The 45,430-nt window shown below is 41.5% G+C and carries 45 protein-coding genes, 1 pseudogene and 1 riboswitch; of the genes and pseudogenes, 18 read left to right on the top strand and 28 right to left on the bottom strand.

Annotated features, from left to right (window positions below; translation table 11 throughout):
* Positions 1–858, bottom strand: an 858-nt coding sequence (locus tag VJY63_RS08110) for a transposase (RefSeq protein ID WP_324049781.1), incomplete at its 3' end; no start/stop codon positions are given.
* Between VJY63_RS08110 and VJY63_RS08105 the strand changes: the two genes are divergently transcribed.
* Both VJY63_RS08105 and VJY63_RS08100 read left to right on the top strand, forming a co-directional pair.
* A complete protein-coding gene (locus VJY63_RS08105) occupies positions 847–1,272 on the top strand; it encodes a PAS domain-containing protein (protein ID WP_324049779.1) in 426 nt (141 codons plus the stop codon). The two genes, VJY63_RS08110 and VJY63_RS08105, sit on opposite strands and share 12 nt — an antisense overlap.
* 90 nt (positions 1,273–1,362) lie before the next feature.
* Positions 1,363–1,581 (top strand): PA3496 family putative envelope integrity protein, encoded by a 219-nt coding sequence (locus VJY63_RS08100; RefSeq protein ID WP_324049777.1) that lies wholly within the window; start codon positions 1,363–1,365, stop codon positions 1,579–1,581.
* 74 nt (positions 1,582–1,655) lie between these two features.
* Here the strand turns inward: VJY63_RS08100 and VJY63_RS08095 are convergent, their stop codons facing one another.
* The 8 genes from VJY63_RS08095 to glyA all read right to left on the bottom strand — a co-directional run bounded on the left by VJY63_RS08095 (position 1,656) and on the right by glyA (position 9,182).
* Positions 1,656–2,900 (bottom strand): DUF945 family protein, encoded by a 1,245-nt coding sequence (locus VJY63_RS08095; RefSeq protein WP_324049775.1) that lies wholly within the window; start codon positions 2,898–2,900, stop codon positions 1,656–1,658.
* Between the two features lie 31 nt (positions 2,901–2,931).
* Positions 2,932–3,885, bottom strand: coding sequence for a thiamine-phosphate kinase (gene thiL / locus VJY63_RS08090; RefSeq protein WP_324049773.1), 954 nt, complete (start codon positions 3,883–3,885; stop codon positions 2,932–2,934).
* 4 nt (positions 3,886–3,889) lie between these two features.
* Positions 3,890–4,408, bottom strand: a complete 519-nt coding sequence (gene nusB / locus VJY63_RS08085; RefSeq protein ID WP_324049771.1) for a transcription antitermination factor NusB — start codon at positions 4,406–4,408, stop codon at positions 3,890–3,892.
* 1 nt (position 4,409) lies between these two features.
* Complete coding sequence (gene ribE, locus VJY63_RS08080) at positions 4,410–4,889, bottom strand: 6,7-dimethyl-8-ribityllumazine synthase (RefSeq protein WP_324049769.1); 480 nt, start codon at positions 4,887–4,889, stop codon at positions 4,410–4,412.
* A 36-nt stretch (positions 4,890–4,925) separates the two neighbouring features.
* Positions 4,926–6,044 carry a bifunctional 3,4-dihydroxy-2-butanone-4-phosphate synthase/GTP cyclohydrolase II gene (gene ribBA / locus VJY63_RS08075; RefSeq protein WP_324049767.1) on the bottom strand — a complete coding sequence of 373 codons (1,119 nt, stop codon included), beginning with the start codon at positions 6,042–6,044 and terminating at the stop codon, positions 4,926–4,928.
* A 12-nt stretch (positions 6,045–6,056) separates the two neighbouring features.
* Complete coding sequence (gene ribD / locus VJY63_RS08070) at positions 6,057–7,229, bottom strand: bifunctional diaminohydroxyphosphoribosylaminopyrimidine deaminase/5-amino-6-(5-phosphoribosylamino)uracil reductase RibD (RefSeq protein WP_324049764.1); 1,173 nt, start codon at positions 7,227–7,229, stop codon at positions 6,057–6,059.
* A gap of 36 nt (positions 7,230–7,265) precedes the next feature.
* The gene (gene nrdR / locus VJY63_RS08065; RefSeq protein ID WP_324049762.1) at positions 7,266–7,742 is read right to left on the bottom strand and encodes a transcriptional regulator NrdR; all 477 of its coding nucleotides are present in this window, start codon (positions 7,740–7,742) and stop codon (positions 7,266–7,268) included.
* A 180-nt stretch (positions 7,743–7,922) separates the two neighbouring features.
* The gene (glyA, locus tag VJY63_RS08060) at positions 7,923–9,182 is read right to left on the bottom strand and encodes a serine hydroxymethyltransferase (RefSeq protein WP_324049760.1); all 1,260 of its coding nucleotides are present in this window, start codon (positions 9,180–9,182) and stop codon (positions 7,923–7,925) included.
* Positions 9,183–9,384: 202 nt separating this feature from the next.
* Between glyA and ettA the strand changes: the two genes are divergently transcribed.
* The 5 genes from ettA to VJY63_RS08035 all read left to right on the top strand — a co-directional run bounded on the left by ettA (position 9,385) and on the right by VJY63_RS08035 (position 13,693).
* A complete protein-coding gene (gene ettA, locus VJY63_RS08055; protein WP_324049758.1) occupies positions 9,385–11,046 on the top strand; it encodes an energy-dependent translational throttle protein EttA in 1,662 nt (553 codons plus the stop codon).
* A 133-nt stretch (positions 11,047–11,179) separates the two neighbouring features.
* On the top strand, positions 11,180–11,698 hold the full coding sequence (locus VJY63_RS08050; RefSeq protein WP_324049757.1) for a hypothetical protein: 519 nt from the start codon (positions 11,180–11,182) through the stop codon (positions 11,696–11,698).
* A 45-nt stretch (positions 11,699–11,743) separates the two neighbouring features.
* Entirely contained in the window at positions 11,744–12,592 is an 849-nt protein-coding gene (gene trxA / locus VJY63_RS08045) for a thioredoxin (protein WP_324049755.1), read from the top strand.
* Between the two features lie 89 nt (positions 12,593–12,681).
* Entirely contained in the window at positions 12,682–12,813 is a 132-nt protein-coding gene (locus VJY63_RS08040) for a hypothetical protein (RefSeq protein WP_324049754.1), read from the top strand.
* A gap of 232 nt (positions 12,814–13,045) precedes the next feature.
* Positions 13,046–13,693, top strand: coding sequence for a hypothetical protein (locus VJY63_RS08035; protein WP_324049752.1), 648 nt, complete (start codon positions 13,046–13,048; stop codon positions 13,691–13,693).
* Positions 13,694–13,747: 54 nt separating this feature from the next.
* Here VJY63_RS08035 and VJY63_RS08030 read toward each other — a convergent pair whose 3' ends face one another.
* Positions 13,748–14,776 (bottom strand): methionine synthase, encoded by a 1,029-nt coding sequence (locus VJY63_RS08030; protein WP_324049750.1) that lies wholly within the window; start codon positions 14,774–14,776, stop codon positions 13,748–13,750.
* A gap of 42 nt (positions 14,777–14,818) precedes the next feature.
* The gene (locus tag VJY63_RS08025; RefSeq protein ID WP_324049748.1) at positions 14,819–15,802 is read right to left on the bottom strand and encodes a DUF1852 domain-containing protein; all 984 of its coding nucleotides are present in this window, start codon (positions 15,800–15,802) and stop codon (positions 14,819–14,821) included.
* A gap of 122 nt (positions 15,803–15,924) precedes the next feature.
* Between VJY63_RS08025 and VJY63_RS11875 the strand changes: the two genes are divergently transcribed.
* On the top strand, positions 15,925–16,080 hold the full coding sequence (locus VJY63_RS11875; RefSeq protein ID WP_414674835.1) for a DNA methyltransferase: 156 nt from the start codon (positions 15,925–15,927) through the stop codon (positions 16,078–16,080).
* 237 nt (positions 16,081–16,317) lie between these two features.
* Here the strand turns inward: VJY63_RS11875 and VJY63_RS08020 are convergent, their stop codons facing one another.
* The 7 genes from VJY63_RS08020 to tcdA form a co-directional block, all read right to left on the bottom strand.
* The gene (locus tag VJY63_RS08020; RefSeq protein WP_324049746.1) at positions 16,318–16,806 is read right to left on the bottom strand and encodes a 6,7-dimethyl-8-ribityllumazine synthase; all 489 of its coding nucleotides are present in this window, start codon (positions 16,804–16,806) and stop codon (positions 16,318–16,320) included.
* A gap of 119 nt (positions 16,807–16,925) precedes the next feature.
* A riboswitch (FMN riboswitch) is annotated at positions 16,926–17,078 on the bottom strand.
* Positions 17,079–17,178: 100 nt separating this feature from the next.
* Positions 17,179–18,909 carry a SulP family inorganic anion transporter gene (locus VJY63_RS08015; protein WP_324049744.1) on the bottom strand — a complete coding sequence of 577 codons (1,731 nt, stop codon included), beginning with the start codon at positions 18,907–18,909 and terminating at the stop codon, positions 17,179–17,181.
* Positions 18,910–18,981: 72 nt separating this feature from the next.
* Positions 18,982–19,407 carry a TIGR01244 family sulfur transferase gene (locus tag VJY63_RS08010; RefSeq protein WP_324049742.1) on the bottom strand — a complete coding sequence of 142 codons (426 nt, stop codon included), beginning with the start codon at positions 19,405–19,407 and terminating at the stop codon, positions 18,982–18,984.
* A 23-nt stretch (positions 19,408–19,430) separates the two neighbouring features.
* Complete coding sequence (locus VJY63_RS08005; RefSeq protein ID WP_324049741.1) at positions 19,431–20,297, bottom strand: MBL fold metallo-hydrolase; 867 nt, start codon at positions 20,295–20,297, stop codon at positions 19,431–19,433.
* A 102-nt stretch (positions 20,298–20,399) separates the two neighbouring features.
* Positions 20,400–20,735 (bottom strand): hypothetical protein, encoded by a 336-nt coding sequence (locus tag VJY63_RS08000; protein WP_324049739.1) that lies wholly within the window; start codon positions 20,733–20,735, stop codon positions 20,400–20,402.
* 10 nt (positions 20,736–20,745) lie between these two features.
* Positions 20,746–22,083, bottom strand: a complete 1,338-nt coding sequence (locus VJY63_RS07995) for an NAD(P)/FAD-dependent oxidoreductase (RefSeq protein WP_324049737.1) — start codon at positions 22,081–22,083, stop codon at positions 20,746–20,748.
* 122 nt (positions 22,084–22,205) lie between these two features.
* Positions 22,206–23,000 carry a tRNA cyclic N6-threonylcarbamoyladenosine(37) synthase TcdA gene (gene tcdA, locus VJY63_RS07990; protein WP_324049735.1) on the bottom strand — a complete coding sequence of 265 codons (795 nt, stop codon included), beginning with the start codon at positions 22,998–23,000 and terminating at the stop codon, positions 22,206–22,208.
* Positions 23,001–23,120: 120 nt separating this feature from the next.
* On the opposite strand from tcdA, the gene VJY63_RS07985 reads away from it, so the two are divergent.
* From VJY63_RS07985 to VJY63_RS07965, 5 genes are all read left to right on the top strand, one after another.
* Complete coding sequence (locus VJY63_RS07985) at positions 23,121–23,492, top strand: hypothetical protein (protein ID WP_324049733.1); 372 nt, start codon at positions 23,121–23,123, stop codon at positions 23,490–23,492.
* Positions 23,493–23,718: 226 nt separating this feature from the next.
* On the top strand, positions 23,719–25,755 hold the full coding sequence (locus VJY63_RS07980) for a TonB-dependent receptor domain-containing protein (RefSeq protein WP_324049731.1): 2,037 nt from the start codon (positions 23,719–23,721) through the stop codon (positions 25,753–25,755).
* A gap of 99 nt (positions 25,756–25,854) precedes the next feature.
* Positions 25,855–26,367, top strand: a complete 513-nt coding sequence (locus VJY63_RS07975; RefSeq protein WP_324049730.1) for an oxidoreductase — start codon at positions 25,855–25,857, stop codon at positions 26,365–26,367.
* 11 nt (positions 26,368–26,378) lie between these two features.
* Complete coding sequence (locus VJY63_RS07970) at positions 26,379–27,773, top strand: ATP-binding protein (protein ID WP_324049728.1); 1,395 nt, start codon at positions 26,379–26,381, stop codon at positions 27,771–27,773.
* Positions 27,774–27,858: 85 nt separating this feature from the next.
* Complete coding sequence (locus tag VJY63_RS07965) at positions 27,859–28,188, top strand: hypothetical protein (protein WP_324049726.1); 330 nt, start codon at positions 27,859–27,861, stop codon at positions 28,186–28,188.
* Between the two features lie 140 nt (positions 28,189–28,328).
* On the opposite strand, the gene VJY63_RS07960 is transcribed toward VJY63_RS07965, so the two are convergent.
* A complete protein-coding gene (locus tag VJY63_RS07960) occupies positions 28,329–28,445 on the bottom strand; it encodes a helix-turn-helix domain-containing protein (protein WP_324049724.1) in 117 nt (38 codons plus the stop codon).
* Between the two features lie 94 nt (positions 28,446–28,539).
* Here VJY63_RS07960 and VJY63_RS07955 point away from each other — a divergent pair, with 94 nt between their 5' ends.
* A complete protein-coding gene (locus VJY63_RS07955; RefSeq protein ID WP_324049722.1) occupies positions 28,540–28,908 on the top strand; it encodes a diacylglycerol kinase in 369 nt (122 codons plus the stop codon).
* Between the two features lie 57 nt (positions 28,909–28,965).
* On the opposite strand, the pseudogene VJY63_RS11870 reads toward VJY63_RS07955, so the two are convergent.
* Positions 28,966–29,052 (bottom strand): annotated as a pseudogene (locus VJY63_RS11870) (hypothetical protein); the annotation flags it as partial.
* 242 nt (positions 29,053–29,294) lie between these two features.
* On the opposite strand from VJY63_RS11870, the gene VJY63_RS07950 reads away from it, so the two are divergent.
* Positions 29,295–30,212 (top strand): LysR family transcriptional regulator, encoded by a 918-nt coding sequence (locus VJY63_RS07950; RefSeq protein WP_324049720.1) that lies wholly within the window; start codon positions 29,295–29,297, stop codon positions 30,210–30,212.
* A 13-nt stretch (positions 30,213–30,225) separates the two neighbouring features.
* Here the strand turns inward: VJY63_RS07950 and VJY63_RS07945 are convergent, their stop codons facing one another.
* The 3 genes from VJY63_RS07945 to VJY63_RS07935 are packed head-to-tail and all read right to left on the bottom strand — an operon-like array spanning position 30,226 to position 37,243.
* Positions 30,226–31,356, bottom strand: a complete 1,131-nt coding sequence (locus VJY63_RS07945) for a formyltransferase family protein (RefSeq protein ID WP_324049718.1) — start codon at positions 31,354–31,356, stop codon at positions 30,226–30,228.
* Positions 31,353–34,175 carry an adenylate/guanylate cyclase domain-containing protein gene (locus VJY63_RS07940; RefSeq protein ID WP_324049716.1) on the bottom strand — a complete coding sequence of 941 codons (2,823 nt, stop codon included), beginning with the start codon at positions 34,173–34,175 and terminating at the stop codon, positions 31,353–31,355. Before VJY63_RS07940 ends, VJY63_RS07945 begins: the two co-directional genes overlap by 4 nt.
* Positions 34,172–37,243, bottom strand: coding sequence for an MFS transporter (locus VJY63_RS07935; protein WP_324049714.1), 3,072 nt, complete (start codon positions 37,241–37,243; stop codon positions 34,172–34,174). Before VJY63_RS07935 ends, VJY63_RS07940 begins: the two co-directional genes overlap by 4 nt.
* Positions 37,244–37,439: 196 nt before the next feature.
* Between VJY63_RS07935 and VJY63_RS07930 the strand changes: the two genes are divergently transcribed.
* A complete protein-coding gene (locus tag VJY63_RS07930) occupies positions 37,440–38,552 on the top strand; it encodes an efflux RND transporter periplasmic adaptor subunit (protein ID WP_324049712.1) in 1,113 nt (370 codons plus the stop codon).
* Complete coding sequence (locus VJY63_RS07925) at positions 38,552–41,713, top strand: efflux RND transporter permease subunit (protein ID WP_324049710.1); 3,162 nt, start codon at positions 38,552–38,554, stop codon at positions 41,711–41,713. The genes VJY63_RS07930 and VJY63_RS07925 overlap by 1 nt, the downstream gene beginning before the upstream one ends.
* 47 nt (positions 41,714–41,760) lie before the next feature.
* On the opposite strand, the gene VJY63_RS07920 is transcribed toward VJY63_RS07925, so the two are convergent.
* The 5 genes from VJY63_RS07920 to purE all read right to left on the bottom strand — a co-directional run bounded on the left by VJY63_RS07920 (position 41,761) and on the right by purE (position 44,868).
* Entirely contained in the window at positions 41,761–41,886 is a 126-nt protein-coding gene (locus VJY63_RS07920) for a hypothetical protein (protein ID WP_324049708.1), read from the bottom strand.
* 130 nt (positions 41,887–42,016) lie between these two features.
* Positions 42,017–42,538: a DUF501 domain-containing protein gene (locus tag VJY63_RS07915; protein ID WP_324049706.1), complete on the bottom strand. Its 522-nt coding sequence runs from the start codon at positions 42,536–42,538 to the stop codon at positions 42,017–42,019.
* Between the two features lie 82 nt (positions 42,539–42,620).
* A complete protein-coding gene (locus VJY63_RS07910) occupies positions 42,621–43,094 on the bottom strand; it encodes a Dps family protein (RefSeq protein WP_324049704.1) in 474 nt (157 codons plus the stop codon).
* A 119-nt stretch (positions 43,095–43,213) separates the two neighbouring features.
* Positions 43,214–44,359, bottom strand: coding sequence for a 5-(carboxyamino)imidazole ribonucleotide synthase (locus tag VJY63_RS07905; RefSeq protein WP_324049702.1), 1,146 nt, complete (start codon positions 44,357–44,359; stop codon positions 43,214–43,216).
* 17 nt (positions 44,360–44,376) lie between these two features.
* The gene (gene purE / locus VJY63_RS07900; protein WP_324049700.1) at positions 44,377–44,868 is read right to left on the bottom strand and encodes a 5-(carboxyamino)imidazole ribonucleotide mutase; all 492 of its coding nucleotides are present in this window, start codon (positions 44,866–44,868) and stop codon (positions 44,377–44,379) included.
* Positions 44,869–45,011: 143 nt separating this feature from the next.
* Here purE and VJY63_RS07895 point away from each other — a divergent pair, with 143 nt between their 5' ends.
* Positions 45,012–45,275, top strand: coding sequence for a hypothetical protein (locus tag VJY63_RS07895; RefSeq protein WP_324049698.1), 264 nt, complete (start codon positions 45,012–45,014; stop codon positions 45,273–45,275).
* Positions 45,276–45,430: the final 155 nt, after the last annotated feature.

The raw sequence follows: 45,430 nt of genomic DNA, 5'->3' as shown, positions 1-45,430 counted from the left end.
AAAAACAATGCCTGCGTGAGCGCATTTATAGTCCAACATTGTTTTTAATTGACCCCAGCCAGCGTCCAGCACTGACTTAGCCATTCTGGTTTTAACGAGTTTTAAGCTGCTGACATTACCCACATAAATTTCACCGCAGCGATTAACCAGCTTACGACTAAATTGATGCAGTGCGTCTTTTCTACGGTTGGCTATTTTTGCGTGAAGGGTTTTGACTTGGGTTTTGTTTCTAGCCCGTTGCGCTGTGGCTAATTTTTCTTCAAGGCCACGGTAGAAGCGCCCCGCTTCCAGCTTTGTGCCGTCCGAACAGGTGGCCGTATCGGTCAGCCCTAAATCAATACCGATACGGTCTTGGCCTGCTGGTATCTCAGCCTGCACATCCACCACCACATTAAAATACCAGCGACCACGGGCATCTTCATTAAAGCTGCCTGAGCGGAATTTGTATTGGCTCAAGCCATAACTGTCCCAAATTTTAAAATAGTGACCGCTATGATAAATTTGACCACTCTTCCACTGTGCCGCAGCTGTGTTAACGGGAATCCAGCCCAATGAGCGGCGTACACCGCCTGATTTGCGCCAGTTTAATCGGGCTTTTTTAAACTGCTTACGCCTTGTGACGTACTCACCGGCAATGCACTGCAAGGTTTGGCTGTGCAACCCAAGGTCTTTACCAGCACCTTTGGTGTAAGGGTGCATATCATAGGCAGACAAAAACACACCACGCTCTTTAATCAAGCGATGACTTAATTCATTAACGTAGTTCCAAACGAAATTAACATTCCTAGCCATGCTGTTAAGCAAGGTTTTATGCTTATCTCGCACTCGAACTTTTAATGTCTTGGTGTGTTTTATCATGCTGTATACACTACCAGTGTTAATCTATGCTGCAAAGACTTTAGCGACCTATTAAGGGGCTGCTTACGCAACCCTCGCTATCCATCCTCGCACTCAAAGTACGAGGTCTTACGCGATTTTGATAAAGGCTTTGAAAACTTAACCGGTTACACCGCAGACGAAATGCTTTATCAAGACTGCCGTTTTTTACAAGGTAATGACCGTGACCAAGTTTCTTTAGATAAAGTTCGTAAAGCCATTAAAAAGAAAGAACCTTGCCGAGAAATCATTCGTAACTACCGTAAAGATGGCTCTATGTTTTGGAATGAGTTGTCGATTACACCTATTTTTGACGATCAAAATCAACTCACTTATTTTATTGGCGTACAAAAAGATGTGACGGAACTAATGCAATTAAGAGAAAAAAATAGCTAAATACGGGTTTTACTAAAAATTACTTGTTTCAGCGTCAAAAAAGCTCTATATAGCAACCATCGTTACTAATTTACTGGAGTTGCCTTATTTATGAGTCGTGAAGAACCTGCTTTCGATGATGACGATGTGTTTGATGCCGTTAACACTGATGATGATTTTGAGGTGGAAATTGATACGAAAGAAGTCATGACTAACCGTGACGGTTCACCCATTGATAAACGTCGTATGATTGAAGCGATGCTAGAAGAGCGCCGATTACGTAAACAGATTGAAGATGATTTTGATATTGATGACGACGAAGACTTTTAGTGTGTTTTTCACCCAAGTATTACCCAATAAAAAGCCGCTTATCAGCGGCTTTTTATTGCTACAACACTAGCTTATTACAAGGGTATATGATTGCCATTTAACTTTAACATACCGTTTTCAAACACTAGCTGTTGGGCAGCTTGATCTGTATTAAGCATAGAAGTAGGAATACCAATCATCATTAACAAACCAGGATTTAGCTGACTAAAGTTCAGTTCTAATCGGGTACGGTTAATCGGATCATCAGCATCTAAACCACCACTTTCAATTTGTTGCAAATAGCTAGTCGGCAAATTGCGGCCATCAAAACTTAATTTACCCGTTGTTTTTTGTTCAAAAATAATCGGTGCTTTTAAATCAAGATCAAATTCTTGCAAAACAACAACCGGCGAAGCACTTAGTAAACGATTAAAAGCATTGGTCATCACTAGCAAATCTTTTTCTTCAAGACGATCAATGTTTGGATTCGCTGCTGCGGCTTCAATTAAATCAACCATTGCTTGGCCATCAAAATTTTCTGTTTTTAAAGTCAGCCGCCCCATACCTAATTCATCGCCTTGGCTGGTTACTTTACCCATATCCAATGAAACTAAATAATCAAAAGCTTGCTGGTTAAAAACTAACGATTGCTTCCAGCTTGGCTGTGTTAACTCAATATTTTGTTGGGCATTAGAAAAATAAATACGCTCAGCCGTTAAATCTGCTGTTCCCTGCACCCAAGGGTAACTGCCTTTTTGGTTCCAGCTTAAATTAAAACCCTTTAAATCTAGCGATGTTTGCGCTGCATTTTGCTCTAAAAAAGCCAAATGAGTCACCGTCAACAAGCCCATTTGCTCGCCTGAATAATGATAAGTGCCGGTTAGGTTAACGCCTGAAACTTCCAAATGGGCATTAGCATCATTAAAGGTAAAAGGTTCAAGCGCCATTTGAAAATCTGCTTTTTTCCAATTAGCGGTGCCTTCATACTGCAACGCATCAAGACCCACTTCATCTAATAAATTAACAACTTCTTGGCTACCCAATTCTAAATTCAGCAACGTTTGCCCTGCATAATTAACCCAGCCTGGAAAATGGCTAGCTTGCCAAGGACTTTCAATAATTAAACGTTGATTTTCTTCTAAATGCATTGCCAAAGTCATGCTGCCTGACGAACTAAACAGCCCTTTGTTAATCGTGTTATCAAGCACTTCTAAACGTGGATCTTTGCTAAATTCAGCTTCTAGGTTAATAAACTGCTCTTGAAATACACGCCCCGTCATAATGCTAGCACCTGCTGCTGTGCCAAGCGCTACAAGACCAATGATGAGTATTTTTTTCATGCAAACAATGTCCTTTAATTTAGAAAGTGATTTATTTTGAGAAATGATTAAAACCTTGTGGATCAAGTACCTTGCCTTCCAAAGTGCGAATACCAGCACCGGCTACACAACGACCAATACTCACTAAATCAGGGCAAAGGCTGCGTGCCAGCTCAAAATCATCCTCTGCCAAAGTCATCAGTAAAGCATAGTCATCACCACCGTGCAGACTGGCTTTTAAAGCCGCTTCGACACCTAACGCTTTAATTAACGCTGGCTGAACGGGTAAGCGTTTTAAATCAATTTCAGCACCTACAGCAGAAGAAGCCAACAAGTGCTGTAAGTCGGCTAATAAGCCATCCGACACATCAATCGCAGCACTAATATTCACCCCTTGTGAAAGGCGCAAAGCCTCAGCAACTAAAGGGCGTGGTAGCATATAAGCTGTTTCTGCTCTATTCCAGCTGTTACGATCTAAGGCAGCAGCAGGGTTTTTAAGCATCATTTTCAAACCCAAATGCGCTAAACCTAGCGGACCTAGTAATACAATTTTATCACCAGCCCTAGCACCTGAACGCCGCCAATGGTGCTGTGATTTAACTGCACCGTGTACCTGTACACTCATGCTTAATGGCCCACGCGTGGTATCACCACCAATTAAAGGACAAGCTGTTGCATCGGCTAAAGCACGCATTCCACGGCTGAATTCAGTTAGCCAAGCTTCGTTAGCATCCGGCAAAGTAATCGCCAACGTAAAACCAATTGGCCGCGCTGCCATTGCTGCTAAGTCTGACAAGGCAACGGCTAAACAGCGCCAGCCAATTGCCCAAGGGTCGGCTTGTGTAGGAAAATGCCGATCAGCAACAGAAGTATCAACTGATAAAGCCAAAAACTCGCCATATTTAATTTGCAAAAGCGCACAATCATCGCCTTGCACCTCAAGCACTTCAGGCAGTTTTGGCCCAAGACCTGTAAAATACCTGTTAATGATTGCAAATTCGTCCATTGAATTAAGTCCGTTTTTCGCGTCTAGCCTGTATTTCAGCCAAGCGTACTCTTTGTGCTAATTTATCTAAAATACCATTAATGTATTTATGGCTATCAGTACCACCAAAGCGCTTACCTAGCTCAACCGCTTCGTTAATAATCACGCGGTAAGGCACGTCTAGGCGATGCATTAATTCATAAGCGCCCAAGCGTAAAATGGCCAGCTCAATCGGATCTAGCTCATCAACACGGCGGTCTAAAAAGGGTGCAAAACCACTATCAAGTTCTTGCTGCTGTTTTGGCACAGCTTGGGTGATTTCGTGGAAATAAGCCAAATCAGCTAACTTTAAAACTTCGGTAATGTCTTCAAAAGATTCTAAATTATCATCAGGCTGTGCTGCACGAATGTGTAATTCCACCTGCTGCATATCATTGCCGCCCACTTGCCACTGATAAAGTGCTTGCATGGTTAACTGGCGTGCGGCGCTGCGTGCTACGCTACGTGAAGGTTTACCCGACTTGCTTGATCGACCAGCACTCATTTTAGTTCTTCTCCAAAGTAATCAGCAGATTCACCATTTCTAAGGCAGCATCGGCTGCTTCAATGCCTTTATTACCCATTTTAGTACCTGAACGCTCAATGGCTTGTTCAATACTATTCACCGTTAAAACACCGTTAGCAATCGGTGTTTCATGCTCAAGCATTAAACGGCTCAGCATAGAATTACATTCGCCAGCCACGTATTCAAAATGCGGCGTACCACCACGAATAACGGCACCCAGCACAATAACCGCAGCAGGCTTACGCGTTTTAAGCACTTTTTGTACTGCTAAAGGTAATTCCCAAGCACCTGGGGCGCGTACAATTTCAATTTGTTCTGCAGTCACACCGTGACGGCGCAAAGTATCCACAGCACCCGACACAAGGCTTTCAACCACAAAACTGTTAAAACGCCCTACCACTAATACAAATTGGCCTTGTGCTGCGTAAAGCTGCCCTTCAGTTTGTTTAATTGCTTGCATATCTTCTGTCTCGTTAACGATTTAAATGAATGAGTTTTAATCTTCGGCACTCAGCGTTTCTACTATTTCTAAATCAAAGCCAGATAAAGCACCAAATTTCAAAGGTGAAGACAGTAGGCGCATTTTACCCACACCCACTTCACGTAAAATTTGTGCGCCAGTGCCTATGGTCAAATAAGTGCCTGAACCATCCGTAGCATTACTACGCACTTCACGCTCCAAACCAAGAAAGTGGCGCAGCTGAATGTCTAAATTAGGTTGAGCTGGACTATTGTCTAAAAAAACCACCACACCTTCACCGGCATCGGCAATTTGCTGCATCGACTTGCGTAAACTCCAACTGGCTTTATCTTCAACACGCGCACCAAATAAATCGCGGAAAGTATCGGCTTGGTGTACACGAACCAGTGTTGGCACGTCTTTTTTAGGCTTACCCATGACTAAAGCTAAATGCGTACCGCCTTGCACATCATCGTGAAAAGAAATAGCAGTAAACTCACCTTGCTCGGTTTTTAGCTGATAACTATCGCCTTTGCGTACCGTTGCTTCGTTAACAACACGGTAATGAATTAGATCGGCAATCGTGCCAATTTTAAGCTGGTGCTTTTTGGCAAATTCTTCTAAATCAGGACGACGTGCCATAGTGCCGTCTTCATTCATAATCTCAACAATGACTGAAGCAGGTTCACAACCGGCTAACCAAGCCAGATCACAGCCGGCTTCGGTATGTCCAGCACGCTGCAACACACCACCGCTTAACGCACGTAACGGAAAAATATGCCCTGGCTGAACAATGTCGGTCGATTTAGCATTACGCGCTACAGCAGTTTGAACGGTATGTGCACGATCTGCTGCAGAAATGCCCGTGGTTACGCCGTCGGTTGCTTCAATAGATAGCGTAAAGTTGGTTGAAAATTGAGCACCATTTTTATCGACCATAAGCGGTAAATCAAGTTGCTCGCAACGGTCTGAAGTCAGGGTTAAACAAATTAAACCGCACGCATGACGCGCCATAAAGTTAATGTCTTCAGGGCGAACTTTTTCTGCAGCAATGATTAAATCGCCTTCGTTTTCACGGTCTTCATCATCCATAAGAATAACCATTTTACCCTGACGTATATCTTCAATAAGTTCTTCAATGCTATTTAAGGTCATACTATCCTCTGCTCATCGTAGCTCAAGTATAAAACGCCAATCTTTACCGACTGCGCGTAAATCACAAATGTCTAGTTTGGGTGCTGCGGCTAACTGGGTTAAACCAGACAGATGCAACAAGCCTTTAGCGGCATCACCCAATAATAAAGGTGCCATATAAAGGTGCAGCGATTGCACTAAACCCGCCTGAATAAAAGCACCACACAGGTTAGCGCCTGCTTCCAACATCACTTCGTTGCAGCCCTTTTCAGCCAGTTTTTTTAGCAGCTGCGTTAAATCCAAATAGCGTCCATCTAAGGGAACAATCAATAATTCAACACCAAGGGCTTGTAATGCCTGCACTTTTTTAGGATTAGCCGTAACAGCCGCTTGGCTGGTCGCAATGACCGTTTGCCCTGCTTGCTGTAAATCTTGTTGCTGCACAATAGTTTTTGTTAAAGCTATTCTTAAACACGAGTCGGTGACAACACGCAACGGCTGTTGAAAACCATAGAGGCTAGTAAGTTCAACATCGCGCACCGTTAAGCGGCTGTTGTCCATTAAAACAGAATCAACGCCGGTAATAATCGCACAACTAGCAGCCCGCAGTTTTTGTACATCGGCACGCGCTTCTGGGCCGGTAATCCACTGAGATTCACCTGAAGCCATCGCCGTACGACCATCAATACTCATGGCCAACTTGGCAGTAACACGCGGCATACCCGTCAACATACGCTGCATAAAACCTAAGTTAAGTGCTTTGGCATCGGCTTCTAACAAACCCTGAATCACTTCAATGCCTGCTGCTTGTAATTTCTTAACACCACGGCCTGCGACCAGAGGATTTGCATCAAGCTGGGCAATAAATACCCGTTTAATGCCTGCTTTAATCAGCGCATCAGCACAAGGCGGTGTGCGACCTTGGTGGCTACAAGGCTCTAACGTAACATACGCATCAGCGCCTTTTGCACGTTCACCGGCTTGGTTTAAAGCATGAACTTCAGCATGAGCCTCACCGGATTTTAAATGCGCACCTTCGCCCACTCGCACACCATCACGCACCAACACACAACCAACACGCGGATTAGTACGTGTGGTATACCAACCTTGACGTGCCAGTTGAATAGCCCGTGCCATGTGTTGTGCTGTAAGGCTTGGGTCGGCAAGGTTTGAATAAACAGGATTTGAAGCGGCAGGAAGAACCAAGAACAACTCCTAGGTAAAGCCTATAAATTAGTTAAATCAGGTTAATTGAGTTGGTACGGCTGGATCAGCAGCTAGCTGGTCTATCTCAGCGCGAAACTCTTCTAGGTCTTTAAATTGACGGTAAACAGAAGCAAAACGTATATAAGCGACTTGATCTAATTGCTTTAGCTGTTGCATAACCAGCTCACCAATCCGCAAAGAAGGTACTTCCCTTTCACCACTGGCGCGGCATTGTTGCCGAATACTGGCTAACGCAGCTTCAAGGGCTTCGGTATCAACGGGGCGTTTTTGCAAAGCGCGTTGCAAGCCAGCGCGTAACTTATTATCTTCAAAGACTTCACGCGATCCATCGCGCTTAACCACGCGAGGCATCACCAGCTCAACCGTTTCATAAGTAGTAAAACGCTCACCACAGGTTAAGCATTCACGCCGCCGCCGAACTTGATCGCCATTAGCAACCAGCCGCGAGTCGTTTACTTTTGTTTCTTGAGCGCTACAAAATGGACAATGCATAATTGCAATCGAACCTAGTGTTTTTTTGGCGAATAGTTAGCCATTCTACCTGCAAAAACACTAGGGCGCTAACATCTATACTATTTGCAACATAATTTTAACAAGACAAAAATTAAAAAACCGGAGCAAAATTTTTGCTCCGGTTTTTTAGCACTTAAATTTAGAAATCAAACCTAAATTTTAGTCTTGATAAACAGGAAAACGCGCACAAAGTGCGATGGCTTTTTGTTTAACATCAGCAATGATTTGTGGGTTGTTGAGATCATCCAGAATATCGCAAATCCAGCCTGCAAGCTCAATGCACTCAGCTTCTTTAAAACCACGCGTGGTTACTGCAGGTGTACCAACGCGTAAACCTGAAGTCACAAAAGGGCTTTGTGGGTCTTTAGGTACAGCGTTTTTATTCACTGTAATGTTAGCTAAACCAAGAGCAGCATCCGCATCTTTACCCGTCAAACCTTTGCTAATTAGGCTAATCAGAATCAAGTGATCTTCTGTGCCGTTAGAAACAACATCATAGCCACGATCCATAACCACTTTAGCCATTGCTTGAGCATTTTTAACAACTTGCGCTTGATAGGCTTTGAATTCAGGTGACATCGCTTCTTTAAAGCACACCGCTTTAGCAGCAATAACGTGCATTAAAGGACCGCCCTGACCACCAGGAAAAACAGCCGAGTTTAGCTTTTTATAAATAGTTTCATCGCCACAAGCAGAAAGAATTAAGCCACCGCGTGGGCCGCGCAAAGTTTTGTGGGTAGTTGTTGTTACAACGTGGGCGTGCTTCATCGGATTAGGATAAACGCCCGCAGCTACTAGACCAGCAACGTGTGCCATATCAACAAACAGGTAAGCACCAATTTTGTCAGCAATTTCACGGAACTTCGCCCAATCAATGATTTTTGAGTAGGCAGAAAAACCCGCAATAATCATCGCAGGCTTGTGTTCTATGGCTAAACGCTCAACTTCAGCATAGTCAATTTCGCCTGTTTCAGGGTTAAGACCATATTGGATAGCATTGTAAAGCTTGCCTGAAAAGCTGGGTTTAGCACCGTGCGTTAAGTGACCGCCTTCTGCTAAACTCATGCCTAAAACAGTAGCACCAGGCTCTACTAAAGCTAAAAATACGGCTGCGTTAGCTTGTGAACCAGAGTGAGGCTGCACGTTAGCATAAGTAGCACCAAAAAGTTCGCAAGCGCGATCAATAGCAAGCTGCTCAATAATATCAACGTGTTCACAACCACCATAGTAACGCTTACCTGGATAACCTTCAGCGTACTTATTAGTTAGCTGAGAACCTTGCGCCTCAATTACTGCTGGGCTGGCATAGTTTTCAGAAGCAATCAGTTCAATGTGGTCTTCTTGGCGCTGATCTTCAGCTTGCATAGCAGCCCAGATATCAGCATCAAATTGAGCAAGTTTGGTTTTTCGGCTAAACATAGTTACCCCGGCAAAGTTTAAAAGGGATTAAAAAAAGCAAAATTTAAGTTCGCTATTCTACCTTAGTAAGCAAATCTCTTCACATGAAAAAATTCACTGCCCATAAGGTGTTTTATTCAAGCTGGCTTTCCAAGGTTGCTACTTTTATCATAACAAGATAATTTCAAAGCTTTCCAATCACTTATGGAGTCCTTCTTCTGCCATGGCACAATACGTTTACAGTATGCATCGGGTCGGCAAAATTGTTCCCCCCAAGCGCGAAATTCTAAAAAACATTTCTTTATCTTTTTTCCCTGGCGCTAAAATTGGTGTGCTTGGCTTAAACGGTTCTGGTAAATCAACGCTACTACGCATTATGGCAGGCGTTGATACCGAAATTAACGGTGAAGCACACCCGATGCCGGGTATTAATATCGGCTACCTTCCGCAAGAACCAGAACTAGACGCAACTAAAACGGTGCGTGAAGTTGTGGAAGAATCGTTATCCGTTGTTAAAGAGGCACAAGTTAAACTTGAGGCTGTTTATGCCGCCTATGCTGAACCTGATGCTGATTTTGACGCACTAGCAGCCGAGCAAGGCCGCTTAGAAAACATTATTCAAGCCGCTGATGCACACAACCTTGAACGCAAACTAGAAGTCGCTGCTGAGGCGTTACGCCTTCCTGATTGGGATGCAATGGTTAGCAATTTGTCAGGGGGTGAAAAGCGCCGCGTTGCACTTTGTCGCTTACTGTTAGCCAATCCAGATATGCTGCTATTAGATGAGCCAACTAACCACTTGGATGCTGAATCAGTTGCTTGGTTAGAACGCTTTTTACACGATTACCCTGGCACCGTCGTTGCTATTACGCACGACCGTTACTTCTTAGATAACGTAGCTGGCTGGATACTTGAGCTAGACCGTGGCATGGGCATTCCTTTTGAGGGCAATTATTCTGGCTGGCTCGATGCTAAAAATACCCGTTTAGAACAAGAATCTAAACAAGAAAGCTCACACCAAAAAGCGGTGCAGCAAGAATTAGAATGGGTTCGCCAAGGCGCTAAAGGCCGTCAATCTAAATCTAAAGCACGTTTAAAACAATTTGAAGAGCTGTCTAGCCAAGAATTCCAAAAGCGTAATGAAACTAACGAAATTTATATTCCACCCGGCCCACGCTTAGGCGACAAGGTCATTGAATTCAGTCAAGTTAGTAAAAGTTTTGGCGATAAAGTATTATTTGAGAACCTTGATTTTGTTATTCCCAAAGGCGCAATTGTAGGTGTTGTGGGTGGTAACGGTGCGGGTAAATCCACTTTATTCAAACTTATCAGCAACAAAGAACAACCAGACACCGGCGCAGTAGTCATTGGTGAAACAGTACAAATTGCCACCGTAGACCAATCGCGTGAAGGCTTGGAAGATGATAAAACGGTTTGGGAAGCTGTTTCAGGTGGTTCTGATATACTTAAAGTTGGCACGGTTGAAACGCCTTCACGCGCTTATGTAGGTCGCTTTAACTTTAAAGGTAACGATCAACAAAAACGTGTTGGCGATTTGTCTGGTGGTGAGCGCGGTCGATTACACCTAGCATTAACCTTAAAACAAGGTGCTAACGTGTTGCTGTTAGATGAACCTTCTAACGACCTAGACATTGAAACACTACGTGCCTTAGAAGAAGCACTACTTGCCTTCCCAGGTTGTGCACTAGTTATTTCGCATGACCGCTGGTTCTTAGATCGTATCGCCACGCACATTATGGCTTTTGAAGGTGACTCAAAAGTTGTATTCTTTGAAGGTAATTATCAAGAATATGAAGCCGATCATAAAAAGCGCGTGGGCAACGACACACCTAAGCGAATGAAGTACAAGCGTATTGATGCTTAAAACACTGAACTTAATGCATTAAAATCAGCACAGGGAGCGTGCAGATAACAAATGATAAGTTCAGTCAACAAGCAGCAGTCAAGTTGCAATTATCAATAATTGCTTAATAACCATTAGAGCGTAAAGGCAAAGGATGCAGGTTTTTCGAGTTTACCATCATAAAATTAAAGGCTATCAAGCTGTGCCTATGGGCTTCAGTATTAGCGCTTTTATTACTAGCTTTCTTTGGGCAGCAGCCAACAACCTTTGGGGCAAAGCTTTTTTACTTTTTTTTGGTTTTGCACTAATGGGCGGGGGTATTGCTACAGGGGTCATTCTTAAATTTCCGCTGCTGTCACTCAGTGCCTTAGCAGGTTTTGCTGTCTTACCCTTGTGGGCAGGAATGCAAGGCCAACAATGGATTTGTGACAAGCTCATAAACCAAGGCTACTCCCTTGCTAAACGAATTACTGCCGACAGTGCCAATAACGCTATCGCTGCAGCTAAGCGAAGCGAAGAAAAAAATAGCCCAGCAACACCGCAAAAAGAGTCAGGGCCACGCCCTGCTGCAACGTTTGGTAAAGATTTCCGCGATATTCGTGACAATGCTGCGGTTAACTCTAACCAACCACCACCCAAGGAATTTAATGCACAACCTTGGAAGCGGCGTTAGTCCGACTTAAATGGCTATAACCCCTTATTGGCTGGAGCAAATTTTATGAATAATGCCTCATATATTATTGATGTAACCCTAGAAAACTTTAAGCAAGTCATTCTGGATGGCTCAATGCAGCAGCCAGTATTGGTTAATTTTTGGGCCAGCTGGTGTGCGCCCTGCAAAGTGCTCATGCCTATTTTAGAAAAACTAGCCCATGAATACCAAGGCCAATTTGTTTTGGCTAAAATCAATATTGAAGAACAACCAGAACTCGCGCAACAGTTTCAAGTTAAAAGCGTACCCACGGTTATGTTTGTGGGTGAAGGGCAGTTATTAGACAAGTTTGATGGCATGAAACCTGAAAGTGAAATTCGCGCCTTCTTAAAACAGCACTTAACCAATCCTATAGATGCGCTTAAAGAACAAGTTAAGCTTTTGATTAGCGGCGGCGACTTAGACCAAGCGCAAAACCTATTGCAACAGGCGATTAGCCACTGGCCAGAAGATATTGAACTACAAATTGACTTGGCACGCGTCTTGTTACAAAAAAACCTAGCCACTGATGCCAAACTAGTGCTTGAAAACTTACCCGAAACCGACAAAGCCAGACCCGATGTTAAAGGCTTAATGGCAGGGTTAAAGTTTAGTGAAGTTGCCCCTTCAGCAGAACAGCTTATCGCGCTGGGTGATCGTGAAGACAGTGAAGCTAACTATTTAAAAGCCATGTCGGCCTTGCTACAAGGCGAGCATGAACAAGCTTTAGAACGGCTGTTAAAACTGTTGCGTGACGATCGTAACCACCAAGAAGGTGTGGCGCATAAAACGCTGCTTGAAGTGTTTGCGATGTTAGGTGAAGGTAATCCACTGGTAGTGAAAGCACGCCGTAAACTCTATACCTTAATGTACTAATATTCAGTCGTGACAATTACATTAATAAGTTTTAGAATGAATGAAATTTGATTAAAGTCAATTTTCAAACACTTTAAGAGGTATTAGTTATGTCAGGATCCACTGAAAACTTTCAAGATAGTACTGGTCTAGTTTGGATTCCTATTGGTTTACTTGTATTGTTAGCCATGCCAACATTAACCGCCGTTGTTGGCTGGTATCATGTACTCTTTGTTTACTAAACTTGATAGCTTTTTGCTTTATTAGCCTGAACTGAGTTCAGGCTTTTTTTTGTCTTTTTTTCTGAATTTTCAAAGCCCTTGCCAAAACCTCTCCAAAAGCCAGCTACTTAACTCCACCCCCCTGTTTAGGGGTAGGTAGTTTTTTTTGCCTAGTTTTATACTTGGAAAAAAGCACTTGAGAAAAAGTACTTACAAGCTGAACCCAAGAAACTAAAACTGAGATAACTTAACTATGAAAAACACGACACGCTTATTTTTAATTTTATTCCTACTCTTCTTCGCCCTATCAGGATGCTCTGATTCCTCATCAAGTGGCTCTAAATCAAGCGGCTCTACACCAGACTCAAACATTAAAGACACATCAACACCTAGCCCTACACCCGACACTAACCCTAAAGACACAGTCACAACGCCCAATAATGGAAAAATTGGCTGCCTTGCTTTAGGCCATCACTTTTCAGTCACCAATTTAACTGGAAAAGAGTTTTGTGCTGATACGCCCTTATTTTCTAAAGAAGATGACGCTATTACTTTTACTGATAGCGTTAATGTAGAAAATGGTCAGAAGAAGGAAATTAGAATACTTAGACCAAATAATAAAGCGGCCAACAGCCTGCTTTCAACCGATGGTGAATTACAAATAGATTATGTTTTTAATACCGACACAAGTAAGTATCAGGGCAATAAGCTATGTTTTAAAACATCAGATCTAAATGCTAGCGTAGAAAAGCACGGCATTAGTATTGATACACTAGCAAAAACTTTTACATTTAAAGAAGTGAGGCTACAAGAAATGCATGACCATGCCTGCTCGATTCGCACTAACAATAAAAACAACAACAGCACGCTCTTCCTGAACGGAACACTAAAATACGAATAGATAAAAAACCGCTATCTAAGTAGCGGTTTATAGAAGAAAAGCTATAAAAAAGCTTTAGGCTTTAAGTGCTTGTCGAATAATTTCAGCACCAGCACTTAAAGCCTTTAGCTTACCCTTGGCAACTTCACGGGCTAAAGGTGCCATGCCGCAGTTGGTTGAAGGATAGAGCTTGTCGGCATCGACAAATTGCAGTGCTTTACGCAGCGTAGCGGCAACTTCTTCGGGTGTTTCTATAGTATTAGTGGCCACATCTATAGCGCCAATCATGACCTTTTTGCCACGAATTAATTCAATTAAATCCATCGGTACGTGCGAGTTTTGGCATTCGAGTGAGATAATATCAAGGCTAGACTGTTGCAGCTTAGGAAAGACTTCTTCGTACTGACGCCATTCAGAACCCAAAGTTTTCTTCCAATCGGTATTGGCTTTAATGCCATAGCCATAGCAAATGTGTACGGCTGTTTCACATTTCAGGCCTTCTACGGCTCTTTCTAACGCAGCAATGCCCCAGTCATTGACTTCATCAAAAAATACGTTAAATGAAGGTTCATCAAATTGGATAATATCCACGCCTGCGGCTTCTAGCTCACGGGCTTCTTGATTCAGTATTGTGGCAAATTCCCAAGCTAGCTTTTCACGGCTTTTATAATGGGCATCGTAAAGCGTATCAATCATGGTCATAGGGCCAGGTAGCGCCCATTTAATCGGTTGCTTGGTGTGCTTGCGTAAAAACTTGGCATCTTCAACAAATACTGATTTTTGGCGACTGACCGCACCCACTACGGTTGGCACGCTGGCATCGTAGCGGTTACGAATTCTAACCGTTTCACGCTTCTCAAAATCAACGCCATCTAGGTGTTCAATAAAGGTAGTTACAAAGTGTTGGCGGGTTTGCTCGCCATCACTAACAATATCTATGCCTGCTTGCTGCTGCTCTTGCAACCACACCAACAAAGCATCTTGTTTACCTTCAATTAATGCATCACCTTCTAATCGCCAAGCTGACCAAATGGTTTCAGGCTCTGCCAGCCAAGAAGGTTTAGGTAAGCTGCCTGCGGTGGAGGTGGGTAGTAAAATGCTCATAATGGATTCCGTATTAAATGTGTGTAAGTTATAAAGTTAAATTCAAGCAGCGTAATTAGCAGACCATTGCTCAAGTAGGGTTTGATAAGGCTTGATGAAATATTCTTCAGTAAACTTGCCTTGCTCAATCGCTAACTGGTTGCGTTCTTCTCGATCATAAACAATGCGTGTTAATGAATGGTCTAGGTTCTTTAAATTAGGTTGGTAGCATTTACCTGCCGTAGCATTAGCATTATAAATTTCTGGGCGGTAAATCTTTTGGAAAGACTCCATAGTGCTAATCGTACTGATTAGCTCTAGGTCTGTGTAATCTTTCAGCAGGTCACCAAAAAAGTAGAAAGCTAGCGGCGCTGTGCTATTGGGTGGCATGAAGTAACGAACGGCTAAACCCATTTTTTTGAAATATTGTTCGGTTAAAGAGGACTCATTGGGCAAGTATTCAACACCGAGTACCGGATGCTGATTTTCAGTTCTATGGTAAATCTTGTTATCTGAAACACTAAGGCAAATCACTGGCAACTTAGTGAAGTTTTCTTGGTAAGTAGCTGAATTAATAAAGCTTTTGAAAAGCTTGCCATGCAAATCACCAAAATCATTGGGAATGCTGAACTGGGGTTGATCTTTATTATGATCTAAGAGCAAAACGCTAAAATCATAATCGCGCACATAAGAAGAAAAATTATTACCGACCAAGCCTTCGGTGCGTTGGTTGGTGTGGTGATCAACAATAATGGTTTTTAGTAGTTCAATGGCAGGAAAGCTATCTTCCTTACCTTGATGATCTATTTTCATCTCAACAGAAACAATTTCCAGCTCAACAGAATAACGATCAGCCTTGGGGTTATCCCAATGAGCTAGGGCGTTAAATCGGTTGTTAATCATGGCTAACGTATTGCGCAAATTTTGTTGGCGGCTCTCGCCTCTGGCTAAGTTAGCGAAGTTGGTTGTCGCTCGTGTCGTGTTTAAGGGGTGATAATTTTCATCAAAATTAATGCTATTTAAAGCAAATACAAAATTGTTAGTCATGATCTTCTGGTATCCAATTCGTGTTGATTGCTGAGAATGGATACATTTATACGTGGATCAGAACATGAACAAAAGCGATGTTATTTCAACAATAACATGAAAAATATTCATACTTTTTAGATATAGGTGTTTATATCAACTTTGCTCACAGAACCTTTGCTTGGGACAACGATGCCGCAGGCAAAGCTGCTGTGCATTGTGTAATAGTTGGTTTCGCCCATTTTTGTAAAGAAGAAAAATATATTTTTGATTATCCAAATGTCAAAGGTGAGCCTTGAGCAATGGATTAAACCTATTCTTGGTTCTAAAGCTATATTATAGTACCTAGAGTTTCATCTGGCTGAAGCTTAATTTAATAACCTGAGTTACAGGTAGATGTCCTTTTGATATCTGATCGATGGTTGTTGGCTGGTATCATGTACTATTTGTTTACTAAACTTGATAGCTTTTTGCTTTATTAGCCTGAACTAAGTTCAGGCTTTTTTTTGCCTATAAAAGCAACTTTAACTATTTTTTTAGCGCTGTTTTACTTTCTCTGTCAGCTGAATGGCTGCATCACAAGCATTCGCTAGCTCTTTTCCTTTTATCAAAAAATGGCGGCTAAAGTAAGCTTTATGCTCATCATGTTCGTGGAAATGATGGGGCGTTAGAACGGCTGTTAATACAGGGATTTCAGTTTCTAGCTGAACTTGCATTAAAGCATTACAAACGGTTTGTGCAACAAAGTCATGGCGATAAATTCCGCCATCAACTACTAACCCGCTGGCAGCAATGGCAGAGTAGTATCCACTTTTTGCTAGCAGTTTGGCTTGTAGTGGAATTTCGTATGCACCGGGTACTGCAATAACATCAATCAATGATGCATCGTAACCGCGAGCAACTAATTCAGTTCTAAAGCCTTCTAGAGAATTTAATACAATCGCTTCATGCCAAGAAGCGTATAAAAAGGCAATACGTTTTGTTGCTGGTGTGAAATCAATAACATTCGTTGAGCACTGATTCATTGTAAATTCCTAAATTAAAGGTGAATCAGGGCGAACGTACAGGCAAATACACCATAAAAATATGGCATACCTTTTGTTACCGTTATAACAAGTATAACGGCGCAGTGAGGTCTTGTCTGACACGCTCTCTATCATCCGGACTGTAACCGTCGGCTCTGGAGTCACACCAGATCTGCTGACCCTAAAAGAAAGATTTCCATTAGGCGCTCGCGGGCTTAGAAATAAATCTCCTTACCGCCGGTGGGGAATTTCACCCCGCCCCGAGAACGAATCGAAATAATCCGATGGATGTAAATATACTTTTTTGCTTTAGGTGTGTCAAAGAATGCTCTCACCCTTAAAGCTAGTCTAAAAAATTAGTTTAATTATTATTTATATAAATGCTTCTTTCTTACTTGCTTCAGCTTTTATTAAAGTTTGCATCGCTTGGTGTTGAGTTAAAAATACTTCACCCGATAAAGCTTCAATAAATTTAATAAGCTTTAACTTATCCAGCACAGGGCCTTTAATTTCTGACAGGTGCAAATAAACGCCTTGCTCATTTAGTAAACTATTAAGCTGATCTAGCATTTCTACACCGCTGGCATCAATATGATTAATTCCCGACCCCATCAAGACAACATGGCGCAGCTGGCTGTGTAGCGTGACTTCTTTTAAAATTTGCTGCTCAACTTCCTGAGCATTAGCAAACATTAGGCTTTCATCAATGCGTAGCGACAAGATGGCAGGGTGTAATTCAACCTTATAACGCTGCACATTACGGTAGTGTTCAGTGCCAGGCACTAATCCAACCACTGCCATGTGTGGGCGACTGTTTTTAGCCAACCATGCCGCTAAAGAAACTAAAACACCTAATAACAAACCCAGCTCTAAACCTAAAAACAAAACACCGCTTAAAGTCACCATCCAAGACCAAGCATCTTCTCGGCTGTAATACCATAAATAAGGCAATTGCCGCCATTCAACTAAGGATAAGACAGCAATAATAATAACGGCGGATAACATGGCTTGAGGTAGGTAATACAGCCAACCAGTAAAGAAAAGTAAAATAACGCCCATAGCCAAACCTGTTAGCAAACTTGCTACAGGTGTTAATGCACCCGCATCATTGTTTAATACCGTGCGCGAAAGCCCGCCAGTAACGGGCAAACTAGCGCTTAATCCAGCAGCGATATTCGCCAAGCCTAAGCCTAAAAGCTCACGATTACTGTTGACCTGTTGTCTACGCTTGGCTGCAAAAGTTCTGGCAATGGCAATGGACTCTGCAAAACCAATTAAACTAATCATCATCGCCATCGGCAAGAGCGTCATTAAGGTACTTAACTGAATGGTTTGCCATTCAAAATGCGGTAACTCAAGGGGAAGGTTGCCAACAATTTTTATACCTTGCTGATCTAAATTAAAAAGCATAACCCCAAGCGTTGCGACCACTAATAAAACCAACGGTGCCATACGTGCTAGCAAAGCAGCAGTAACTTTAGTTAAACCAAAGCCCTGTAATAAATCAGCAAGGTACTTACGAGACCAATAAAGAAAAGTAAGAAAAGTACTACCTAACAATAAAGTTTTTAAGTGTAAGTAATTAAAACCTTGATAGAAGCTAACGAGCTGCTCTGGCAAAGTGGTACCTTGCACAGGAATCGCAGTAATGCCTTTTAACTGCCCCAATAAAATCATAATAGCAGCACCGCTAATAAAAGCTGACATAACGGGGTGACTTAAAAAATTTGCCAAAAAACCCATGCGTAATAAAGACATTAGTAGCAAACAAACACCCGACATAAGCGCCAGCAATATAGCCAGTAACACATATTCATCTGAACCAGGTGATGCCAAAGGGCTTAAAGCACTAAAGGTTAGTAAAGAAGTGATGGCAACAGGACCAACAGCCAAAACACCGCTAGTTCCAAATAAAGCATAGGCAATAGCGGGTAAAATGCTGGCATAAAGCCCTGCTTGTAAAGGCAGGCCAGCCAAGAGCGCATAGGCAAGGCTTTGAGGTATTAACAATAAACTAACGATTAAAGCTGCCGTTGCATCTTGGCGAAACAGTTGGCGATTATAAACACCGCTACGCACTAACCCCCATAGGCCTTGGCGCATGGCTGTGCCTTGAAGCTCAGAGTTCTCGGAGGGCCTTGTAGGTGTTGGTTTCATTTTAAGTTTTTAAGCCTTTTATTCGGCAAGAAGGCGTTTGAAAAAGTCAGGCATATCAAAGCCCGCTTGTTTCATTTTATTGACTAGCTCGTTGCCTGATTGTTGTTGTCTTTGGCTAAGCGCCCACAAACAGCCACAACGTGCGCCACTACGACAAAAAGCCACGACTGGTTTTTCTGCAGCAGCGTACAAGCGACCAAATTCAACGCCTTGCTCTTGTGTTACCTGACCCGATGCAACCGGTTGATGAATCCATTTCATTCCTAACGCTTCGGCTTTTTTTTGTAACTCAGATGTTAGTGGCTGATTGGGTTCTTCAGCTGCTGGACGATTAAAAATAAGCGTTTTAATACCGGTCGCTGCTAGTGCATTAATATGCTCAGCATTCAGTTGACCATAAATTATTAAATCATCTAGCTGACGCTTAAAAGGTAGGTTAATCATTGTTGCACTCTATTTGAACGGATTTATTTGAACTGATTTAAAGGGATTTTCAAATAGCTTACACCATTTACCTCAGCAGGCGGAAACTGACCCGCACGCATATTCACTTGCACTGAAGGTAATATAAGGCGCGGCATAGCTAAAGTGCTATCACGTTGTGTCCGTAAAGCCACAAAATCTGCTTCACTTCGCCCTGCTCCAACGTGAATATTAGACTGCTGTTCAGCAACCGTCGTTTCATAGCAGTATTCATCACGCCCAGGCGCTAGGTAGTCATGGCACATAAATAAACGTGTTTTGGGTGGCAAGGAAAAAATTGTCTGAATAGATTGGTATAAAGTTGCTGCATCACCACCAGGAAAATCACAACGCGCCGTACCGTAATCAGGCATAAACAAAGTGTCACCTACAAAAGCAGCATCACCCATGACATAGGTTAAGCAAGCCGGTGTGTGGCCTGGGGTATGCATAACTTTAACGTCCATCACACCTATTTTAAAAGTATCGCCGTTACTAAAAAGCTGATCGAACTGGCTACCATCCACAGCAAACTCTGCACCAACATTAAAAGCTTTACCAAACACCTGCTGCACGGTTTTAATTGCTGCGCCTATGGCAATTTTACCACCAAGCTTGGCTTGTAAATACTGAGCAGCGGAAAGGTGATCGGCATGAACATGGGTTTCTAAAATCCAGTCAACCTGTAAACCCTGTGCTTCTACCATAGCAATGATTAAATCGGCGCTGGCAGTGTTGGTCGTACCCGAAGCAAAATCAAAATCAAGCACCGAATCAATAATGGCGCAGCGATTACTCAGCGGATTACTCACCAAATAACTATAAGTGAAGGTGGTTGGCTCAAAAAAAGCGTTCACCTGCGGCTTAAACATAAGAGATTCCTTATATATTTTTTCTAAGTTTAACTTATTGGTAGCCAAAAAAAAGCCTTGTTTTTTAGACAAGGCTTAATAATTAATTAAATCCCTAAAGGCTTATTTTTTGCTATTACGCATATAACAAATAGGGTGAAACACCAACCAAGTATAAATACTTAAACCAATAGAAACACCAATAAGATTCATCCAATCAACCCAAGTATTCACATAAGCAATGCTTGATTGAGTCTGCATAGGCACTAAAAATAAGGCCAAAATAAAAACTAAAGGGGGTACATATTTAGAACCCATACCGCCTTTACTGGCAAAGGTGTAACTTTTCATACGCGCTAAGAACTGCGGTACTAAAAAGATAACGACCATTAATCCAATTAGCCACAACCAAGGTAAAGTAGAATACCAAACAACAGTCAAAATACCGGAAATAGTCATCAAGTTCTCCTTAAACCTTGCCTTCAAGCATGGCGTAGTAAGCGGGACGCAGCATACGATCTTTCATTACCCAGACAGTCCAAGATTCAGCCATAGGATCAATAAAAGAGAAAGAAGGCATCATTGCCATAGTATCAGCCCAACCAAACTCGACTAGCATTGCTTTACCAATACCTGTAATCAGTGGGCAAGAAGTATAACCATTGTGTTTAGCTGGTAGCGGAAGATTTTGCAAATGTGCTAAAAAGTTCTGTTCTAAAACAGCCGCTTGCATTTTTACACTGGCAGCAGTTTTATTCAGCGCCATCCCCATGACATCACCAATACCCCAGACGTTAGGGTAATCGGGGTTTTGTAAGGTTTCACGGTCAACTTTCATAAAGCCAGTAAAGTTTTCGCCCTGCTTAAAAGCCAGTGGACTTTGCATTAAAGAATCAGGCGCTGTCATGGGTGGCACAACGTGGATAAACTCATAGTCACGCACAATATCGGCTGAATCACGTACGGCAAAAGTGGCTTTTTTTGCATCGGCATCAATGGCTTTTAGGGTATAAAAATCATTGCGCTTTACACTTTGCTCTTCAAAACGCTGACGCACAAACGCATTAACCTGTGGCTGGCTAAATAACTTGCCAGAAGGGGTCATAAACTCAACATTAAAATTACTTCGCACACCAGTATTTTCTAGTCGGGACAAAGTGGTAAATGTCATTTTTAACGGTGCGCCAGCACACTTAATGGCCGTAGGCGCTAAGGTAAATAAACCCGTACCGCTGCCACGGTTAATCCAGCGTTTAATTTCATCATTGGTGGCTGCTGCTGCATTCATACTGGCATAAACACTGCCAATACCTTTACCTTGACCAATTAAATTAACATCCATGCCTTCAATGCGTTCATAACGCAATTGCAAGCCCGCCGCTACAATTAAGTAGTCATAGTCAACAAGTTGACCACTTTCAAGCACTACACGGTTATTGTCTGGATTATATTCAGCCACCATGCCTTTAACCCAGTTCACACTGTTAGGTAACCAGTCAGCCACTTGGGTTTCGGTTTTTTCTTTATTCCATACACCCGAAGCAACTAGTGTCCAACCCGGTTGATAATAGTGTTTTTCACGCGCATCAATAATGGTGATTTTAGCGCCTTGTAAACTATTCGTTAAACGATTAGCCATAGAAAGCCCACCAGCACCAGCGCCCACAATAACAACGTGAGCTTTCGTGTTAACCGCTTTAGCGTTACCAGCGGTTAAAGCTAACGGGCCAATCACACCGGCACCCATGCCGAGTTTTAAAAGGTCCCTTCGACTAACGCTTTCAAAAGGAAGGTGTTTTTTTGACATAAATCTTGCTCCTGCTTTTTTAAGATTTTTATTAGCTAGTATTAATTTAGCTTTAACTTAAAAGCTATGTCGCTACCACTTTGGTTTATATTGCCATTTTTCTCAACTAAATCTGATGCATCTCAACATTTTACAATACGTTCAATCACACGCTGCGCTGCAACAAAACCAAAAGTACCAGTAACAAAACTAGCCGAGCCAAAACCACTCGCACAATCTAATTTAAGCGCTTCACCTGCTTGGGGTTTATGGCAAGCAACACTACCATCGGCCTGCGGGTAGACCAGTTGCTCGGTAGAAAATACACAGTCCACATTAAAGCGTTTTTTTAGATCACGAGTAAAACCATAATCACGGCGCAACAAGCTACGCACTTTTGCCAACAGCGGGTCTTGTGTCGTACGGGCTAAATCTTGAGTCGTCACTAAACGTGGATCAACTTGCCCACCTGCACCACCAACAACCACTAACCCAACCTTGTTACGGCGACACCAATGAATAATGCCGGCTTTTACAGGCACTGTATCCGTTGCATCCACAACCACATCAAAACCTTGATTTAACTCTTGAGCAAGATTATTCAGTGTAATAAAACGACTCAGCACATTAATTTTTGCTTCAGGATTAATTTGCAGTAATCGCTTGGCCATTACTTCTACTTTTGATTGACCGACCGTGCTATCTAACGCATGAAGCTGGCGGTTAATGTTGCTCGTACAAACATCATCTAAGTCATAAAGCGTAATTTCACCCACACCCGTTCTTATCAATGCTTCTGCTGTCCAACTACCCACACCGCCAATGCCAATAACAACCACTTTAGATGCAGCCAACTTAACCAAAGCAGCTTGTCCATAAAGACGAGCTATACCGCCAAAACGAAATAAATAATCGTGCGATAAATGTTGACCAATCAAAATTTTCTACCTTTAAAATAGATGAATCAATAATTTATGTAATTAGTATATACCCTGCAGTTGCTAATAGAGCAAAAGCTGGTAAATTAACTGCCTGTCAATAAAGGAACCACTTTAAACGTGAAACTAAGCCGTAATCTGAATACTTGGCTGTTGTTACTTGCCTTGGCTATTATGGTCAATCGAGTGCTTACGCCTTTTTCAGTACCGCCCATTGTTGTTCACGCCGATGGCTACATTGAAGTTTGTTCTTGGCAAGGCGCACCACAACGCATTTTAATTAATGCCGATGGCGAACAGATTCAATCACAGCAGCCTTCTTCTCACTGCCCGCAATGCGTTGCCACTTCTGCTGTTACTCTTGCTGAAATCCCCTTTATTGCTTTGCCTATTTGCCCCGCCCGGTCAAACGCCTTACCTTTTAAATTATCCAACACTCAACCCATCTTTGTAAGCTTACCGCCCCCTTCAAGAGCACCACCTTTAGCCTGAGTCAGACCTTGGTTTCCAACAGTTTTAAGCAGTTGTATGCGCTCACATCTTGCTGTTTTTGCTATTGCGACTAAGTTCACTTTGACTCGGGTTTGTTGCTTAATATGAAGCGGGAGTTCCCATTGCTCATGTCAGCCGCCTCACGTTAAACAATAAACCCTAAAACTGAATACTTACTTGTTATTTATTACTTAAATGCTTTCATTCAGATTTTAGGAAAAAAATTATGCACAATCCATCTTTTACAGCCCGCCCCTTGGCGTTGGCTGTTGCTGCGCTTTTGTCTTCAGGTAGTATTTTTTTTACTACAACCGTACAGGCCAACGACCTCCCACCTTTAGTCGTAACCGGCCAACCAACTAACAGCCTAACCACTGAACTTAAACCCTCAACCTCACAACGCATGACAGCTGATACCGGCGAATGGCTGACACAAAAAAATGGCATTGCAACCAATCGCATGGGTGGTCATGGCTTAGATCCAATCATTCGTGGTTTGGGACAAAACCGTTTAAATATCTTGTTAGATGGTGCTTATGTTTTTGGTGGCTGCCCTAATCGCATGGATCCACCCACCGCCTATGCAGCACTGAATTCTTATGACTTAGTTACTCTTAGTAAAGGCGTGACAACACTGCGTCATGGCGCTGGCGGTAGTGGTGGGACCGTGGTTTTTGAACGCCTACAACCCGATTTTTCAGCCGACAAACCAACCATTAGTGGGCAGCTAGGCAGCAGTTTTAATAGCAACAGCAATGCAGGTAAAGGCTGGGGAAATGCCTTAGCTGGTGGCAAAAAAGGTTATGTGCGCGCTTTTGGCGAATACAGCAAAGCCCGTAACTACGAAGATGGCGCAGGGCGTAAAATTTGGAGTGGCTATGAAACCACCCAAGGTGGCGGTGCTTTAGGTTGGACACCCAACGCTGCTAGCTGGCTTGAAGTCAGTTATGAAGAAACCCGTGAACGTGATGTTAAGTTTGCAGGTGCGGGTATGGACTCACCTATCAGTAATAACAAAACCTATGGTTTACGAGGTCGTTATGATGCAACGCCACTGCTAACCCTAACCGGCAACTTGAATTACAGCCAAGTCGATCATGTCATGGATAATTTTTCTTTACGCCCCAAAGCCATGATGCAAATGGCTGTACCGACCACTTCAGACACATTAACAGGACGCTTAATGGCTGAGTATCAACTTGGCCTAAATCAGTTTACTGGTGGTATTAACCTATTAGAAAACCAACGTTCAGCAACCATGATTAGCTCGCCTAATGCCTCACCTAAACAAATGGCTTTTATGTGGCCCGATGTGACCCAAAGGCAGGTAGGTGCTTTTGCAGAAGTGGAACACCTTCTAGGGGTTAGCCGTCGCGTTTCAACTGGCATCAGGGTGGATTATTTTGAAGCAAAAGCCGATTTAGCTAATAGCAAACCAACCAATGGCGCTGTACCTGCTTCGTTTTACCAAAGCACCTATGGTATAAGTGGCGATGTAGGCAGAGACAAATGGTTAACGGGTGCATTTATGCGTTTTGAACAAGACCTAGGTGAATGGCAGCGTGCTTTTGTAAGTCTAAGCCGCAGCCAGCGCATGGGCGATGCAACCGAAATGTACATGGCGCGCGGTAACTGGGTGGGTAATCCTGATTTAAAACCAGAAACCAGCCATCAAATAGACTTAGGTATACTGGGAAAAAGCGCCAGCCTAGACTATTCAGCAGTTGTGTTTAGCAATCAAGTCACTGACTACATTTACCGCAGCAACACCGCTGGCAAATCGACTTACCGCAATATAAAAGCAGCGCTGTATGGTATTGAACTAGAAAGCACCATTCGCTATGCCAAAAACTGGGAAACACGTGGACAGCTAAACTTGCTTCGTGGTGATAACCGTAGCGATAGCGAAACCTTAGCACAAATTACGCCTTATCAAGGTCAAGTTTCACAGCATTGGATTAACGCTAACTGGGAAGTTGCGGCAACCTTTCGCTTTGCCGATAAAGCTGACCGCTTAAACGCCGATGCTAACGAAAAAGCCACCAGTGGCTATGGTTTGATTGATCTAAATCTAGCGTGGAAGCCCATTGAAGTGCTTGAAATTTCCACAGGCATCAACAATCTGTTTGATAAAAACTACGCTAATTTCTTAAACCGCAATGCAGCAGGTTCAGACCCAATCAACACAGGGGATAACGCATTAGTCGGCACGCTAACAGAACCTGGACGCAGCATTTGGATTAGTGGTAACTATCGCTTCTAAATTGATGCATTATTATTAATGCATTATTAACGGCATAATAACAACCAAGCGCTACTTGTGGCTTGGCTGTTATTATGTTTATTGACCTAGGAGGCGTCGGTGTTACACCCATTGTTTTACCTAACCAACCTACTGCTAGGTGTTGTATTATTTTCTAGTCAAGTCATGGCTGAACTACCCGTCGCAGAAGGTAAAATTATTTTGACCGTCACAGGGGAAATTAAACACACGAATCAAGCAGGACGTGCAGAATTTGATCGGCACCTACTTGAATCACTAGAACAAATTGAGGTGACTACGCATAACCCATGGTTTGAAGGCAACAATCGTTATTATGGCCCTTTAGGTCGTGCATTGATTAAAGCAGTCGGTGCTGAAGAAGCGACTCGCATGAAAATCAGCTCAATTAACGGCTTTATTGCTGAAATACCAATCAGTGACTTTATAGAATACGATGTCATTTTTGCGCTCAAAAAAAATGGACAATATCAACGTATTCGTGACCGTGGTCCTATTTTTACCATCTACCCTTTTGACCAGCACCCTCATCTAAATACTGAAATGCACTATAACCGCTCTGTCTGGCAGGTTAAAACCATTGAATTTTATTAAAATTAACAACAATGAATAATAACAATTTTTATAACAAAATAAAATTTTGGTTATTGCCTTTACTGGCCATTATTTTTTTGATGGCAGTCATCACATTACTGTTCACCTTACAAAATCGTGAACAAGAAATTAAAACGGCCGAACGTGATGATACATTATGGGCGGCATATCAATTAGAGCGTGAAAACCTTAAACTTAATGCTCTTTTTTATTATTATCAATTCCAACCAAATTTAAAGCTTTGGCAAGAAATTGAACTAAGATTCGAAATTCTTTACAGTCGAGTTACATTGCTAAGCAATGGTCAATATAATCAATTATTAATTTCAAAAAAACGCACTCAGAATTTAAGTTTAAAAGCATTTAAAATTATTGAATTAATGGACGACCAGTTTACTTTAAACAACCCTTTAATGACTAAAAATTTAACAAAACTACTGCAATTATCACAAGAATTAAAGCGAATTAATGAAGAGCTAGTAACAATACTAAAAGGCATGAACAGCCAAACAAACACAGAAAAACGTCAGAACCTAAGAAAACTTTACAGTTATTTAATAATATTACTTGTTCTTCTAACAGCAATAATAAATTTGATTATTTATTTATTAATCAAGAAGATGTTTGAATTTCGTCGTGCAGAGCAGCAAGCCCAACTAATGGCAACAGAACTTGAAGTAGCAGTTACAGAATCGGAAGCGGCTAACCGAGCTAAATCAGAGTTTTTAGCAACCATGAGCCATGAAATTCGTACGCCCATGAACGGCGTATTAGGCATGAGTGAGTTATTATTTGAAACGTCATTAAATGAAGAGCAGCACAAATACACTCAGGCCATTAACAAAAGTGCTACGGCTTTAATGAAACTATTAAATGAGTTAATGGACATTTCTAAGTTAGAAGCAGGCCGTTTAGTATTGGAGTATAAAAATGTTGAGTTAGCGCCTTTATTAAAAGAAGTGATTGATTTTTTTGCAGCAGGACTCAATTATAAAACCATTACACTTAGCTTAAAAATAGCACCAGAAGTGCACACTTTCTATCATACCGACGCTGGGCGTTTGCGCCAAATACTGCTTAATTTAGTGGGCAATGCCATCAAATTTACTGAACAAGGCAAAGTTGAACTTAGGGTAAGCTTAACATTTGACCAGCTATTTTTTGAAATAGAAGATACAGGGGTAGGTATTGATGAAACCGTTCAACAAAAAATGTTTGGGCTATTTACTCAAGCCGATGCCAGTATTTCTAGGCGCTATGGTGGAACAGGCTTAGGCTTAGCCATTTCTAAACGTATTGTTGAGCAAATGGGTGGAAAGATTGGGTTCAGCAGCATTTTAAGCGAAGGTAGCTGTTTTTATTTCACACTCCCTATACAAACCGCCAAAATCTCGACGAAAGTCTAAAGTCATCTAGGTTGCTTACTTTTTCTGGACTGTTAGTATCAAGGTGTGAATAAAAAATAAAATCAAAAAATAGAGGTATCACAGCATGACAGAGTTCGCTAATAACCAACGCATAGAAGAAAGTTTTCGTACTTTTAATGATAAATACATAGCGCTATTGACAGACATTAACAAAGGATTAAGAAGTATTGGCAATCTTCATACAGAACATATCAGCACCTTAGAAAATATAGTTAATGCCTTAAACAATAAAAACTACAGCAAAGCAAGAGAATACCTAGTCAATACTGACTTTAGCAGCTTACTAGAAGCATCTTTTGAAAATAATCTTAAACTGAATTCAGATTTAAACTCGTTAAGGATTCGCATGACGAATCTAAATCTCTTAGAAGCTGATACAGCACATTACCTTTAAGTAACTATTCGCTTAACTTACTCCCGCCATCAAGCATTTAGGCTTTGATGGGGGAATCTTTGCGACCCATAACAGCTTAGAGCTGCCACCTTTCGCTAGACCAACACTCACGCTGATGAGTGTTGGTCTAGCGGAACGCTTTATACACTAGCAAGCCCTGCTAGATCAGCTAACGCCTGTTGGCGTATAAAGTGTTTTTCAATCAACACTCGCTGTTCATGGTTTGGATAAAGGCGGTACTTATAGGCTTTTAGCATGGGTATTAGTTTAGTAACAACGCCTAAATCAAAGAGTCTAGGTGGAGAATTACGCACGATTAGTTAAAATAGAGCATTTTTAACGGGAAAAATTATGAAACCTAGAATCACTGGCATTCGTCGTTTAATTAATGCCAGCCGCTATTCATGGCTAGGCTTAAAAGCGGCTTGGCAAAGTGAAGCCGCCATTCGCCAAGAAATAGTTGCCCTCGTTATTTTGCTGCCCATCGCTTTATTGCTGCCGGTTAGCCCTGTTGAAAAAGCGTTGCTGGTGTTTAGCGCATTGCTGGTTTTGGTGGTGGAGTTAGTTAATTCAGCCCTAGAAGCAGTGGTAGATAGGATTGGCCAAGAATTGCATGAGCTTAGCGGTAAAGCCAAAGACATTGGCTCAGCAGCGGTATTGATTGCGTTAATGATGGCCAGTCTGGTTTGGCTGATTGTTTTACTACCGCTTTTCATTTAATAAAAAATGGTGCTCAGATTTCTCTAAAAGCCGTTTTAATGATTATCTAGCTAATAATCAACTATTTTCTGCGCGTAGTTGACGTGTTGCTTCTATCATTGCTGCTAATGCTGGGGTTACTTCCGCCCAAGTACGAGTTTTTAAACCACAGTCATGTCATTACGTTCAGCTTTGCCGTGTAAATGATAGTTAGTATCAAACCACTTAAATCGCCAGCCCAATAAGCTTCAACGATTTTTTTAATTCTCTTTGTCCGCCAACGCGTGGATAACCAAGAATGTAAGGTGTTGCAAGCATTGTTGTTCAGCCTGATAATTGAATTAAACTCAAGTCTTTCTGGTTTAAGATGAATAAATTTTAAGATAAGATTTTAAAGAGAAAAGTTAATGGTTGAATTACGTCACTTAAAAACACTGGTTACTTTGCGGGCTACTGGCAGTTTGGTTGATGCCGCAGATAGGCTGCACCTAACGCAATCAGCTTTATCGCACCAATTAAAAACCCTAGAACATTTATTAAATACCGAATTATTCATTCGTAAAAGTAAGCCACTGCAATTTACACCCAGTGGTCAACGTTTGTTAAAACTTGCCGATGATGCACTACCCAGATTTGAAGCAGCGCATAGAGATTTACAGCGTTTAGCCAAAGGGCAAGCAGGGCGCTTACACCTCGCCATTGAGTGCCACAGTTGTTATCAATGGCTGATGCCAACCTTGGATGCTTTTCGCAAAAAGTGGCCCGAAGTTGAGGTAGATGTTCCGGGTGGACACCACTTTGCACCTTTGCCCGCATTAAAACGCCAAGAATTAGATTTAGTCATTACTGCTGACCCTCGCCCAATAGAAGGCGTGGTTTATTCACCTTTATTTCGTTATGAAAGTCTTCTAGCTATCGCTAAAGATCATGCATTTATTACAAAAGAATTTATAGAACCCTCAGATTTGCTGGCTGAAACTTTAATTACTTACCCAGTAGAGCGTAATTTATTAGATGTATTTACCCACTTTTTAGACCCTGCTGCTGTTGAACCTGCTGGTATAAGAACAGCAGAATTAACTATTTTAATGATGCAGCTGGTGGCAAGCCATCGCGGTGTTTGTGCCTTACCCAATTGGGCAATGACTGAATACTTAGAAAGAGATTACGTTGCAGCGCGTAGGCTTGGTAAAGAAGGTACTTGGGGAACGCTTTATGCAGCACATAGAGAAAACCAGCAAACACTAGCGTTCATTACTGATTTTATTCAAATTGCACGCAAAACTTCAGCGCAAGTATTAACCGGCATAAGACCCGCAGCATAGTTTTAGATTGCTACTACAAAGTATCCCGTATATAAAACACCCCGTACTGGTCATATTCATAAGAATTAGTGGGATTAAATTTACTAAGGCTAATAGCAATTTGATACGCTTTAGCCTGTACTTTAGATGGTGTGCTTGCTGCTAGCTGCGCTAAAGTTAAAGGATAAAAATCAGCGGTTAGTTCATTAACTTTAATCAACGCAACGCCTTCTTTGGTAGCGATAATTGGAGCGCCATCAAAAAAATTGCCTGCCTCTTGATAATAGCCCAAACATTTCCCTGATTCGATTAGGCAAGGACCCCGCCAAAGTTCCATAGCCAATACACGGTAAAACTTACCATCAAGCTTAGCTTGTAAAGGTATGCCAATATTTTGCCCATTAAAAACTCTTAATCGCCTAGACAGCTGTTGATGAGAATCAAATTGCCAATCAATCACTGCTTCTGAAACAAGTTGTGCCCGTGTTGCGGTTTGTATCGCTTTATTAATTTGTGGCGTATAGACCAAGCATTTATTTTGCATCGCACTTAACAAGCTTGGTAACTCTTTAACAAAAATACTGGTAACACGTTCGATAAGGCTGGTTGGTGTATCCCATGCCCAAATAGACGTGGCTGAAGTATTCCAAACCAAATCACCCGCATCATAAATTAAAGTTAGGCGGTGAACGCTACCTTGTATACTTTGCATACCCCGTAAAATCGCCCAACTATCAGGCTCAAACCCTCTAAGCTCCGGCAAATTGCCTGGATGAAAGTTAAGAAATGCCTGCTTTGGTAATGAGAAAATCTGAGGTGGAATCCAAGCACTATAGAAACTTAATCCCCATTGCGGCTGAAGTTCTTCAAGTCGCTGAATAATGGGTTGAAGTACTAGTTGTGCTTGATCGCCATTTAAAGTCTTTATTATATCACTACGCTTACCGACCAAAATGTCAGGCAGTGGCATCCAAATAATGGTTTGCTGATTTAACCAAGGGATTAAAGCGTCACTTGAATGCAAAAGCACCAAACAAGGTGGATAACCTGCATTTGCTGCTGCAATAATTAAAGATTGGGCGCTGTCTATCCACGCTTTATTTTTATTAAGTGGACGCTCACCACCTAGATAAAGTATCCAAGGTGTTATTAATGGTTGCTTCAAATAGAAAACTCCCCTGATTTAGATTTGATAATCAAAGTACCATTCCATTGATCAATTTCTTGATTATTAGCTGCTAACTGGATAGAGGATTCTAAATACAAGTTAACCACGCGATCGTTAGGGTAGTCTTCTGACAAACGGTTTAATACTTGAATAGCTAGCTCAAAATCTGCGTGCTCATAAGCATTTAAGGCGCGTTCCAGCTCTAAACGTGAACGCACTTTTTCATCGCGCTCTTGTACAGGAGCACCATTAAGTATTTCAAATATACGAATGGATTGTGTTTTTCCTTTAACTTGAACTTTACCTAAATAACGGTAAGTTAACTTGTCCTGATCTTCGACTAGATTAAACACAGCATCGCTTACAATCAGTCCTGCACCATAAAGCTTGGTTAAACCTTCTAGTCGGCTAGCGATATTGACATGGTCAGAAATAACTGTGCCTTCCATGCGCTCTGCTTCGCCTAAAATCCCAAGCATACAAGAGCCAGCATGAATACCAATACCAATAGCCAAAACTTCTTTACCCTGAGCATGGCGCTCATTATTCAACTCTAAAAGACTTGATTGCATTCCAACAGCAGCAGCAATGGCATAATCAACACCTAAAGGAAACAGTGCCATAATTGCATCACCAATATACTTATCAATAAAGCCGCTTTGCATTCGAATATGTGGCCCCATAATGCCTAAGTATTGATTTAAAAAATTAAAATTTTCTGCCGGTGTCATCTGTTCTGAAAGCGCTGTAAATGAACGAATATCAGAAAACAGAATAGTCATATCTTTTTGAACTTGATCACCCAGTTTTACGTTAACAACACTGGGGTGTCCAAGGTAATGCAAAAACTGCTCTGGAACGAATCGACGATAAGAGCGGTTAAGTGCATTAATTTCTTTAATATAGTTTTTAATATGAATAGACATACTATTAAACGTATCTGCCAGCTCATTAACTTCATCATTACTATTAATAATAATTTCAGTATCCCAATCACCATCAGCAAGTCGTAATACACCTTTGCGTAGCTTCCTTAGTGTTCTAAGCAATAGCATAGTAAAAAATATAATGACAAATAATAGACCGATTGTCGCAATCGCAACCCAATAAAGCGTTTGTAAGTACATTTCACGCTTATTTTCAAGGTAGGTAAATAACTCTGTACCCACTTCAACTAAAGCCAGTGTTTCTCCTTGCTCATTGATAATGGGTGCTACACCATAGAGCCAATCACCACTTACATCAGTGGTGATCTCTGCTGCAATCTGACCATTAAATGCTTTTTTATAGACACTGTTTGGTTCATTGAACCATAAAAATGGATGAGAAATACCTATTTGATCATTAAGGTACATAAACCCATAAATATTATTATCAATGACTCGATAAAGCGCAAAATAAAAACCTTCATTCCATTGATCTTTATTATAATTTAATGCTTTATGGTATTCTTTTCTGATTTCTTGATACTCATTATTCCAATAACTTGACTGGGCTTCAAAACCTTTAAAAAGATTAGGATCAATAGTCCTAGCAAAGTTTTGCGCCATCATTGAAACTTTTTGTATCTTTTCTTCGGCGAGCTGTGCATCAAAATATTTAATAACCATATTAGTTACAATGAGTGTTGATAGACTTAACAAGGGCGCAAGTATTAGCACTTGCTTTATAATTAAGGAGACTTTACGCATTAAAAGATTAGCATAAATATACCAAATCAATTGAATAAAGATAAGAACCCATATAATGAAAGCAAAATACACAAAGCTTTGCCATAAAATTTGATTCCAAGGACGCAACGCATGATCTTTTTGAAAAAATATATCGCCATTAATGCCTAACCCCAAAACTGAATATTCATCAGTTGTTAGAATTAAACCTGGCGCTTGATAGGTAAATCGGTAATAAATTGAAGGTGATGCAGAAGGTTCTTGTTGAATACGTCGCTGATAATCAAAAATTATGGCTGCATCCGCTTGCTTACTTGGCAAGCTAACTAAAGATTGCGATGAAAGATCAATAAAAATTAACCGGCCATCACCCGTGTTTTTTAACCCCCAAGGCAGGGTACGTGCTAAAGGCGATTGCACGGGGCGAGTATTCAAAACAACTTTATCGCCATCAAACAAAAGCTCACTTTGCCCCGTCCAATCATAAGACTTTATTTTACCATTTTTTAAAGTCGCAAAAAAACCTTGCTTAGCATTCCAATCAAGGCTTGAAATCCATTGCCTTGCATTAGGAAAATCAATACTACCGACAAGCTCAACAGCACCTTGTACGCTATTAAGTATAAAGCCCTTGACTTGATGCTCTTCTAAGAATAAAAACTGTAAACGGTTATCTTGTATTTTTAAGCCATAAAGAGAACCACGCTGCACTAAAGTTGAATGCGGTTCGTGATGTATTTGATAAACAATTTGATCAAAGTGACCATTAGGCAAATAGCGTAATAATTCTTCACGCTCAACAAACATACCATGTAAGTCTAGTACTTGATTATGCACATAAAGGTTGCCTTGATTATCAACCTGCAAATCACGCGCAAAAAAGAAACCACCTTCTTCACGCTCACCACCAAAAAGTTCAAACTCAAGAAAACCTTCTTTATTTAGCTTTTGAATACGCCGGTGTGAACGATCAACAACATACAAAAATTCATCTGCATCTTGAATAGCGTATTGAGGGTATTCAAACTCAATTTTTTTGTTCCAAACGGCAACAGAATCAATAATCTGATCGCGCTCATGTACCAGAAAAAATCCAATGAGGCTTAAAACAAAAATTCTAATCGAAAGTGAGTAGAATCGTTTCATAAAATGGATACCTTAGAAGGGGTATTAGAAGAGGCAGATGTTTCTTTAAGGAACAAAAGTGCCGGTAATGTTGCAAAAAGCACCAACAGACCCAGTACCAATATACCCAGTTGCTGACCTAGAAGTAGCGCAATAGAAAATCCTATCGGCCCCAAGGTTTCTCCAATTTTGCTAAATAGTTCAAAATAGCCTGTTGCTTTATCTTCGCCCAACAATTTAGATGATGGCATTTCAAGGTAATATTCATTTTGAGCTGTAGCACAGAAACCTTCTGTGATGCCCATCAAAATAAGCGCCATTACAGCACCCCATAAAGAACCCGTAGCAGCAAAAATTATTAAACTAGCAGCCCAAAGTGCTGAGCCAAGCATTTGTGTTTGAAAATCACCTAAACGACGCTTGAAGAAACGGCTAAGTGGAGGACCAAAATAAATAATAAACAAGCCATTCAGTATAAATAACCGACCAATATCAGCAATGGATAACCCTTGATCCTCTGCAAAAACAGGCAGGTAATAGGCTAAAAAAGTACCGGCTAAATAAGTAGGAAAGACTAGGCAGATAAAAAACAGCCATATTTTAGGATCACGCAAGTAAATTGTAAGCGCAGACCTTTTGGTTACTTCTACTTTTTTGGTTAATCCTATACCGCTACTTTCTTCAACGGCTGCTTTAATTGCCGGCTGAATATAAACTAAGCGCTTTAAGCCATAAAAGTAAAAAACGAAGGCTAAAATAAGAATACTAGCAGCCACATAGAATACTTGTGAAAAGCCCAATAAATCAGCAAGGCTTGCACCTAAAACAACACCAACATTACCACCGGCGATCATCCCCGCATAAAAATGGCTATAACCTTCTGAACGAGCCTGTTGTCGGCTTTCTTGGTTAATTAACGCACGTAAACCAATGTAGCTGATACCACTGCCTAAGCCAGTGAAGCCGCGTGCCACACAAAAACTTGACATATCCCAAGCTAAACCAGAAAAAACCAGCCCTACTAAAACAACTAACAAACCAATAACAAATAAACGCCGCCAACCTAAACTAGGTACTAAATAACCAGAAATAAGCGTGGCAAAACCAAAAAAGAACAGCTCGATAGAAATGGGTAATGCGAGTAAAAAATCTTTAGATAATCCAGTAACGGGTTCATAAAAACCACTCATCATCAGTGGTATAAACGCTAATGACATAGAAACAGCAGTAAAGAAAATAAAGTTTAATGGCCGTGCTAGCTGTACATCAGAAAAGTCACCCACCTTACTAATAGCGACTTTGTCAGTAACAAAATTAAAGCGTTGCTTCAATATTTGATATAAAAAGATCATTTCCATCATCACTAAAACAAGAATGACTAAGATGGTAATTACTTGTAGCGCCAAATCTTTTATTAACTTTTGGCTAGCCAAGCGAAAGGCATAAAGGTCGGTTCCAGTTTCAAAAAGCGCAACAACCTCACCCGCTTTATTTTTAACCGGACTAACACCGTAAAGCCATTCGCCAGAAATATCGTGCGTCATCTCTGTTGCAATTAAACCGCGTTGCGCTTTTTCATAAACGCTATCATCACCAAGCCAATCAAAAGGATGCATCATGCCAATGCTTCCATTTAAATACATAAGACCATAAAGCCGGTTATTGATAATTCGATAAATTGCAAAGTAACTGCTTTCATTCCAAGTATCTTGGTTGTAGTTCAAGCCCTCCAAAAAACTTGCATAAATTTTTTGATAAGCCTCACCTTGAAAATCATCCAAACCTTGAAGTTGATCAAACAATTCAGCATCGACCAAGCGAGGGCTGGTTTGCAGCATATACGAAAGTTTTTCAACTAAAACCTGTTCATATTGCTTGGTAAGGTGAGGAATAATCATATTTGAAACAACAAAAGCAGAAATTGAAACGGCTGCTATAGTGGCTATCGAAAGATAAAAAACCTGACCTGAATGCTGAATTAATAACTGAACACCAAAAAAGAGCAGCCTTGATAAAGCAACCACAAAAACCAAACAACTCACCCAAGCCAACCAATGATTTTGCAACAACTGAGCATTATAAGGTGCAACGGTTAAATACCGTTCTAATCCTGACTGAGACCATTGAATCACCGCTTCATCGTTGGTAGTAATCAGGCTGTTATCGGGTGCTATAGAAAAGTGATAATAGTTAAAAAATGCCGTTTCTGGGCGACTAGCTTGTAGTTGATTGCCAGAAAAAAAAGCGCTGTTCAGTTGATGGTTATCAAGTGGATGAATGGACTGATTCAGTAGATCAAGCGTAAAAATGGTCTGTTGTTTATTAACAGCAACACCCCAAGGAGCAATCGAGAAAGCTTGCGCTGGGGCTTGATAGCGTTGTTCTGTCCAATACATTCCATCTACGGCAAAAGAAGTTTGGTGGATACTGCCGTTTTTCTTTGAGTAAACAAAAGATTCTAAGCTTATGGGGTGTAAATCAGCAATAAGGTAATCGGCACCTTTTAATGGATAAAACAGCCCAGACTCTACTTCAGTAATACTGTTTGAATTGGCTAAGCTAAAAGGCTGAATTCCGCGCTCATCAACCACATACCAATGCAGCCGATCCTGATAATAGGTCAGTCCTGTAATTTTTCCTCTTTGTACCAAAGTAGGTTTATGGTCTGCTTCTGAATAGTTTTGCTGGTAAATCAAGCCAATGAACTGGCCTTGAGAATCATACTCTTGAATTTCTTCACGTATAAGATTGAAACCACGTTCATCCATAACATGATTGAGTAGGAAGATATGACCTTTTGAATCTACAGCTAAATCAAAAGCATAAAAGAATGAGTTAGGTTTTTTTTCTCCACCCTTTAATATCAAAGAGGATTGATTATTAGCATTAATTCGCGTGATACGGCGTTTTGATTGGTCAATAACATAAAGTTGATTTCTTGTATCAGCAACAGCGTATTCAGGGTAGCTGTAATGCAAAGCTGTAACCCAAGGTGCGTCATTAAGGTAGGCTCTATTTTGCCAAGTTATCAGCGCAGTAAATACAAGTAATAAAATTAAAATGCTATATTTATATTTACTAAAGTTCATGATTTAAGTGCTATAGCGTGTGTGTTTATAGAAAAAAAAGAATAAAAATCAACGACAACCAAAAATGCCTTAAAATACTGCATTAAAATTACCTTATAGGTATTGCAACGACGTTATGTACGGGGCTAGCTTGAAGAGGATCGCTAATTTTTTCTAAGTCTAACCTTTAAACCCACTCTTTAACAAGGTTATTAAAATGTCTGTTAAGAAATTTTTATCGCCCCTGCTTGCCTTAGCACTGCTGCTAGTTTTAATTATTTGGTTAGCCAGCGGTGATTTTTTAAGCAGCAAAACCACTGCACCTTCAGCTATTCAACAAATATCAAGCCAACCAATTACCGCCCAAAAAGCGATGCGTGTTGAAACGCAGTGGATAGAAGCTAAATTATTCCACCCAGTAGAAACCTTGCAAGGGCAACTAAAACCTTGGCAACAGGTAGACATTCTTGCAGAAACCAGTGGTCGAGTGATTCAATTATTCGCTCAAGAAGGACAACACCTTACACAAGGTGCTGAACTATTGCAGTTGGCTAAAGATAACCGCCCTGCCCAACTCGCCCAATTTAAAGCTGAATATGCAAGCCGTGCTGCTGACCTTAAAGCAGCGCAACGCTTAAAAAACGCTAATCTTGTTTCAGACAATGAATTACTACGCCTAAAAAGTAGCTTGCTACAAACCGAAGTTGATTTACAAGCGATTCAATTAGAACTTGCCAATACACGCCCTAAAGCACCGTTTGCTGGTTTGTTAGAAAAGCGTCATGTAGAACTGGGTGAGTTTGTACAAACAGGCAACCCTTTATTTACCTTGTTAAATATTAATCGATTAAAAGCCGTTGCCCAAATCTCACAACAAAAGATAGCCAATATCAAAGAGAACCAGCCGGTTAAGTTAACTCTACTTGATGGCCGCGAACTAACAGGTAAAGTTGCTTTAATCAGTAGCCTTGCTGATATGGCTACTCGTACTTTTAAGCTAGAAGTAGTGATTGAAAACCCTCAGCAATTACGTTTAGCCGGTGCTAGCGCAACTTTATTTATTCAGCGTCCCAGCATCGCTGCTCACTACCTTTCTTTAGCTAGACTTAGTTTAAATCAACAAGGTCGTATGGGTATTAAGCACGTTAATGAACAACAGCAGGTTGTCTTTTCGCCGGTAGAATTATTAAGCAGCGACATTAACGGTGCTTGGCTCGGTGGTTTACCTAAAAAAATCCAGCTCATTACGCTGGGTGCTGGTTTTGTTGAATCGGGTGACACGGTTTTACCCGTTCTTAAACAAGCACTAGACAGTCAGGAGCAGCGTTAATGTTAAATTTAATTAGTGCTGCAATTAACCGCAGCCGTGCAACATTATTGGCATTATTAATGCTGGTTATTGGCGGCTGGGCCGCTTATGTCGCCATTCCCAAAGAAGCTTTTCCCGATATTACTATTCCCATTGTTTATATTTCGATGCGCTTAGAAGGCATTAGTCCAGAAGATGCCGAACGCCTACTGGTACGTCCAATGGAGCAAGAGCTCAGCTCATTAGAAAGCGTTAAAAAAATGACGGGCAATGCATCAGAAGGCCATGCTTCGGTATTACTAGAATTTGACGCAGGCTTTGATTCCAAACAAGCCTTGCAAGATGTAAGGGAGCTGGTTGATAACGCACGTAGCAAACTACCCTCTGAAGCTGACGACCCACAAGTCCATGAAGTTAATACCGCACTGTTCCCTATTTTATCCATCGGGCTTTCTGGCCCCATTGATGAATTTACACTCGTCGCAACAGCACGGCAGATTCAGCTAACACTAGAAGCCTTACCTGAAATACTGGAAGTAGATATTGGTGGCAATAAAGAAGACTTATTAGAAATACTGATTGATCCACAAATTATGGAAAGCTATGGGTTAGATGCCGCCCAATTATTTAACCTAGTTTCACGTAATAACCGCCTAGTAGCTGCCGGTAGTTTAGACAGCGGGGCAGGGCGTTTAGCCATAAAAGTGCCTGGCGTAATAGAAAACCTTGAAGATTTAATGCAAATGCCCGTTAAGGTAAGCGGCACTACTGTGATTACTTTTGGTGACTTAGCAACCATTCACCGTACATTTAAAGACCCTACGGGTTTTGCCAGAATTAATGGTCAGCCGGCTATGGTGTTAGAAGTCACTAAGCGCAGTGGTGCCAATATTATTGAAACTGTAGCGCAGGTAAAAGCCTTACTAAAAGCAGCACAACCCTTATTACCCAAAGAACTCGCTATTAATTACATCATGGATCAGTCTATTGAGGTCGAAAACACCCTTAATGATCTACTCAACAACGTCGCCACAGCAGTCGTATTAGTCATGTTAATTGTAATTGCTGCAATGGGTTTTCGCTCGTCTGTACTGGTCGGCATTACCATTCCTGGTGCTTTTTTAGTCGGTATTTTAATGATCTGGGCGCTAGGCTACACCATGAATACAATGGTGCTATTTGCTTTGATTTTAGTGGCAGGAATGCTGGTTGATGGCGCATTGGTGGTGGCTGAATTGGCTAATCGTTACTTAGAAGAAGGTTTAACGCCGCCTCAAGCTTGGCAACAAGCGGCTAGCCGTATGGCTTGGCCCATTACTGCATCAACCGCAACCACCATTTCAGTATTTTTACCGCTGCTATTTTGGCCAGGTATGGTTGGTGAATTTATGAAATTTTTACCCATCACGGTCATTCTTTGTTTGCTAGCATCGTTAGCGATGGCGCTGGTTTTTTTACCGGCACTGGGCAGTGTTTCTGGTGGTGGCAAAAATATTCAACTAAGCAAAGCAGACATCACTGCTTTGGGTGAAGCAGCTGACTACCGTGTTGGTTCTAAACCACCAAGCCGTTTAGGGGTTATGTATCGCAAGCTCTTGAACAAACTGCTGCATTACCCAGCCTCAACCCTATTAGCAATACTGGGTTTAATTGCGGTGATTTACCTTGCTTACACTCAGTTTAATCACGGCTTTGATTTTTTTCCTGCCATCGAACCCGACTCAGCCCAAGTTCAAATTCGTGCGCGAGGCGATTTGTCCATTTATGAAAGTGATGCTTTAGTTCAACGCGTTGAAAAACGTCTAACGGGTATGACTGAAATCAAAGCTTTTTACGCCCGTTCCTTTACAAGCCAAACGGGTCGCAGCTTTGGTGGCGACACGCCAGAAGATACCATTGGCACGATTCAATTTCAGTTTAACGATTGGAATGAGCGCCGCAAAGCACAAGATATTATTAATGAAATGCGTGAGAGAACAGCTGATATTTTAGGAGTTTTTTTAGAGTTTCGTGAGCAAAAACAAGGCCCTGGTGGGAGTAAACCTTTTGAATTAGAAGTGAGTTCTTCTGACACATTAAAAGCCAAAGCAGCAGTGGCGCAAATTATTACTCAAATGCAACAAATTGGCGGCTTTACCGACCTTCAAGACAACCGCAGCTTATCAGGCATTGAATGGCGTTTTATTGTTGATCGAGAAGCCGCTGCTCGCTTTGGCGCAGACATAACCGCTGTAGGTAATGCGGTGCAATTAGTCACCAATGGTTTAATGCTGGCAAAATATCGCCCTGAAGATGCCAACGATGAAGTCGATATTCGTGTTCGCTTTCCTTTTGCCGCACGTACTTTAGCGCAACTAAGCCGCATGACACTGCACACCACCAGCGGACAAGTACCACTCAGTAATTTTGTACGCCTAGAGCCAGCACAAAAAACCAGTACACTGACCCGCTTAAATGGTCAACGCACCCTTACGCTAAAAGCTGATTTAGCAGCCGGTTATCAATTAGATAAACAACTAACACTGTTACAACCACTGTTAACGCAACTACCGGAAGGTGTAACAGTAAAAATTGCTGGTGAAAAAGCAGATATGCAAGAGTCAATGATTTTTTTAATCACTGCGTTTTTAATCGCTATCTTTTTAATGCTGATTATTCTAGTGATGCAGTTTAATAGCCTTTATCAAACTTTTTTGGTGCTTTCAGCGATTGTATTTTCAACAGCGGGCGTATTGCTGGGGTTAATGTTGGCAGGACAAGCCTTTGGCGTGGTGATGGTGGGCATGGCGATTATTGCATTAGCAGGCATCGTAGTTAACAACAATATCGTATTAATTGATACCTACAACCGCATTCGGCAACAGGGTTTAAGCGCGATAGAAGCCGCGTTAGAAACGGGTAGCCTAAGGTTGCGTCCTGTTTTGCTAACAGCGCTGACCACTATTTTGGGTTTATTGCCGATGGTATTAGGCATTAACGTCAATCTAATGGAACCCAGTTTAGGTTGGGATGCACCTTCAACGCAGTGGTGGCGACAGCTTTCTAGCGCAATTGTTGGGGGATTAGCATTTGCAACCCTGTTAACGCTGATTTTAACGCCTTGTTTATTAGTGCTGGGTGAGAAAGTTTCATTAACATCACGCCAATTAAATAAACAACAAGCCTTAACTGCAAATAGCTAAACAACTAAACACAAAAAAAATCCCCGACTCAAGTTCGGGGATTTTAATTACTTTTTAGCTGCTGCTGAATCTTTAGCAATTAATTCTTTTACTTTTTTAACTGACCAAACACTTGCTACAACCATAACTGCAACCAGTACAAGGCTGGCAATAACATATTGATCTAAATACATAAGGCTTTCTCCACTCCAGCACAATAAACGCTTTAAACTTCCTGCTAACCTAGTTTAACCCATATTCAAGTAGAAGAAACAGCCTGAATCTTAACCTAGATCATTAATCCGCTTTTTTAAAGCCGTAAATTTAAGGCAATAAAGCTGCAATGCCATATTCTTCGTCTAAGATTCGACCGATCGCATTACCGCTGCTTAAATGGTGTGCATATTGTGTATGTAAGCAACGAATTTGTTGCCAGTTTTCTATACCGCCCACGCCGCGTTTAGTAAAAACGTCGGTAAAGCCTAGACGTTCAATTTCATCTTTAGTGGCTTGGCTCATCGCGGCCCAGCGTCTGGCTACATAATCCTCATGGCTTTGGCGGTATTCAGTCATTAACAAAGGTTCATCTTGCAAGCGTTGCTCTAACACTTTAATTAAACCAGCGGCTTCTAAATGCGATAATTCTTTGACTAAAAAACGGCTGCTTAACCAATAAAAAGTCGGAAAAGGTTTACCCTTCACCAATGCAGCCACTTGCAAGGCTAATGGATGACCTTGACTATCAATGGCTGTAATTAACTCCATTCCTGTTGGTTCTTTGCCTAATTCATCAGCAATCAATAACCGCTGCTCTGGCGTAGGTTGTAAGGCAACGCGTTGAAACATAATTCTTCTCATCACAATAAAAAACAGCGGGGTTAAATGCCCGCTGTTTTATTAAAAATTTAAACGATTAATTCAGCACTGATTAACCCGCTAAGTAAGCACTTAACATCCACACGGTTTTTTCTTGCTGACCAATGTAGTCGCTCATTAATGCTGTAGTGCCTTCATCGCCAGCTTCACTTGCTACACTTAAAAGCTCACGCTGCATTTCAATAATCTGCTTATAACCAACTAACAAACCTTCAACACACACTTTACCGTCAGTGGCTTGCTTGTGCTCTTTAATGCTGCTTTGAGCAATGTAATCACTAAAAGCGTGTAATGGACGATGACCCAAAGTTAAAATACGCTCAGCCAATTCATCAACTTTTAAAATTAAGTCGTTGTACTGCTCTTCAAACTTAACGTGCAGCTCAAAAAATTGACGACCTTGAATATTCCAATGATAACCACGCACGTTCATGTAAAAAATTTGGTAGTTCGCCAGCAGTGTGTTCAGTTTTTCTGCTAATAGCTGAGATTTAGCTATATCCAGTCCGATACGATTCGTGTTCATTTGAATCTCCTTACCCATTTGAAATTCGTTAAAGCATTCAACTAATAAGTATTCATCTTAACCCAGCAACTAGTCTGCTGCTAAGTTTTTTTATGACTACAGTTAATAACTAATAACTATTAAAGTTGGCTTTCTGGTGCAAAACTAAAGCAGGGTGCTGGCGAATCAGGTAATAACTTAGCAACCTTATTAATCTTAGCAAGCAACGCTTCACTGCTGGCTGCAACAAGATTAACGTGCCCCAGTTTTCTGCTAGCCCGCTCTTCTTTACCATAGAGGTGTAGGTGCAAACCTTCTTCTTGTAACAACTGCTGTGCATCACCATTTTTGGCAATAATATTAACCATGCAAGTGGGCGAAAGTGCCGTGGTTGCACCCAACGGTAAACCAGTAACCGCACGCAGGTGGTTTTCAAATTGGCTAGTGGCTGCACCATTTTGTGTCCAGTGCCCAGAATTATGCACTCTAGGTGCCATTTCATTCGCCATTAGCTGGCCATTGGCTTGCTGGAATAATTCAAGCGTCAGTACGCCCACATAATCTAATTCGTTAAGCAGTGCGTTTATATAACCTTCTGCTTGAGCTTGTAAGTCAGTATTTAAGTTAGGTAGCGGTGCAAAGGAATAACGCAAAATGCCATCGACGTGGTGATTTTCAGCAATAGGGTAAAAACGCACTTCGCCCACTTGCCCCCGTACAGCAATAATCGAAACTTCGCGTACAAAATCTATAAAGGCTTCAACAATTAACTCACGCCCACCAATACGCTGCCAAACGGCCGTAACACCTTCACTGCTAGCGGTTTTTAATACCGCTTGACCTTTCCCATCATACCCTTCAGTAACAGTTTTAATAACGACGGGTTTGTTATGCTTATTTATTAAGTCTGTTACTGCTTGCTGCAAGGTTTCTAAAGAATCCACCAAATGGTATTCAGGGGTAGGAATGGCTAGCTGAGTAAATAAAGCTTTTTCTAAACCACGGTTTTGGCAAACTTGTAAGGCTCGACTAGAAGGGTAAACAGGTTTATGTTGCTCAATTTCACGTACAAGCGCTACGGGCAGGTGTTCAAATTCATAGCTAACCACATCCACTTGGCTCAAAAATTCAGCTAAACACGTATTATCTTTATCAATCAAGGTTTGCCCAATATCAGCACTAGGATTACCCGTCGTGTCTAAAAAAACAAAGCGTTGCCCTAAAGGATAGCCTGCTAAAGCGAGCATTTGCCCTAATTGACCAGCACCTAGAATACCTACACGCATGGTTTAAAACCTCTAGTTTATATAACGCGTGGATCAGGATTATCCAACACGGTTTGAGTTTGATTAGTACAAAATTCTTCTAGTTTTTTAGCAATGCTAATATCATTCAACGCTAAAATTTGCGCGGCTAAAATAGCGGCATTAGCAGCACCCGCTTTACCAATAGCAAGGGTTGCGACAGGAACACCCGCTGGCATTTGTACAATGGACAATAAAGAATCCATGCCTTTTAAGGCTTGGCTTTCAATGGGTACACCCAAAACTGGCAAATTAGTTTGTGAAGCGGCCATACCGGGCAAATGTGCTGCGCCGCCAGCACCGGCAATAATCACCTTCAAGCCACGGCTTTTAGCACTTTTAGCATAAGTAAACAGCTTGTCTGGCGTGCGATGAGCAGAAACGACTTCAACTTCATAACTAACACCCAAGGTATCTAGTAGAGCAGCAGCGCGTTCCATGGTGGGCCAATCTGATTTAGACCCCATAATGATACCGACTTGTGGTTGCATCTAAGCTTGCTCCCAATCCTGATTAATTCAGTAGTAGTTAAAATGAAAGCCCGAAAGCATACCCTATAAACCTAGCTAGGGAAAAGTGCTAATCTAGCTGGGTTAATTTTTATTGGTCGTTTTTTACAAATTAAGGAATAAAAATGCTACTTAAATTAGGGTTAAGCCTGTTTATTCTACCGTTATTGGTTTTAATGGGGGTGTGGGGCGTTGAATATGCTGATGTCAGCAGCTGTATTTATGAAGGTGGCAGTTACGATTATATACTTAACGAATGCTTAATGGATCAACAAGGCATTTTTGTAACCTTTGCCGAGCGCCACCCACTTTTAGTAAGCACCAGCCTTTGGGCATCGTGTGCTGGGCTGGTGTTTACTTTAGTAGGGCTTTACAAGGGACGTAGCTAGCGCATTAGTTAAATGTGACTACTCACCGCCCTTAATCGGGCGATGCTTCTTATTTCGTTAGCCGTTGCTCGATAGTATCAAGACTTACGCAGCTTCCATAAGCAGAAACGACCGACCAGCCGCCTTTAATTCTAGAATGCCTTTATCACGAATAT

This window comes from Marinospirillum sp., assembly GCF_035271045.1.
Taxonomy (GTDB): domain Bacteria; phylum Pseudomonadota; class Gammaproteobacteria; order Pseudomonadales; family Halomonadaceae; genus Marinospirillum.
The sequence above is the reverse complement of the archived record's forward strand: the minus strand, read 5'-3'. Positions and strand labels throughout refer to the sequence as shown.

Bases quoted from the DNA above. Each gene is read 5' to 3' on its own strand.
- VJY63_RS08025 (WP_324049748.1), bottom strand. From the start codon at position 15,802: ATGACTAACAATTTTGTATTTGCTTTAAATAGCATTAATTTTGATGAA.
- VJY63_RS07955 (WP_324049722.1), top strand. From the start codon at position 28,540: ATGAAACCTAGAATCACTGGCATTCGTCGTTTAATTAATGCCAGCCGC.
- trxA (WP_324049755.1), top strand. From the start codon at position 11,744: ATGAATAATGCCTCATATATTATTGATGTAACCCTAGAAAACTTTAAG.
- VJY63_RS08005 (WP_324049741.1), bottom strand. From the start codon at position 20,297: ATGTTTAAGCCGCAGGTGAACGCTTTTTTTGAGCCAACCACCTTCACT.
- VJY63_RS07960 (WP_324049724.1), bottom strand. From the start codon at position 28,445: ATGCTAAAAGCCTATAAGTACCGCCTTTATCCAAACCATGAACAGCGA.
- VJY63_RS08000 (WP_324049739.1), bottom strand. From the start codon at position 20,735: ATGACTATTTCCGGTATTTTGACTGTTGTTTGGTATTCTACTTTACCT.
- ribBA (WP_324049767.1), bottom strand. From the start codon at position 6,044: ATGACCTTAAATAGCATTGAAGAACTTATTGAAGATATACGTCAGGGT.
- VJY63_RS07930 (WP_324049712.1), top strand. From the start codon at position 37,440: ATGTCTGTTAAGAAATTTTTATCGCCCCTGCTTGCCTTAGCACTGCTG.
- ribE (WP_324049769.1), bottom strand. From the start codon at position 4,889: ATGCAAGCAATTAAACAAACTGAAGGGCAGCTTTACGCAGCACAAGGC.
- VJY63_RS08010 (WP_324049742.1), bottom strand. From the start codon at position 19,407: ATGATTAACCTACCTTTTAAGCGTCAGCTAGATGATTTAATAATTTAT.
- VJY63_RS07970 (WP_324049728.1), top strand. From the start codon at position 26,379: ATGAATAATAACAATTTTTATAACAAAATAAAATTTTGGTTATTGCCT.
- VJY63_RS07905 (WP_324049702.1), bottom strand. From the start codon at position 44,359: ATGCGTGTAGGTATTCTAGGTGCTGGTCAATTAGGGCAAATGCTCGCT.
- glyA (WP_324049760.1), bottom strand. From the start codon at position 9,182: ATGTTTAGCCGAAAAACCAAACTTGCTCAATTTGATGCTGATATCTGG.
- nrdR (WP_324049762.1), bottom strand. From the start codon at position 7,742: ATGCATTGTCCATTTTGTAGCGCTCAAGAAACAAAAGTAAACGACTCG.
- VJY63_RS08035 (WP_324049752.1), top strand. From the start codon at position 13,046: ATGAAAAACACGACACGCTTATTTTTAATTTTATTCCTACTCTTCTTC.
- VJY63_RS08050 (WP_324049757.1), top strand. From the start codon at position 11,180: ATGCAGGTTTTTCGAGTTTACCATCATAAAATTAAAGGCTATCAAGCT.
- VJY63_RS08015 (WP_324049744.1), bottom strand. From the start codon at position 18,909: ATGCGCCAAGGCCTATGGGGGTTAGTGCGTAGCGGTGTTTATAATCGC.
- VJY63_RS07995 (WP_324049737.1), bottom strand. From the start codon at position 22,083: ATGTCAAAAAAACACCTTCCTTTTGAAAGCGTTAGTCGAAGGGACCTT.
- VJY63_RS07980 (WP_324049731.1), top strand. From the start codon at position 23,719: ATGCACAATCCATCTTTTACAGCCCGCCCCTTGGCGTTGGCTGTTGCT.
- VJY63_RS07965 (WP_324049726.1), top strand. From the start codon at position 27,859: ATGACAGAGTTCGCTAATAACCAACGCATAGAAGAAAGTTTTCGTACT.
- VJY63_RS08100 (WP_324049777.1), top strand. From the start codon at position 1,363: ATGAGTCGTGAAGAACCTGCTTTCGATGATGACGATGTGTTTGATGCC.
- purE (WP_324049700.1), bottom strand. From the start codon at position 44,868: ATGCAACCACAAGTCGGTATCATTATGGGGTCTAAATCAGATTGGCCC.
- VJY63_RS07895 (WP_324049698.1), top strand. From the start codon at position 45,012: ATGCTACTTAAATTAGGGTTAAGCCTGTTTATTCTACCGTTATTGGTT.
- VJY63_RS07950 (WP_324049720.1), top strand. From the start codon at position 29,295: ATGGTTGAATTACGTCACTTAAAAACACTGGTTACTTTGCGGGCTACT.
- VJY63_RS08030 (WP_324049750.1), bottom strand. From the start codon at position 14,776: ATGAGCATTTTACTACCCACCTCCACCGCAGGCAGCTTACCTAAACCT.
- ettA (WP_324049758.1), top strand. From the start codon at position 9,385: ATGGCACAATACGTTTACAGTATGCATCGGGTCGGCAAAATTGTTCCC.
- VJY63_RS07915 (WP_324049706.1), bottom strand. From the start codon at position 42,538: ATGTTTCAACGCGTTGCCTTACAACCTACGCCAGAGCAGCGGTTATTG.
- VJY63_RS08040 (WP_324049754.1), top strand. From the start codon at position 12,682: ATGTCAGGATCCACTGAAAACTTTCAAGATAGTACTGGTCTAGTTTGG.
- VJY63_RS07935 (WP_324049714.1), bottom strand. From the start codon at position 37,243: ATGAACTTTAGTAAATATAAATATAGCATTTTAATTTTATTACTTGTA.
- VJY63_RS07910 (WP_324049704.1), bottom strand. From the start codon at position 43,094: ATGAACACGAATCGTATCGGACTGGATATAGCTAAATCTCAGCTATTA.
- VJY63_RS07925 (WP_324049710.1), top strand. From the start codon at position 38,552: ATGTTAAATTTAATTAGTGCTGCAATTAACCGCAGCCGTGCAACATTA.
- VJY63_RS08020 (WP_324049746.1), bottom strand. From the start codon at position 16,806: ATGAATCAGTGCTCAACGAATGTTATTGATTTCACACCAGCAACAAAA.
- nusB (WP_324049771.1), bottom strand. From the start codon at position 4,408: ATGAGTGCTGGTCGATCAAGCAAGTCGGGTAAACCTTCACGTAGCGTA.
- VJY63_RS07920 (WP_324049708.1), bottom strand. From the start codon at position 41,886: ATGTATTTAGATCAATATGTTATTGCCAGCCTTGTACTGGTTGCAGTT.
- VJY63_RS07940 (WP_324049716.1), bottom strand. From the start codon at position 34,175: ATGAAACGATTCTACTCACTTTCGATTAGAATTTTTGTTTTAAGCCTC.
- VJY63_RS08095 (WP_324049775.1), bottom strand. From the start codon at position 2,900: ATGAAAAAAATACTCATCATTGGTCTTGTAGCGCTTGGCACAGCAGCA.
- thiL (WP_324049773.1), bottom strand. From the start codon at position 3,885: ATGGACGAATTTGCAATCATTAACAGGTATTTTACAGGTCTTGGGCCA.